This is a genomic window from Nocardia sp. NPDC004123 (genome assembly GCF_053603795.1).
This window is the reverse complement of the sequence record NZ_JBSGGG010000019.1, coordinates 55464-110231: the sequence shown is the minus strand read 5'-3', so window position 1 is coordinate 110231 and position 54768 is coordinate 55464. Positions and strand designations below refer to the sequence as shown.

Below are 54768 nucleotides of genomic sequence, written 5' to 3'. Positions count from 1 at the left end.
ATGCCCGCCCTGGTCGGCTGGTCCGCGGTGACCGGAAACATCGGCTGGCCCGCCATCGTGCTGTTCCTGGTGATCTTCTTCTGGACGCCGCCGCACACCTGGGCGCTCGCCATGCGGTACAAGGAGGACTACAAGGCCGCGGGCGTGCCGATGCTCCCGGTCGTCGCCACCGAGCAGACGGTCACCAAGCAGATCGTCATCTACACGTGGCTGACCGTCCTGGCCACCTTCGCCCTGGTCCCCGCCGCCGGTGTGATCTACGCCGCCGTCGCGCTGGTGGCCGGCGCCTGGTTCCTGCTCATGGCCCACCAGCTGTACTCGGGTGTGCGCAAGGGCGAATCGGTCAAGCCCCTGCGACTGTTCCTGCAGTCCAACAACTATCTGGCCGTCGTGTTCTGCGGCCTGGCCGTCGACTCGGTGCTCGGCTGGCACACCATCGGCCACACCCTCTTCGGCTGATCCCGGCGCGCGTGTCGATTCGGCTTCCGGCCGTTCGATGACAGGGTAGGGGCGGAACCGCCGCCCACTCACCCGAGGGGACCGCGTCATGCCGAAACTTCGCGTCCACAATTTCGCCGTCTCCCTGGACGGTTTCGCCGCCGGACCCGATCAGGGCCCCGACGCCCCGCTGGGGATCGGCGGAGAACGCCTGCACGACTGGGTCTTCCGGACCCGATACGGCCGCGAGATGATCGGCGAGAGCGGCGGCGACCCCGGCGCCGACAACGATCTCCTCGGCGCGGGCGACCACGGTATCGGGGCCACCATCATGGGCCGCAATATGTTCGGCCCGATCCGCGGTGACTGGCCCGACCACTCCTGGACCGGCTGGTGGGGCGACAACCCGCCGTATCACCACGACACCTTCGTCATGACCCATCACCCCCGCCCTGCGCTTGCGATGCGGGGCGGCACCACCTTCCACTTCGTCTCCGACACCCCCGAAGCCGTCCTGAAGCAGGCATGCGAGGCGGCCGGGGGTCAGGATGTCCGCCTGGGCGGTGGCGCGGGCACCATCCGCCAGTTCCTGGCGGCGGGCCTGATCGACGAACTGCACGTCGTGCAGGTCCCGATCCTGCTCGGATCCGGCGAACGGCTGTTCCAGGACCTCGGCACCCTGCCCGGCTACCGCCTGTCGGACCTGATGAGCACCAGGGCCGTCACCCACCTCTGGTTCACCAGGCAATAAGCCCGGGCGCGCAGCACCTGTTCGCGCACCGGCTCATTCACTCGCGGTGCCGGGGCGGGGGAGCGGACCGCGCAGGATCGCCGCCGCGTCGGTACCGACGGCTCGCCGCAGTTGCTCGGTCGGCATGTCGTCGAGTCCGGCCGCATTGCGCAGGAACGGTTCGAACAGCTGCCAGCCGAGCATGAACGCGGCCACATTCGCGACGGCCAGGGCGGCGTCCCGGTCGTCGGCGTGCTGCGTCCGAGCCTGATCGATCAGGGATTCGATGACCGGGAACCGGCTCTGCATCTGCCCGACCGGGTAGCCGTCGAGGATCGCACGGGCCAGCACACTCCAGTGCCGGCGCAGGCGCGGGTCGTCCGGTGAGAGCACGCCCGCCGCGGCGAGTGCCGCGGTTTCGGCGGCCAGGTGATCGAGCACGGCCGTCACCACCTTGTCCTTGGCCCCGAGGTGGCGGAAGACCAATCCGTGGTTGACCCCGGCCCGGTCGGCGATATCGCGGATGGAGGTCGCGGCCGGGCCGCGCTCGGCGAACAGGTCGGCAGCGTGGGTGAGCACCGCCGAGACGACGGCGTCGCGTCCGAGCGGTCCGCCTTCGTCCGGCGAAGTCCTTGCGGCGGGTGTAGTCATACGACTACAGTAGCGCACATCAGGTGTAGTCAATTGACTACAGGTCCATTCGATCAGCGAAGGAAGACCGTCATGACTGTGATCGCCGACAAAGACCCCGCCACCGGTATCGCGCCCCGAACCGTTCAGCTCCCTGGATATCCGGTGTGGTCGGGCCCGTTCACCCACCTCGCCGCCGAACGCGACCGGCTGGCCGAGCTGCGCTGGCAGAGTTTCGACGCCCGCCCGGTGGGTGCCACGCTGGGCGCCGAGATCTCCGGCATCGATCTGACCCGAGAGCAGCCGGACGCGGTGATCGCCGAGGTGCGGCGGGCGCTGCACGAGTACAAGGTGCTGTTCTTCCGCGACCAGCCGCTCACCCCGCAGCAGCACGTGGCCTTCGCGCGCCGCTTCGGCGAGCTCGAGGTCCACCCCTTCATCCCCTCCAACACCGACTGCCCCGAGCTGGTCCGGTTCGAGAAGAGCGCTCAGGTCAGCGGATTCGAGAACGCCTGGCATCACGACGTCACCTGGCGCGAGCAGCCTTCGATGGGCGCTGTCCTGCACGCGATCTCGGTTCCGGCGATCGGCGGCGACACCCTGTTCGCCGACATGTACGCCGCCTACGCCGCACTCGACGCCGAGACCCGCGCACGCATCGAAACCCTCGACGCCGTCCACGATTTCACGCGCGCCTTCGGCCATACGCTCAACGACGAACAGCGGGAGAGGATGCGCGCGGAGCATCCGGCGGTCCGCCACCCCGTGGTCTGCACACACGCGGTCACCGGTCGCAAACACCTCTACGTCAACCGCGTTTTCGCCGACCACATCCACGGCCTCGACCTCGACGAGAGCCGCGCTCTCATCGATCGCCTGTGCCGCGCCGCCGACGCCCCCGAACACCAGGTCCGTCTGCACTGGGAACCCGACACGGTCGCCTTCTGGGACAACCGTGCGGTCCAGCACTACGCCGCCAGCGACTACTGGCCGCAGGTGCGGATCATGGAGCGCGCCTCCATCATCGGCCCGCGGCCCAGCCGCTGACCCCCGGGGTCGCCCGCCGATCGGAGCGACGGGCGACCGTACGGATGGCGACTCTGGGCACGTAACCGCTAGCAGCCCTTCGCCTTTCGAGTCGATCAACCGACCCGGCCCCGGGCTTTGGGAGTCGCCCGAAGACCGGTGGTAGCTCTACCGAGACAGGCACACCCGAGAGGTGGCCGGTGCCGGTGTGGCGTGGGGAGCGGCGGATAATCGATTGATCCGATTGGGAATTCGCTGGAACACTGACATGGCTCGACTCCTGGAACGTCGTCTTCACCGAAAGCACTGCGAGGGAGGGTTCGGCATGTCTCGGCCGGTTCGAATTCTGGTGTGTGGCGGCGGGATCGCGGGGAACGCGGTCGCGTTGCAGCTGTTGCGGGGCGGGGCGGCCGTCACCGTCGTGGAGCGGGCGCCGGTCCCGCGGCCGGGTGGGCAGGCCGTCGACCTGCGCGGGCCCAGCCGCAAGGTGGCCGAGCGGATGGGGCTGATGCCGGGGATCCGCAAGCGGCAGCTCGACGAGCGGGGGATGGTGTTCGTCGACGAGGCGGGCCGGCAGCGGTCCCGGATGCCGGCGGAGATGTTCGGCGGCGAGGGGATCGTCGCCGATATCGAGATCGCCCGCGGCGAGCTCAATCAGGTGCTGCTCGACGAGATCGCCGGTCTGCCTGCGGAATCCGGGGTACTCGACTATCGGTACGGGGAATGGGTCGAGGAGCTGGAGCAGGACGGCGACGGGGTGAAGGTCGGGTTCGCCTCCGGCGCGACGGACGAGTTCGATGTGGTGATCGGCGCGGACGGACTGCATTCGGCTCTGCGGGAACGGGTGTTCGGCCCCGAGGAACGGTACGCCGAGTATCTCGGGGCCTACATCGCCTTCTTCACCATTCCGACGCCGCCGGGCACCGGTCTGGAAACCGGCTGGGTCGGGGTGCTGCCCGTGCCGGGCAGCATGGTCGCACTGCGGCCCGATCCGGATCCGGCGACCTCGATGGCCATCTTCTCCACCCGGGTACCCGCCGATCCCGCCCTGCGCGGAGATATCACGGTGCAGCAGCACCTGATTCGCGAACGGCTGACCGGCTACGGCTGGGTGATTCCGGCGATTCTGGACGCCATGCCCGCGGCGCCCGACTTCTACTTCGACGAGGTGACCCGGGTCCGGATGCCGCGCTGGTCGCAGGGCCGGGTGGTGCTGCTCGGCGACGCCGCCTACTGCGGATCGCCGATGACCGGTATGGGCACCGCGCTCGCGCTGATCGGCGCGTACCTGCTCGCGGGTGAACTCTGCAGCGCGCCTGCGGATTTCGAGCGGGCCTTCGATCGATACGAGCAGATACTGCGGCCGCTGGTGACCGAGGTGCAGAAGGGCACCGAGAAATCGGTGCGGCTCCGCCATCCCGAAACCCGCCGCGGCGTAGCGATCATGCAGATCCTGATGCGGGTGCTGGTGTCGCGACCGTTGCACCCGGCGCGCGCCCTGCTCACCCATCTGATCGGCAAACAGGGCGAATATCCGCTGCCGGACTATGTCTGAGCCCGTCAGCTCTCGTCGAGGACCTCGCGCAGTCGGTCGGCGAAGGCCTCCGGCTGCCCCGGGTAGCCGCCGTCGGGACCGGTGAATCCGCCGTGGTGACTGGGGAACACGACCGGGCTGCTGCCCAGGATGGCCGCGGTGGCCTCGGCGGTGCGGCCGGTGAAGACGCCCTTGGACTCCTCGCCCACGGCGATCAGCACCCGCGTGCTTGCCGCCTGCAGCGCCGCGACATCGGGGGCATAGTCGGTCACCGCCCAGGAGGCTTCCGACAGCAGCGGGTCGCCGCGGGTGCCGTCGTCGATGGTGGGCATGCCGAACATGGCCGGATCGGCCGGCGGCTGGGCGAAGTAGGCGTCGGTGAGCTCGCCCTGCCACGAGGTCCAGGCGATGAACGCCGCCATGCCCGCGAAGGATCCCTTGGCCTGGTAGGCGTCGCGGACCGCGGCGCGGGCGCGCTCGGCAGCCGCCGCGTCGGGCAGCACCGGGATCATGGGCGGCTCGTGCGCCACCAGTGTGGCCACATCGTCCGGATGCGCGGCGACCAGGGCCAGCGCGGTGACCGCGCCGCCACTGCTGGCGAAAAGGTCCACCGGGCCCACGCCGAGCGCGGTGATCAGCGCGTGCACATCCTCGGCCTGGACGGTCGGCGAATTGTCGGTGCGCCCGTCCTTGCGGACGCTGCGGCCGAGCCCGCGCGGGTCGTAGGTGATCACGGTCCGCTCCGGGAAATACGAAGCCAGCGTGGCGAATCCGTCGGCGGTCATGGGCTGGCCGATCATCATGAGCGGCCGGTGCGCGCTCGCGGACGGCGCGGGCCCCAGCAGGTCGTAGGCGAGATCGGCTTCGGGTGTTTCGAGGATGTGTGCTGTCATATCGGTAGGGACGGTACCGCGCGGCGGAATTCATCGGTGACTCCGCGGCGGTGTGTCACGATGGCGGAGTACAGCCCGGAACCGGGCCGATTCCGCACTTCGCCACCCCCGCGGTCGGGAACGGCGTGCTGATCCTCGGCACCACGGCCGGGGTGGAGACCTTCCGGCTTCCCCAGCCCCGCACCGGATTCCGGCGCGGGGGAGCGGTCAGTTGCAGGGCTGCAACGGGAAACAGGCGGGCGCGATGGTCGTCGACGGCAGCGTCGGGTCCACCGAATGCGTCGTGGTGGTCGCCTGGACGACCGTGGAGTGCGGCGGCTGCTGTTTGCTGGGCGTGGGCGTGGTCCGGCCCGTGCAGGCGATGGCGATCACCAGGATGATCACCGCCAGCACCAGGCCGCCGATGATCGACAGATCCTTGCGACGCTTCTGCCCGGTCCCGCTCGTGGCCTGCCGATCGTTCCACAGCGGGAACCTCTCACGCTCCTGCGACGGACCGGAAGGACCGGGCTGCGGCCAGGATTGGGGGCCCGGCCCGAAACCGGGCGGCGCGGGTTGACGCGGCTGCGGCGGTTGCCCGAACTGCGGCGCACCGGGCGGTGCGGGCAGGGGCTGGGTGGGCGGCGTCGGCCGCCCGGCCGGCGCCGCGCCCGGGATCGGTGTCGGAGGCGGTGGCGTGCCCCGGCTCGGCGCCTTCGGCTCGGACCTGCCCGCCAGCGCGCGGTAGGCCCGCTCGGCCGCGGTCGCCGAGGTAGCACCCGCGATCGCGGCCGCGGCGGCACTGCCCACGCTACGGCGCGCCGGATCCTGCTGTACGACAGCACGATCACCGCCGCTCGCGGATTCGGCAGCGGGTCCCGGCTCGGCCGGGCCGCTCCCGCCCGTGCCCTCGCCGGAATGGACGGGCACCGACGGGACCGACGGCACCATCACCTCGGTCGGCCGGTTCGCGAACGGCAGGGGAGCGTCGCGTGCCGAGTCCGGTACCGGGAATCCCTCCGATACCAGATCGGAATAGGTTGCGGCGGCGGCGAAGCCGAGCGCCCCCAGCGCCTGCCCGACCTGTCCCGCATCCCACGACGCCGGGGCGCCCTCGGCCAGCGTGGTGAAATAGGCGCGCAGCGAGGACGGTCCGTCGCCGATCAGCACGTCGATACCGGTGGGCAGCGCGCCCTTCTCCAGTTTCACGCGACTGCCCAGCTGCGGCACCAGCAGCACCAGCCCGCTGACCGGTACATGCTCGCGTCCCGGTGCGGAGCGCAATTGCCCGGCGAGGTCCACGGTCTGGCGGCGCACCCGCTCCAGCGGATCGGCGTCCCCGTCGATGGGTGCGGGCTTGCCGTCCACGGTCCACGGCTGATCCTGTGCGCACGCCAGGGTCCCGGTCACCCGCTCGGTGAACCCGTGCACGCCGACCACCACGCAGGTCTGCGGCGTCCACACCACCACATCGGCGTCCTGGCACTGCACGACCGCGATACCGGGAACGGCGTGCGGCCCGCTCCAGGATTTGAGCCAGTTCACCACGGTGCGTTCGGTGCTCGACAGCCGCGACGGGTCGTCGTTACGGACCTTCACCAACATCCCAGAACCACCTCTGACCGATGCGCCTCTACCTGCCGGCCGCCCGAACCCTCGCCGCGACCACCTTACGGGGTCGCGGCACCCTCGTGTGGCCGAAAATGTACGGTCTCAGCGAATCGTCTTGCGCGGCAGCATGATCATTCTGCACGGTCGGCCCGGGACTCGGGATCCCAGGGGCTTTCGCCCCGTTACGCCCGGAATGTGAACTCCGGCAGCTACCGCTCGGTAGGCGTGCTACGGGATCCGACATATCCGTCGGGACGGACGAGCACCCAGCTGTCGTCGGCTGCGTTGTAGGCCCGCTGCGCGTCCCCCGCGGCGTCGGTGAATTCACCATTGCCGGAGGCGGATTCCGGCCGCACCACGCGCACGGTCCGCAGGTCCGTCGCGGGGGATCCGGCCTGATCGGCCGTCGCGTCCGCGCCGAACAGCAACAGCGTGGCGTGCGGACCGCGGAACAGGTCGAACAGCCGCACGGTCTTTCCGTTGGCATCGACCAGGGGTGCGTCGGGGGCGCGATCGCCGGCCCGGAGCCCCGCCGCGTCGTCGCCGGTGTCCCGGTAGCTGATGTCGAGCTGATGGGTGCCCTCGCGATCCATGGCATCCGGATCGCCCTTCACGGTCTTGTCGAGCAGCTCGCTGCTCAACCCGAGGATCCGTGCGGCCACGGTGCGGCGCTCGGACTCGTAGCTGTCCAGCAGCGCGTCGCTCGCGGGCCCCGGATGGCGCAGCGCGGCTTCGAGTTTCCAGCCGAGGTTGTAGGCGTCCTGCACGCCGGTGTTGAGCCCCTGCCCGCCGGTCGGCGGATGCACGTGCGCGGCGTCCCCGGCCAGGAACACCCGCCCGGCCCGATACCGCTGTGCGAGACGGACATTCGGCCGCCACACCGTCGACCAGGTCAGGTCGCTGAGGATGATGTCGTCACGGCGGGAACGCCGCGTGAGATGGTCCTGCAGGTCCGCCAGCTCGGTACCGGACTCGGTGTTCAGGCCGGTCGCGAACTGGAACTTCCGCCCACCCGGCAGCGGCATCAGTGCGATGCCGTCCATGGGGGAGGAGGAATCGGCGAACCAGTACCCGACCGAGTGATCGAGCGCATCCGCGCACACGTCCCCGAGCAGCATGCGGATCGACTCGTCGGTGGTGCCCTCGAAGGGAATCCCCAGCGTCTTGCGGACGATGCTGCGCCCGCCGTCCGCACCGACCAGATAGCGGGCCCGCACGGTCTCGGTCGCACCCGCGTGCTCGAGGAGCACGATCACCCCGTCGCCGTCGGCGCTGAAATCGGCCACGGCCGTGGCTGTTTCGACACGGACCCCGAACTCGGCCAGCCGCTCGCGCAGCACCCGCTCGGTGTCGGCCTGGGCCAGTACCCACGGATTCGGGTGCGGCACCGCGGATGTGGGCTCCCGCCAGGCGCTCATCCGCCGCTCCATCACGAACTGCCCGTCCAGGTGCACCAGTAGCGGCGCCTGCGGCGCGCCCTGTGCGAGCACCGCGTCGAGCACCCCGAGATCGTCGAACACCTCGAGGGTGCGCGGCTGCAGCCCGTCCCCGCGCGACCCGGCGAAGAACTCCCCGGCCTTGTCGACAATGCGGACCCCGATGCCGCGACGCGCCAGATCGATGGCGAGGGCGAGCCCGGTCGGCCCGGCTCCCGCGACGAGGACCTGCGGATTCATGGCAACTCCAATGCTGAATCGAAATTCACTGAATGCAAATTCAGTATTGTGGGTGGTACCTTCCGCTGTCAAGGAGGTGGATGGTGGCAGCCCGCCGCAGTGAGAAGTCGGCCGAGACCGAACAGGCGCTCAAGCACGCCGCCCGGCGGCTGTTCGCCGACCGCGGCTACCTCAACACCAAGATCACCGACATCACCGCGGCCGCCGGCCGGGCCGCGGGCTCGTTCTACAACCACTTCGCGAGCAAGGAGGAGCTGCTCCAGTCGCTGCTGAAAGACCTTGCCGACGAGAGCGATACCTCCGCCGAGGACCCGGCGCACACCGCCGACTTCACCGACCCGGAGTCGGTGCGCTATCACATCGCGAGCTACTGGTCCTTCGCCCGCACGAACTGGCCGGTGCTGCGCGCCGTCCAGCAGGCGGCCCTGGTCAATGACGACTTCGCCCGCATCGCAGCGCGTTTCGCCACCGAGCAGCGCGACGAGGTGGCCGACCACCTCGACCGTTTCGTCCCCGCCGGCCTGCGCCTACCCGGCTCCGCCGACGCCAGCCTGGCGATGATGTTCGTCTCGGCCACCGGCCTGTTGCAGGCGGTGGAGGAGGGCGGTCTGGCGCTCACCGACGAGCAGGCCGTGGACGCCCTCACCCGATTCGTCTACCGCGGCCTCACCGGCCGCGATCTCGACTGACGAAAACCTCAGGGCACCAACACGATCGAACCGGTGGTCCGGCGTCCCTCCAGATCCCGGTGCGCCTGCTCGGCCTGCGCCAGCGGATAGCTGCCGCCGACCCGGATGTGCAGCGTGCCGTCGGCGATGGCGTTCATGATGTCGCCTGCGCGCCACAGCAATTCGGCCCGATCCCGGGTGTAGTGCGCCAGCGTCGGGCGGGTCACGAACAGCGAGCCCAGCGGATTGAGCCGCTGCAGATCGAACGGCGGCACCGGCCCGCTGGCCGCGCCGAACAGCGCCACCATGCCGCGAATCCGGGTGGCCGCCAGGCTGGACTCGAAGGTGGAGGCGCCCACGCCGTCATAGGTCGCGGCGACGCCCGCCCCGTCGGTCAGCTCCCGTGCCCGCGCCGCGATGTCCTCGTCATAGCGCAGCACCTCGGCCGCTCCGGCGTCCCGCGACAATTTCTCCTTGTCGTCGGTCGACACCGTGGTGATCACCCGGACCCCGCGCGCCGCCAGCAGCTGCGTCAGGATCAGCCCGACACCACCGGCCCCGGCGTGCACCAGCACGCTCTCGCCGGGCTCGGGCCGGTAGATCGACTCGATCAGATAGTGCGCCGTCATGCCCTGCAACAACGCCGACGCCGCCACCGGCGCGTCCACCCCGTCCGGCACCGGAATCGCCACGGCCGCAGGCACGACCACCTGCTCGGCGTAACTGGCCGGCGCGGCCGCCCACGCCACCCGATCCCCGACCCGGAACTCGGTGACGCCGGGCCCGACCGCGGTGACCACACCGCTGCCCTCGGCTCCCGGAATGTAGGGCACCGCCTGCGGGTACCGCCCGGTCCGAATGTAGGTGTCGATGAAGTTGATTCCGCTCGCCTGCGTCCGCACCAGCAACTGCCCGGGCCCGGCCTGCGGGTCCGGCACCTCCACGTACCGCAGGACTTCGGGACCGCCGTGCTCGGAAACCTGGATGGCGCGCATGGAATCAGTCTTACATCGCCGCGGCTACGCGGTGCGCGGCGGCTCGCGGAGTGTGAGATGTGCGGCGGTTCATGGACGCTGAATTACCCGTGGGTAAACTGCAGCGCATGAGCGCTACCACCGCCCCGGCATCCGAGAAGCTGTCGCCGTCCGTCGTGGATTCCGTGAAGGGATTCGTCGCCGAGCACGGCGGTTCCGCGACCGCGGTGCTGCAGCCCATCGGCCGCGTCGGCGTCCGCATCACCCTGGTCGGCGCCGACGGCGTCCTGGGCGACCGTGTCGTCGGGTCCATGGCGGCCGCCAAGTCCCTCGTGGAGACCGTGAACGGCCTGTCCGAGACCGAGGAGTGGGACCGCGAGCTCATCTCCAAGGTCACCCCGGCGAAGGGCCACTGGGCCAAGATGGCAGGCTGGGTCGCACACCAGAAGCGATTCCCCAAGGCGCGCAACGAGAAGTGACCGCGCCCGCAGCCGGCGGGGGCGGAAAGGACCGGATCGACGTGTCAGGGCGCGTGACCAAGCAAGCGCAACTGCGTTCGGCGCTCACCACCCTGTGCGCGAATCTGCGTCCCGGTGAGATGCTGCCCAGCGAACGCCAGTTGTGCGACGACTACCGGGTCAGCCGCATGACCGTGCGCGAAGTCCTGGGCCAGCTCGAATCCGAAGGCGTCATCACCCGCGTCCCCGGCAAGGGCACCTTCGTGGCCGAGCGGGTGGCCCGCTCCCGGCTGCACATGGCCTCGTTCACCGACGACATGCGCCGGCTGGGCCGCACCCCGAGCACAGTGGTGCTGCACACCGATCATGCGGTGCCGCCCCCGGCCTCGGCGGCGGCGCTGGGGCTGACCGCGAATACCAAGGCGTACCACCTGGTTCGGCTGCGGCTGGCCGACGGGCTGCCCATGTCCATCGACGACGGCTGGTACCGCGCCGATCTGCTGCCGGAACTGCTGGATCACGAACTGACGCAGTCGCTCTACGCGCTGTTCTCCCGCGAGTACGACTGCCCGATCGACCGGGCCGAGCAGAGCGTGCGCGCGGTGGCCGCCGACGAGCGGCACGCGGGCTGGCTGGGCACCGAAACCGGTTCGCCGCTACTGGCTTTCGACCGGATCTCCTATTCGCGCGACCGGGCCGTGGAGCACGCGCAGTCCTGGTACCGGGCCGATCGGTACCAGGTCTACATGACCGTCTCGGCCGAGGACAGCTGACCGGCCTGCCGACAATGAACGAGCCGCCGCCCGATCGGGCAGCGGCTCAATTCTTTTCCGGCCTGGTGCGGAGTCTTTCCCGTCTCACATCGAGAACAGCACCGAGCCCGTGGTGACCGCGCCGGTAAGTGCGTCCCGCGCCGATCCCGGGCTGCTGTCCATGACCACCACCGGCACGGCCGCGCTCAGGCCGAGGCGGCGAACGGCGTTGGGGGAGAAGACGATCAGCGGATCACCCGCGGCGATCCGATCGCCCTCGGTGGCCTTCACCTCGAAGAGATCCGGCTTGCCGACGGTGTCGATGCCGACGTGCAGCAGCACGCCGGTGCCGTCGTCGGTGACGATGACCGCGGCGTGCGGGTGCAGCTTCACCAGCGATCCGGTGACGGGGGCGACCACGGTGGTGGCGGCATCGGTGTCGAGGGGTTCGATGGCCACGCCCGCGCCCACCATCTCGGCCGAGAAGACCGGATCGGGAACTTCGGACAGGGGCATGGCACGGCCGTCTAGCGGTGCGAGAATCTCGGTGCTCATGGCGGTCAGATAATGTCGTTGATGTCTTCGGCCAGGGCATCGGCGCTCGGCCCGACCACGACCTGAACCGCGTCACCCATCTTGACAACGCCGTGGGCGCCGGCGGCCTTCAGTGCCTTCTCGTCGACCAGGTTCGCATCCTTCACCTCGCAGCGCAGGCGGGTGATGCAGCCTTCCACCTCGACAATGTTGTCAGCCCCACCCAGTCCGGCGATGATCTGATCCACTTTCGACATTTTTCCTCCGTGCGTGTCGAGTAGACAAAGCTGGTTATAACCAGTATATGTCTGGTTATAACCAGTGACGCTAGCTGATCGTGAACAGTACGCGTGACTCCATTCACAGACTGAGGACCATCCATGGCCGATGCCGTCGAGAGCTCCCGCAAGAAGCTCGATTTATCCGGACTGCAGAAGCTCGGCCGCAGCTTGATGCTGCCGATCGCCACGCTACCCGCTGCCGGACTGTTGCTCCGACTAGGACAGGACGACATGCTCGGCCGGTTCTCGCCGCTGCGGTCCGCCGCCGCCGTGCTCGCCGGGGCGGGCGGCACCCTCATCGACAATCTGCCGCTGCTGTTCGCGGTCGGCATCGCCATCGGCTGGGCGAAGAAGGCCGACGGTTCCACCGCGCTCGCGGCGGTGGTCGGCTACCTCGCCTTCACCGGTGTCCTCAAGGCCATGTCACCGGTGGTGCTGGACGGCAGCTGCGGCCCGGTCCTGGGCTGGCTGTTCCGGGCGGCGCACTGGAACTGCCCGGTCGTCGACGTCGCAAAGGCCCCGGCCGCACAGCTCGTCAACTTCGGCGTCCTCGGCGGCATCGTGATGGGCCTGACCACGGCCGCGCTGTGGCAGCGCTTCCACCGCACCCAGCTACCCGACTACCTGGGCTTCTTCTCCGGGCGCCGGCTGGTGCCGATCCTGACCGCGTGCGCGGCCGTCGTGATCGGGGTGCTGATGTCGTTCATCTACCCCGCCTTCAATTCCGCGCTGACCTGGCTGGGCACCACCGTCGCCGACAACTCGGTCGCGGGCGGCGGCATCTTCGGCTTCGCCAACCGCATGCTGCTGCCGCTGGGCCTGCACCACATCATCAACTCGGTGGTCTGGTTCGTCATCGGCGACTACCACGGCGCACACGGCGACATCCCGCGCTTCCTGGCCGGCGACCCCTCGGCCGGCACCTTCATGACCGGCTTCTTCCCGATCATGATGTTCGGCCTGCCCGCCGCGGCCATCGCCATCTGGCGCCACGCCCGCCCCGAGCACCGCAAGATGATCGGCGGCATCATGCTGTCCACCGGTCTGACCGCGTTCCTGACCGGCATCACCGAGCCGCTGGAGTTCTCGTTCATCTTCGTGGCCTGGCCGCTGCTGGTGATCCACGCGTTCTTCACCGGTACCTCGCTGGCGCTCACCAATGCGCTCGGGATCCACGACGGGTTCACCTTCTCGGCCGGTGCCATCGACTATCTGCTGAACTTCGGCAAGGCCACCCATCCGCTGCTGCTGATCCCGATCGGACTCGGCTACGCGGCCCTGTACTACGTCACCTTCAGCTTCATCATCAAGCGCTGGAACCTGCCGACACCCGGCCGGGAACCGGACGAGACCGAGTTCGAGAAGGAGAACATCGCAGCATGATCACCCGCACCGCCGTAGTCGCGTCCGAGACCGGACTGCACGCCCGTCCTGCTGCCCTGTTCGCCAAGGCCGCCGGGGAAGCCGGTGTCCCCGTCCAGATCTCGGTCGGCGACAAGGACCCCGTCGCCGCCAACAGCCTGCTGCAGGTGATGACCCTGGGCGTCAAGCAGGGCGACACCGTCACCCTGCACGCCGAGGACGGCGCCGACGCGGCCCTCGATACGCTGGTCGCGATGCTGGAGACAGATCTTGACGCGTGAGGTGCGCGGTGTCGCCGCCGCTCCCGGAATCGCCGTCGGATCGGTGAAGTGGCTGGCGCCCGCGCCGGTCACCAGCCGGGACGACGCGCCCGGGAGTGACGTCGAGGCCGAAATCGCCCGCGCGGAGGCCGCTTTCGAGACGGTCGCCGGCCGGTATTCCGCGCAGGCCCTCGACGCGCAGGGCCCGGCGGCGGACATCCTGTTCATGACCTCGGCGCTGGCCGCGGATCCGGCACTGCTGGATCACGTGCGCGCCGAGATCCGGGGCGGGACGCCGACCGCGCACTCGGTGACCGAGGCGGTGGCGCATTTCGGGGCGCAGCTGGCCGCGCTCGGCGGCATGATGGCCGAACGGGCCTCGGATCTGCGCGATGTGGGCCAGCGGGTGGTGGCCGAGCTGCTCGGGGTGGATCCGCCCGGGATCCCGGACAGTGCAACGCCTTTCGTGCTCGCCGCGCAGGATCTGGCGCCCGCCGATACCGCGACGCTGGACCCGGAGCGGGTCATCGGGCTGCTGACCGTGGCGGGCGGGCCGACCTCGCACACCGCCATTCTGGCCAAGGCGCTGGGTATTCCGGCCGTGGTCGCCGCACCGGACGCGGCCGGGATCGCCGACGACACCGAAGTCGTGCTGGACGGCACGGCCGGCGTGGTCGAGGTCGAGCCGCCTGCGGCGCGTCGCGAGGAAGTGCTCGCGCTGCGCGCCCGGCGGGCGGCCGCGCCGACCGGTCCGGGCCGGACCGCGGACGGGCACGCCGTACCGCTGCTGGCCAATGTCGGCTCCGTGGCCGACGCGCGGCTGGCGGTCGAACTCGGCGCCGAGGGGGTCGGCCTGTTCCGGACCGAATTCCTTTTCCTGGACCGCAAATCGGCACCGACGGTGGCCGAGCAGACCGATCAGTACGCCGAGATCTTCCGAGTCATGGGCGACCGGCCCGTCACGGTCCGCACCCTCGATGCCGGATCCGACAAACCGCTGCCGTTCCTCGGCCTGCCCGATGAGGAGAACCCGGCGCTGGGCGTGCGCGGTCTGCGGTTGAGCAGCGTCGATGAGGGGACGCTGCTCGACCAGCTCACGGCCATCGACACCGCGGCCAGGCAGACCGGCACGCCGGTACAGGTGATGGCGCCGATGGTCGCCACCGCGGAGGAGGCGGGGTACTTCGCCGCCCGCGCCCGCGACGCCGGGATCGGCACCTGCGGCATCATGGTCGAAATCCCCGCCGCCGCACTGTGTTCGGAGCAGCTCGGCGCGGAGGTGGACTTCTTCTCCATCGGTACCAACGACCTGTCGCAGTACCTGTTCGGCGCGGACCGCATGGCGTCGTCGCTGGCGGCGCTGCACAATCCGTGGCAGCCCGCGCTGGCCGCGACCGTCGCCACGACGGTGACCGGGGCGCGCAAGCGCGGCGTCAAGGTCGGCGTCTGCGGCGAATCCGCGTCGAATCCCGAATTCGCCTGTGTGCTGGTGGGTCTCGGCGTCGAGACGCTGTCCATGGCGCCCCGCTCGATCGCGGGCGTCCGGGCCCAGCTCGGCGAGGTCACCCTGGAGCAGTGCAGAGCGGCGGCGGCGGCGGTGCTGTCGGCCCGCACCGCCGACGACGCGCACCAGGCCGCGCGCCGGGCATTGGGGCGAGATACGTGACGACCACCCTGCGCGGCCGGGTCGTCACCCTCACCGAGGCGGGCGAGCTCGCCGACGGGGTGGTGTCGTTCGACGGGGCGCGCCTCGACTATGTGGGCCCGGCAACGGGATTCGGCGGTGACCTGCCGGACCTGCCGGACGAGCCGCCGCTCATCCTGCCGGGGCTGATCGACGTGCACTGTCACGGCGGCGGCGGATTCGGCTTCCCGGAAACCGATCCCGAGGGCGTGGCCGCTGCCGCGAACTTCCATCGCCGCCGCGGCACCACCACGCTGGTCGCCTCCCTCGTCTCCGCCACCGAGGCCGAACTGCGCGACCGTATCGACGTGCTCGGCAAGGCCATCGACGACGGCCTGCTGGCGGGCATCCACCTCGAAGGCCCGTTCATCAGCGAGCAGCGGCGCGGCGCCCACGATCCCGATCGGATCATCGCCGGTGATCCGGCATTGCTGGAGCGGCTTCTCGACTACGCGGGCGGCCGCGTCGTGTCGGTGACCGTGGCCCCGGAGACGGCGAACTTCGACGCCCTCGCGGACGTGCTCGCCGACGCGAATGTGATTCTCTCCCTGGGACACACCGTCGCCGACTACGCGCAGTCCGTGCACGCCATGCGCCGCGGCGGCCGGGTGTCCATCACCCACCTGTTCAATGCCATGCCCGAGCTGGCGCACCGCGACGCCAACTTCCTCACCGCCGCCATGGCCGCGGCGGGACGCGGGGATGTGGTGGCCGAGGTCATCGGCGACGGCGTGCACCTGGCCGACGGCACCGTGCGCATGGTCTTCGACACCATCGGTCCCGACAATCTGGCCCTCATCACCGACGCCATGGCCGCCGCCGGGCAACCCGACGGGCGCTACCAGCTCGGCAGCCTGGACGTCGTGGTGCGGGAAGGCATCTCGCGCATCTATGACCCGGATGGGGAGGGCGCCATCGCCGGCGGCACCGCCACCGCCGCGGAAGTGCTGCGCCGCACCGTCTTCCACGCGGGCGTCGAGCTCACCGCGGCGGCCACCGCCGCGTGTGCCACCCCGGCCCGCCTGCTCGGCATGGCCGACGACATCGGCGCGCTGGCTGCGGGTATGCGCGCCGACGTCCTGGTGGCAGACCATCACCTCAACCCCGTGACCGTGTACAAGGATGGAGCGCCATGGAACTCGTGATCACCGACAACGCGGCCGAGGCCGGCGTGCTGGCCGGCCGCATCATGGCCGACCACGTGCGCCGGGGCGCCCGCGCCATCGGGCTGGCCACGGGCTCCTCACCGCTGGGCGCCTACCGGGAGCTCATCCGGCAGTATCGCGAGGAGGGCCTGAGTTTCGCGGGCGTGCAGGCGTTCCTGCTCGACGAGTACATCGGCCTGCCGCCGGGACATCCGCAGTCCTACCGGCGATTCATCCGTGACGAGTTCACCGCGCACGTCGACTTCGCCGACACCGACGTCCACAGCCCCGACGGCAATGCCGCCGACATCCCGGCGGCCGCGGCCGCCTACGAACACGCCATCGCCGAGAACGGGCCCATCGCCGTGCAGATCCTGGGCATCGGCGCGAACGGGCACATCGGCTTCAACGAGCCGGGCTCCTCGCTGCGCTCGCGCACCCGGGTCAAGACCCTGACCCCGACGACCCGCGAGGACAATGCCCGCTTCTTCGACGACGACCTGGCGCAGGTGCCCACCCACGTCCTCACCCAGGGCCTCGGAACCATCGGCGACGCCGGCCATCTGCTCATGATCGCCACCGGCGCGGGCAAGGCCGAGGCGGTCGCCGCCGCGGTGGAGGGCCCGCTCTCCGCGTTCTGCCCGGCGTCGATCCTGCAGATGCACCCGCACGTCACGGTCATCGTGGACCCGGACGCGGCGGCGCGCCTGAAGGCCGCCGACTACTACCGGTTCGCGGTGGCGAACAAGCCCTCCTGGCAGAGCTTCTGAACCCTACGCGCCCTGCTGCAGGGCGGTGAACGGGGCCATGTCGAAGTAGTCGCGCCACGCGGCGATCCGGCCGTCGCGGACCTCGAACACGCCGGTCACCGGCAGCTCGATGTGGTTGTCGCCGAGGGTGAACCGGTCGGTGCGCTCGTTGAGCACGACAGTACCGGTGACGGCCTGGTGGTGGATGGTGAAGTCGATGCCGCCGAACGCGCCGATGAAGCCGCGCAGGAACTCGAGGATCGCGGCCTTGCCGACGAACGGCTGCATCGGAATGTTGTGGTAGCCGGCGTCCTCGGTGAAGAACTCGGCGATGGATTCCGGTGTGCCGGTGCGCCATTCGGCGCACAGTGCGGTGACGACCTCGGCGGGGGACAGGGTCGTGTGGTCGATGCTCACTGCGGTGGGAGACCTTTCGTGCGGGTGACCTGAACTGCAGGGTCAAATTTCCCGGCGGCCCCGACGGTGTCAAGGGTGGTCTCGCAGTGAGACTTTCACCCGTCCGCGTCTCGGTGTTTCAGGACGTCAGCGCGCCACCCAGGATCGCGGTCACCATGGCGTGCACGGCCTCGGTCTCGGGCCGGGCCGCGGTGCGGTCGGCGAAGAGCAGGTGTCCCGATCCGATCAGCGTGCGAGCGAGTAGATCGGTGTCGCAAGTGGCCGCGAGGCGGCCGGTGTCGACCTCGGCGGCGAGGTATCCGGCGATCAGCTCGGTGGCCTCGGTCAGGACGGGGACACCGACCGGCCGGCGCTGTCGCAGCCGGGCGCGCAGCTCGTCCCGATAGGTGACCAGGCTGACGATGGCCACCGCCACCGTCTCGAACACCGCGGTCAGTGCCTCGGTGAGGTTACCCGGCACCGTGGCCTCCCCGGCTCGGTCGCGCAGTGCGGCGCCGAGCCGCTCCACCCGGACGATCCGGTCCTCGACCAGCTCGGCGAGGAACCCGTCGAAGTCGGCGAAATGCCGGTGTAGCACGCCTTTCGCGCACCCGGCCTCGGCGGTGACCGACCGGCTCGTCAGCCCGCTCGGCCCGTCTCGCAACAGAATCCGCTCGGCCGCGTCGAACAACTGCTCCCGTGCATCCCGAATGGCCACCCCGGTGGGCACCCCGCACTCCTTTCATGTCGCCGGACCCAATCCATTTGCGGAGTGGGCAAGCGCCCACTTAGAGTGGGCACATGGTCACTCTACCGCCCTCTGGCCCCGAACCCGCAGACCAGAGCCCCCATCGAGCCCGGCACATCGCGGAGTCGTTCGGCATCGACGCCGCCCGCTATGACCGCACCCGCCCGGCGTATCCGGCCGCCATGATCGAGCGCATCCTCGCGGCAAGCCCCGGCAAGGACGTCCTCGACGTCGGCTGCGGAACCGGCATTGCGACCAGACAGTTCCGCGATGCCGGATGCTCGGTGCTCGGCGTCGAACCCGACGCCCGCATGGCCGATTTCGCTCGCGAAACCGGCGTCGACGTGGAGGTCGGCACCTTCGAGGAGTGGGATCCGGCCGGCCGCACCTTCGACACGGTGATCGCCGGAACCGCGTGGCACTGGGTCGATCCGGTGCGGGGCACGGCCCGGGCGGCGCAGATCCTGCGCCCCGGCGGCCGGCTCGCCGCTTTCTGGCCTCTCGCCCAGCTGCCGCCCGACGCGGCGGCCGCCTTTGCCGCGGTCTATCGCCGCCTGCTGCCGGACACACCCGTCGCGCGGGTCGCGGACCGCCCCGCCCTCGAGATCTACCAGCCGATACTCGACACGGTGGCCAAGGGAATCCGCGAATCCGGAGCCTTCACCGACCCCGAGCAGTGGCAGTTCGATTGGCGCCACACCTACACCCGCGACGAATGGCTCGACCAGATCCCCACCCACGGCACCCTCACCCAGGCCCCACCCGACACCCTCACCGCCGTCCTCGACGGCATCGGCGCGGCCATCGATGCTCTCGGCGGCACCTTCACCGCCTCCTACGCCACGGTCGTCGTGACAGCCGCACTGCGACCCGGCCGATCCGCCCCGACCGCACCGAGCTGATCCGGAAAAGCCTGCGCGGGTTCGTGATCGAGCAGCTCGACGCAGTCCGGTCACGTGCTCGGCTGTGCCCCGCGACCCTCCGGCCTGCGTCCGGGAGTGCCCGCATTGCCGGGTCCATGCTCATCGTGCCCGTCTGCGTGCCCCCGCTGCGGTGGCTGTCCGGCGTGCCCATCAGGTGATCCGGGATAGCTTGTGCGGGTTGGTGATCGAGTAGATCGTCTGGATTCGGGTACCGGTCGGGTCCAGGTCGACGACGACGGCCGCCAAGGGGCTCTCGTCGGAGAACACCAGGACGCAGGGGTCTTCGGCCACCCAGCGGTAGCGAATGGCTAGGTGCCCGGCGGGGAGGTCGGCGGCCACCGCCATGAAGACCGCGGCGACCCGGTCGCGGCCGTGGACGGGTTCCAGGCTCTGGGCCCGCCCCGCGCCGCCGCTGTCGGTCCACAGGGTGACATCGGGGGCGAGGACCTCGAGCATGGTGGCGAGGTCACCGCGCAGGGTTGCCTCGGCCAGGCGCTCGCTCAGCCCGGCCGGGAAGTGCTGATCTCGCCGGCGAGGCCGGCGCTCGTGGATGTGCTTGCGGGCGCGGGTGGCGAGCTGGCGGACCGCGGTGGGGGAACGGTCGAGCATGGCCGCGATCTCGGGGTGGCCGAAGCCGAACACATCGTGCAGGACGAAGACCGCGCGCTCCAGCGGGGACAGGGTTTCCAGGACCACGAGGACCGCCATGGACAGCGATTCCTTGCGTTCCACGACGCCGGACACCTCGTCCTCGGTGGTGACCAGCGGTTCGGGAAGCCAAGGGCCGACATAGGTTTCGCGTCGTTTGCCGATCTCGGTGCGCCGCGCCAGGGCGTGATTGGCGACCACTCGGACCAGGTAGGCGCGGGCATTGTCGACCGGTGCCGCGGCGGGGTCCCGGTGCCGCGCCGCCCACGCCAGCCAGGCTTCCTGGAGCACGTCTTCGGTATCGGCGACGCTGCCGAGCATGTTGTATCCGACCGCGAACAGCAGTTCGCGGTAGTCGAGAAAGCGCGCGGTGACCTCGTCGGAGGCCGCGTGCGGTGGCTGTGCCGTCATGATTCATCTCCCTTCTCTCGCCACCGAAGAGCCGGGCGGCCCGGAAACTGTGACATGGTGGCCCGGATCGTGTTCCGTGTCACCGAAACCCGCGCCCATGTCACAGTTCGCGGTCACCGTGCCTCTGTGTTGTCGTCCGGGGAGGGTCCCCGGGGCCGAGGAGACCGACCATGACCACCACACCCTCCGGCGCGGACCGCGCCCTGTTCATCCGGGCCGGCGAGGCCGAACAGCTGCCGGGCCTGGGCGTGCACCTGTATGCCGACCACGATATGACCGGCGGAAAGCTCAGCGCCAACCGCGCGGTCCTGCCCGCCGGCACCGACGGCCCGCCGCCGCACTTCCACACCACATCCGCGGAACTGTTCTTCCTGCTGGGTGGCACGCTGCGGGTCCTGGCCGGGGAGGAGATCCTCACCATGGGCGAGGGGGATTTCCTGCTGGTTCCGCCCGCCATGGTGCATGCCTGGGCCGCCCCCGCCGATTCGGCGGCCGACGTGTTGATCGTGTTCACGCCCGGCATCGAACGCTTCGAATATTTCCGGATGGGTGAGCGGCTCCGCCGCGGCGACGGCGATCCGCTCGAAATCCTGCGCACCCAGGAGCGTTTCGACAATCACTTCGTCGACAGCCCGCTCTGGCGCGAATCCCGGATCGACCCGGCGGCGGGCGAACCATGGCCGCAGCGCCGATAATGAACCGGTGACCGAGCGTGCAGCGAGTCGGACAGCGGTCCTGGTCTGCCAGGGCCGCGCCGTGGCGGACGGGCGGATGGGCGTCGGGCGGTTCTCCGACCCGGTCGCGGTCGAACTATTGGTCGACGGCGAACGTGAACTGGTCGATCTCGTGCGCGCGGGCGCGGTGCCGAAGGGGTTCGGCGCGCGGATGGAGTACGAATTGCTTTCCGCCACTTCGGAAGTGCTGGCGGCCCGCACGGTCGCCATCGATGATGCGGTGCGCGAGAGTGTGCATCCGCAGCTGGTGATTCTCGGCGCGGGGCTGGACGCGCGTGCCTGGCGCATGCCCGAACTGGCGGGAGTCGCCGTGTTCGAGGTGGATCATCCGGCGTCGCAGGCCGAGAAGCGGGAACGGCTCGGGGAGCGGGAAGCGCTGGCTGACGTCCGTTTCGTCCCGGTCGATTTCGGTAAGGACTCCCTCGGCGCCGCCCTCACCACCGCCGGCCACGACGAGACCCGGCCCACCACCTGGATCTGGGAGGGCGTCGTCCCCTACCTGACGTCCGCCGAGGTCGCCGAGACCGTCATCGAGGTGGCGAAGCGCAGTGCCCCCGGCAGCCGCTTGATCATCACCTACCCGACCCCCAATCGGGTGTACCACTACGGCCGCAAGGCCATGGAGCTGTTGCTGTCCGTCTCCGGCCGCACCAATCCCATGGCCGGTGAACCGCAGCGTTCGAGCTGGACCCCCGCGGCGATGGCCGCATTGCTGGCCGAGCACGGCTTCTCCGTCACCGCCGACCGCGACCTGCAATCGGTCGCGGTCGAGGCGGGAATCGAGGGCAAACGCACCTCGGTCCGCGCCGACGGTCATATCGTCATCGCCGATCGGCGCTGACCCTGGTCAGTTCAGGGTGACGACCCAGGAGCCGTTGCAGCCGCGGTTGGTGTCGCGGTTGGGGTCGTAGTTCCACACCGTCTGCAGGTCCGAGTCCTTCTGGATGTTGAAATCACCCGTCGGCGACTGCACCGGCTCACCGTTGTACAGCAGCAGGCTCAGGTCGTTCGGGTAGATCGTCCAGGACCCGTTGTAGCCCGCCGGGTAGTTCATGGTGACCGTGGTGGTGCGGCCGGCGTGGTTCTGCACCACGATGCACGAATTCGGATGATTGGCCTGAGCCTGGGCCGGTGCCGCGGCCAGCACGATGGCCGCCACCCCGACCGCGGCCGCGGCCACCGGTGCCGCTGCCTTCGCCACCAGACCACGCCCGCCGTTGGGAACGTTCCACATGATGCCTGACCTCCGTGTGAATTCCACCGCCCGAATGGCTGATTGGATGAGACGAAGTTATCCACCGCACCCAGCGGGTCTCTTATGAAATCCTTGTCGCCGCGGCGAGGCGGTTGTCGTCCCCTTCCATCGGATCCGCAGCGATCAGACCCAGCCGTTCCCGCACCGCGCGCACCGAGATATCGACGTGCCCAATCGCGATCGCGCGAATCTGTTCTTCACAATCCGTGAGACATTCGACGGCCCGGCCGCGCGGAATTCGGTCGAGAGGCGGCTCAGCGCCTCGGCACACCGGATCCTGAGATAGGAGTGGACAGTGGAGTCGAAGATCGCCTCGGCGACAGGGACAGCGGGCACATGGTCGAGCCGGGTCAGAGCATCGACCAGACTGCACTGGTCATAGATGTAGTCGTTGCCGCCGCCATGGGCGGCCTCCAGATGATCGAACAACCTTGGCGCATCTGACTTTTCGCCGATGTCTGTGAGCAGTGACAGCGCTGCGCTACCGATCGAGCCGTCCAGGCCGGCATGCGCCCGGGCCCACACCAACGCCCGAGGTGACCGCAGCCGCCGGCGCACCGCGCGGGCGCGGATGTCTACATGAGCAATGCCGGCACCGATGTGTTCTGCGATGTGCTGGCGCTGGCCGGCTCCGCGCCGGCCCGCACACCGTGGCAGCAGAACCTGATCCTGCACTTCTGTGACACCGAACGGCACGGCCACGGCTTCGACCGATCGGCTGTTCTGGTGAACCGGGATGTCGATCGTCAGACGGGGATTGTTCGGCGGGGCCGGAGGGGTGTGCGGTCGCGGAATGCTTCGATTGCCGCGGCGACTTCGAATGGTGTTGTGGCGTGCGCGATGTCGTCGCGGTAGAGCACTCGCTCGGCAACGGTGTCCAGGTCGAATCCCCAGACCATCGACATGAGGGGGTTGATGAAGAGTTCGGCGCTTTGGGCGCGGGTGCGGGCCAGGGAGTGGTGATCACCGAATTCGCCGCGGGCGGCGTCGGTGATCGACGCGCAGACGATGCTCTCCTTGCCAGGGGTGTGCTGCTGAACCCAGTCGACGGCCGCCAGCCAGGCATCGACGGCCGCGATGCCTGGTGTGAGAGCGAAGACGCCGTGATACGCGCCGAGTCCGGCAAGTGCGGCAACGTTTTCCAGGAAATGCGCGTGGCAGACGCCGTGGTGGGCATCGACGCCGAACCCGACACATATGGCCAGCTTGACGGGCAGGTCGAGCGCCTGCGCCGCCAACAGGCTGGTCACATCCTCGACCGGTGTACCCAATCCGGCCTCATCGCCGGTCATCAGGAGATCCGTACCCCCATCGACCAACACCAGCCCGTCCAGTCGAAGCTCGCGAGCCAACCATGCGTAGGCCGTCTGGACATCGGCGGGCCCACCCTTGCGAATCAGGAACACCCGATCCGGAAATCCGTGGTCGCGCAACCACATCGCGAGGTGCTTCTCCGGAAAGTACGCGTCCGCACCCTCGGTTTCCGCATCGATTTCGAACAGCCCGGGCGCGACCTGCCGGGCCGTGGTCCGCGTGACCGGTGTGAACGTGAGATTCGCCAGCACCACCGACTTGCCCTGCTCCTGCAGCGCGAACGCCACCGGCAGGCCACTGAGCACGTCGAACCCGCCCCCAGCTCCAGCGACCAGGACCCGCTCGCAATCCCGCAGTCGATGCAGTGCCGGTGTGTCGAACAGCGAGAGCGCACCCATCCGTCGAAGTATTCAGTACTTCCGCCGTCCGCGCCCGATCTCGCGGGCGGATCAGTCGACCGCCGTACCCGAATTCGACTGTGCGACTCCGCTGCTCACCCGTCGGCTCGTATGCCGACGACGGATTCGAAACGGGGAGATCGATGACACCGGCGATTTGGCTGCGGTTGCAGGCGTTCTTACGGGCCGCCGAGGCGGTCGCAGCAGCCTCCGAACTCGACAGCGCCCTCACTGAACTTGCCGCGGACGCCCAGAATCGCCACTTCACTGTCTCCACTGGGCAACAGCGCGACTCCAGGCGCGCACAGCGCCTTCGAAGGCTTGATCCACTCCGCACGCCGCGAACTCTCCCCGCCCGCCGTATCCGCGACTCTCATCATCGGCGACTGACAGAGCGCACCGGCAAGATCAGGGAGCTCCCACCGTGGCACTCCGGACAAAACTCCGCGCTGAGCGCTCCCTGATCTTGATGGGTGCCGCACTTCATTTCGTCGACGGGCTGGCTCCCGGTGTCGCGTATGCGGATTCGATGAATGGGCGGACGACGTCCAGGAACTGCTCGGGGGCGGAGGAGAAGGGCAGGTGGCCGGTGGGGAGGACCTGGAGCTCGGAGCCGGTGATCAGGGCGTGGGCTTTCCTGCCGTAGCGGAGGGGAAGGACCGGGTCGCGGCGGCCCCATACGATCAGGGTCGGTGCCGCGATTTCGGTTGCGCGGCCGGTGAGGTCGTAGCGGGGATCGTTGAAGCTGTGCCACAGGGCGGAGTAGGTGGCACGGCCGATATCGGTGCTCGCCACGCGGATCGCGCGCTCTACGACGGCGTCGTCGTGCGGGGTCACGGGTTTCATGTAGTTGCGGATGCTGTGCGGGAGCCAGCGGCGGGCCATCAGGTGAGAGCCGTAGAAGTTGCAGTAGGCCCGGGTCAGCGGCGTCTGCCGGACGAAGCCGCCGGTATTGACGAGGACGAGCCCGGCGACGCGCGCGGGTTGTTCCAGCGCCAGGCGAGCGGCCGCGAATCCGCCGACCGAACTGCCGATGAACACCGCGGGTTCCAGCTCGAGTGTTGTGACCACCTCGGCGAGCGTGTCGGCGATCGCGGCGGCGGTGATGGTCGAATTCGGTTCGGACGCACCGTGTCCCGGCCAATCGATGGCGATCACCCGATGCTCCGCGGCCAATGCCGGGAGGATCGGATCGAAGTCGTGGTGGTCGTGCAGGGTGGCGTGCAGCAGGACCACGGTGGGCCCCGTGCCGATGTCTTCGTAGGCCAGTCGTCCGGCCGACGTGCGCATGATGTGCATACGCAACAACCCTTCATTCGATTGTGGTGACCGAACGGTCGTTCACTGACCAGTCGGTCGGTCAAGTATGATGTGACCATACAATCGGTCCCAAACACACGCAAGGGGGACGCCGAATCGCCTGTCGCGCAACACCGGGTGAGCCGGCACAGCCCCCGGTGAGGGTTGAATCTGATGAATCTGCGGGAGGATTCCGCCGCGCGCACTCGCGCCGCGCTCGTCGACAGCGGCCTGCTGCTGGCCGAGCGGCTGGGACTCGGCGGTGTCAGCGTGAACGTCCTGGTGGCCGAGCTCGGCGTCTCGAAAGGCACGTTCTTCCATCATTTCGGCACCCGCGCCAACTACCTGCTGGCCCTGCATCGCGAATTCCACGAGCGCCTGCAGGCCGTGATCGACTCCGCCACCTCCGGGCTCGCCCCGGGCCGGGACCGTCTCCTGGCCGGAGCCACCGCCTACCTCGACGCCTGTCTGCGCGACCGCGGCGTCAAGGCCCTGCTCCTCGAAGCCCGAGCCGAACCCCTGATCGTGGACGAGGTGACGGCTCGCAACACCCACAACGCCGCGCTGATCGAACCCGATTTCAAGATCCTGGGCTGGCCGCACCCGGAGGCAGGCGCCCGATTGTGGGTCGGCTTGGTCGCCGAAGCCGCCCTGCTGGAATTGCAGGCCGGTCATGAGCAGGGGTCGGTGCGAAACGCCCTGTGGCAGTTCCTCCCCGCCTGAGCCCCGCCCGGCCCCGGTCTCGCCCTCGCCGCGGTAGTCCGCCCCGCAATAGCAAACTCTCTGCAATCCTGAGTGCAGCTCTGGCGCTGTGCGGCGCGGGCCGATCGGCTCGGAACTCAGTCGGCTGCGCAGAGCGCGGTGTCGAACGCCGTCTGGAGGGCAGCGGTGACGGTGGGATCCGAGGGCCGGAGATTGGCGATGAGGGTGACCGCGCGGCCGTCCGGGGTGACGGCATTGAAGGTTCGGAAGCCGGGGATGGAACCGCCGTGCCCCCACACCTGGATGCCACACGGTGCGGTGGTGGTGGTCAATCCGAGGCCGTACGAGTAACCCGGGCGGTTGGTCAGCGGTTTCGGATCGCTGCGCATGGCGGCCACCTGGGCCGGGGGCAGCAGGTTCCCGGTGAGGAGCGCACTGAAGAACCGATTCGCGTCGGAGCCGGTGGAGATCAGCGCGCCGGCACTGCCCGCCCAGGACGGATCGAAGCGGGTGACATCGGTCGGCTTCCCGTCGACCGCCTCGTAGCCCTGCGGATGGGGACTGCGGAGGTCGGTGTCGCCGGCGGCCGGGAAGTAGGTGTCGCGCAGCCCCAGCCTGTCGATGACGCGGTGCGTGACTTCCTCGCCCACCGGGTGCCCGGTCACGCGTTCCACGATCATGCCGACGATAAGGTAGTTGGTATTGCTGTATTCGGCTTTCGCGCCCGGCTCGAAGCGCGCGGGCAGGGTCATGGCACGACGGACCAGGTCCGCCGAGTCGAAGTGCATGGTCAGCAGATCGGGCGAATCACCCTGCAGCTCGGGCAGTTCCAGATACTCGGGCAGACCGCTGGTGTGCTGCATGAGATTCCGGACCGTGATCCGGTTGCCGTCGATGCCCGCGCCCTGGACGACGCCGGGCAGATAGCGCTCGACAGGTGCGCCCACATCCACCGCACCCTCCTCGACGAGCTGCATCATGACGGTCGCGACGAACGTCTTGGTATTGCTGCCGACGCGCACATGCGCGCCCTGCGGAAAGGTGGCGCCGGTAGCGACGTCACCGACACCCGAGGTCGCACTCCACTCGCGGTCGTGCTCGGTCACGACCACCTGTAGCCCGGGAACTCCCGCCGCCACGGCAGCGTCCAGGGCGCGCCCGACCTCCGTACGCGCAGCGGCCGACAGCGGCCCTTCCGGCTGTCGCGCCGCATCATCACCGCAGGCCCCCACCGCGCAGACCACTCCGGCGACCGCGACCGCAGCGGCGATCCGGCGAACGAGCCTCATATGGTCTCCTTCTGGCGTAGTGGCCGCGAGCGCTCGGCCGGAATGCGCTGCTGTGCAGCCGGGTTCGCGCCTCGCGGAGGTCAATAACCGGATGGTAGCTCCAAGCTGCGATCCGGGCATCACCCGCAGCGCTCACCCGAGCTCATCCCTGAGGCGTAGCGCTGGTCAGGGAAAACCCGCTGTCCCGTGCTCCGGGGAGCGAGATCACCGTCAGAGCCGGTAATGAGAGGCGACGGCGTCCTGGCCGGTGTAGTTCGGGCCGGCGTGGGCATCGGCGCCAGGTGGGCGTCGTCGAGTAGCTCGGGCACGCAGGACATCCTGCCCGGTGCGGTCGACGGCGGTGCGGAGCCGCCGACCGATTCAGGCAGCGGCCTTGTCCACGGGCGCCGGAGCCGAGGTGGGGAGGGTTTCGCGGGTGCGCATGGCGGCCCAGAGGGCGGCCGTGGCGGCGGTGCAGGCGGCGGCGCCGCCGACGTGGACGGCGACCAGGGCGGCGGGCACGTGGGTGAAGTACTGGACGATGCCGACCAGGGCCTGGGAGCAGACCAGGGCGATCACCAGGACGAGGCGGTTGCGGATGGTCTTGTTCATGCCGACCGCGGCCAGGCCGCAGGCGAGGCCGACGAGCAGGGCCAGGTAGGCGACCAGGAGTTCGGCGTGCAGGTGGACCAGGGTGACGATCTCGACCTGCAGGCGTTCGACCGGCTTCTCGACGCTCTTGTCACCCGCGTGCGGACCCGCGCCGGTGACCAGGGTGCCCGCGATCAGCGTTCCGGTGAGGGCCAGACCGGACAGGGCCGTCAGCAGCCGCAGCGGCTTGGGAACCTGAACCGTGTCGATGCCTTCGTCGGGTTCCCCGACCTTGGCCCACAGCAGCGTCGCCAGCCACACCATCAGCATGGACGCCAGCAGGTGCACCGCGACCGTCCACCACAGCAGCCCGGTGCGCACGGTGATACCGCCGATCACCGCCTGCAGCACGGTGCCGCCGGGCATCAGCCACGCGTACACCTGGACTTCGCGCCGCCGCCGCGCCCGGGTGACCGCGAGCACGATGGCCGCCGCGGCCAGCGACACCACGAAGGTGAGCATGCGGTTGCTGAATTCGACCACCTGGTGCAGCACCGGCACCTCGGCCACCGCGGTCGGCACGAAGCTGCCGGGGAAGCACTGCGGCCAGGTGGGGCAGCCCAGGCCCGAGGCGGTGACGCGGACGACCGCGCCGGTCACCGAGATTCCGGCCTGGGACAGGATGACCAGGAAGGCGAGGAGTCGCTGTACCCGCAGGGAAGGCATCGGGAACAGGTCGGCAAGTCGCTGGAAGGCGCGAGACAGCACGCACCGATGGTAGCGGGGCCGCATTTAGCCCCGTCACCGGCCCTACTACAGCGTGTCGTTAAACACCCGGGCGGGCGCGAACTTTCGAGGTGACCGCCGCCCGGACGGCCTCAATCGAACTTGAAGAACCGGGTGGCCAACCACCCCGCGAGCCCGCCCCAGCCGGCCAGCACCGCGAGCCCGTACCAGTCGATACTGGTGCGCATCGCCTGCTCCAGGCACTCCGACAGCGCCCCGGACGGAATGATCCGCGCGATCAGGCTCACCGCGTGCGGCAGGTCGTCGGACATGAACACCAGGCTCGCCGTCCCCAGCATGACGAACCACAGAATGTTGGCGAGCGCCAGCACCACCTCGGCCTTGAGCGTCCCGCCCAGCAGCAGTCCCAGCGCCGCGAAGGTCGCGGTCCCGAGCGCGATCACCACCGCGCCCAGCAGCAGTCCGGTCAGCGACGGCCGCCAGCCGAGCGCGAACCCGATGGCCCCCAGCAGGATCGACTGCAGCACCACCACGATCAGCACCGCCGAGCACTTGCCCGCGACAATGCCCCACCTCGGCAGCGGCGTCGCCCCGAGCCGCTTCAATGCCCCGTACCGCCGATCGAAGCCGACGGCGATGGCCTGGCCGGTGAACGCGGTCGACATGATCGCCACCATCATCACCGCGGGCACCACCCGGTCCACCCGGTGCTCGCCGAGCCCGCTCATCGGCAGCAGGGTCAGCCCGATCAGCAGCGTGATCGGAATGAACATGGTCAGCAGCAGCTGTTCCCCGTTGCGCAGCAACAGGATCAGCTCCATGCGCGTCTGCGCCGCCAGCATCTTGGCGCGCGTGGTCGGCTGCGGCGCGGGGGAGAAGGTACCCGCCGCGAATCGGTTCACGGTCTCGGTCATCCTCGCAGCTCCCGCCCGGTCAGTTCGAGGAACACGTCTTCCAGCCGGCGCTGGTCGATGCGAATGTCGGTGGGCAGCACGTCGATTCGCGCGCACCACGCGGTCATGGTGGCCAGCACCTGCGGGGTGATGTCGCCCTGCAGCAGGTACGAGCCGGGCGCGGTCTCGCGCGGGGTGAACCCTTCCGGCAGTGCGGCTTCCAGCAGCGACAGGTCGAGTTTGGGTGGTGCGGTGAACGCCAGCCGCCCTTCGGCCCCGTGCGAGGTGACCTCGGCGGGCGTGCCCTGCGCGACGACCTGCCCGTGGTCGATGATCACCAGCTGATCGGCCAGCTGCTCGGCCTCGTCCATCATGTGCGTGGTCAGCAGCACGCTGACCCCGTCGCGGCGCAGCGCGTCGATGAGTTCCCACACCAGGTGCCGTGCCTGCGCGTCCAATCCGGCGGTCGGCTCGTCGAGGAACACGATCTCCGGCCGCCCGACCAGCGCGCACGCCAGCGCGAGCCGCTGCTGCTGCCCGCCCGAGAGCCGCCGATACGGCGTCCGCCGAGCGTCTTTCAGTCCGAGCGTGTCCAGCAGCCACGCCGGGTCCAGCGGATTCGCCGAATAGGAGGCGACGAGATCGAGCATCTCCCCGGCCTTGGACCCCGGATACGCGCCGCCGCCCTGCAGCATCACGCCGATGCGCGGTCGAAGCTGATCGGAGTCGGCGATCGGGTCCAGGCCCAGCACCCGCACGGTCCCGGCGTCGGGAGTCACGAAGCCTTCGCACATCTCGGTGGTGGTGGTCTTGCCGGCGCCATTGGGTCCGAGCAGGGCCAGCACCTGTGCGTGTTCGATATCGAAGCTGATGCCGTCGACCGCGGTGGTCTCGCCGTAGCGTTTCACGACGCCGTCGACGCGTACGGCGGGTCCGGAAGCTGCGGTCACGATGAGACACCGTAAGGCGTGGGCTGCTGTGACCGAGCCGACACCCCCGGCTGATTGCGCCACGGCAGCACATTTCGGGTGAGGAAGATCAGCGACAGACCCACGATCACGGTGGCGATGGCGGATTCGACGATCTGGAAGACGTAGAAGTCCGCGCCGCGCGGCATGACCATCACCGACACCACGACCGACAGCACCACCGCCGGCACCCGGAACGCGGGCCGGTTGGCCCACGCGGCGAGGGGCACGATCGCCCACAGCAGGTACCAGGGTTGCACCACCGGGAAGAGCAGCACGATCGCGCCGAGCGAAACCCCCAGCGCGCCGATCGCATTCAAGCGCCCGGTCCAGGCGGCGATGAGCATGCGCAGGGTCACGAAGCCCGCGACGAGTTCCGCGATGGGCCGGGTGATGTCGAGCAGGGCGGTGGTGTGGTCGCCGAGTCCGAGCAGCACGCCGCCGAACCCGGTGATGATCCCGACGGCGGTCGGCAGTGAGAGGTAGCTGCGCACGGTGGTGGCGGTGCCGACGGTATTGACCCACCCGAATCCGAGGCCGCTGGCATAGCTCACGAAAAGCGTCGTGACCACGGCTATGGCACCGAGCACGCCGCCGGCGACGAGTACCGGTTTGAGTCCGCGCCCCCATCGCCGCGCCAGCGCCATGCCGACGAATCCGAGGCTCACCAGCGAGGTGATCTTCACCGACGAGGACAGTGTGATCAGCACGGCACCGAAAACCAGCAGCGCCCAAGCCCTTTGATTGAACTGCGGGCAATCGTCGATGGCGCGCAGGCAGAATTCCATTCCCGCCAGCATCAGCCCGAGCATGAGCGCGTCATTGTGCACCCCGCCCACCAGGTGGAACAGCACCAGCGGGTTGGCCGCGCCCAGCCACAGCGCGCTCACCCCCGCGATTCCGCAGCGTCGCGACAACCGCGGCAGCGCCCATACCATCAATGCCACGCCCGCCAATGCCAGCAACCGATGCAGCCACACCCCGAGAAGGATGTTGTCGCCGGTGATGTGCGCGATGCCGCGTCCCATCCACAGGAACAGCGGCCCGTAGGGCGCGGAGGTGTCCCGCCAGATGGTGGGGACATTGTTGGTGAGCACATTGTTGAGCCCGAGCCCGGCCACCGGGCCGACCGAATACGGGTCCATGCCCCGGGCCGCGATTTCGCTCTGTGCCAGGTACGAATAGACGTCGTTGCTGAACATGGGTGGCGCGACGCTGAGCGGAATGATCCACAGCAGCAGCGTCCGATCCATCTGCGAGCGGCTGAGCCGGTGGCGTGGATCCCCGCCCCACCCGCCGACGGCGAAGCGGCCCAGCAGCAGCCACGCCATGATCACCAGGATGGTGCCGATCATGCACATGGCCAGCGTCGAGGTGCCGGCCCGTGCGAAGAACCCGAGCACCCGCATGCCGGAGATCGGATTCTGGTGCACCGGTTGGGCTCCGACACCCAGCGCGGATACCGCCATGATCACGGCTCCGGTCGCGCCGAGCAGCCGGATCCGCATCAATTGCAGGGTTTCGCGCCGGTCCAGGCCCGGCCGGTCGGCGTCGATGCCGTGCAGGACGGCGACGGTGTGATCGGCGGCGGGAACGTCCAGGCCCAGGGCCCGGCGTCCGATATCGATGACTCTGCGCCGCGCGCCTTCCACTACCGCCACAGCTGCGAAGCCTAGTCCGGAGCCGCGGGTCGGACGCCGATCGCATGGCCGCAGCGGGGGTTCGCCCGGTGTGCTCGTGAGTTGCCGATCGGCACCCATACTTGCATCTGATACCCCCTGGGGTATAGTCGTGACATACCCCAGGGGGTATGGAAGGAAGTCAGATGCGAAGTACCACAGTCGGCGTCGCCGACGCTTCTCCGATCACGACCGCCCCCGGCGGTCTGCTGGGCCGCCTCGGGGCCCGCATGGCCGATCACGCCCGCTGGGTGTTCGGCTTCTGGTTGATCCTGTCCGTCGCCCTCGGCGCGGCCGCGCCCACGGTGTTCGACTCGCTCGCGGGGGCGGGCTGGCAGGCCAATGGATCCGAGTCCGTGCGTGTCCGCGAACTCGCGCAAGAGCACTTCGGCGGCAACTCGGCCGCGGCGGTGCAGGTGGTGGTCCACTCGGACACCGCGACCATGGACAGTCCGCAGGCGCACCGCCTGGTGGCCGATCTCACCGGAATCCTGCAGGCCGACAGCCGATTCGGCGCGATCGTCGCACCCGTGCCGGGCCAGTCGGTCAGCCGCGACGGCCACACCGGCATTCTGCTGGCGGGCGCGAATGCGAACACCGACGAGATGGTTGCCGCGGTCACCGACGTCGGCCCGAAACTGCAGGCCCTCTCATCCGACGGCTTCGAGATCTATCCGACCGGCGCCTCGGCGCTGTGGAGCGACTTCAACAAGGCCAATCACGAGGCCATGATGAAGGCCGAGATGTTCTCGTGGCCGGTCACATTGGCGATCATGGTGCTGGCCTTCGGCTCGCTGGTGGCGGCCGGACTGCCGCTGCTGCTGACGCTCACCGGCCTCATCGCCTCGGCGGGTGGTCTGGTGTTGCTGAACCATGTGACGCCGATCTCGGTGTGGGCCATGAACTTCGCCATGATGTTCGCGCTGGCGCTGGGTATCGACTACGCGCTGTTCCTGGTCTCCCGCTTCCGCGACGCTGTTCGCGGTGACACGCCACCGCGCACCGCCGTCGCCGTCACCATGGCGACCGCCGGCAAGGCGGTGCTGCTCTCGGGCCTGACCGTGCTGGTGAGCCTGTCGGCCGTGCTCGTGGTGCCCGCGCCCGCGGTGCGGACCATGGCGGTCGGCATCATGTTCGCGGTCTCGTTCGTGCTGCTGGCGACGCTGACCCTGCTGCCCGCCGTGCTCGGCGCGCTGGGCCGGCGCGTGAACGCGGGCTCGCTGCCGTACGTGGCCCGGCAGCAGCATCGTTCGCCGGTCTTCGCGAAGTGGGGACAACTGCTGCACCGCCACCCGTGGCCGTTCGCCATCGGCTCCCTGCTGGTGCTGATCGCGCTCGCGATTCCGGTGACGAGCCTGAAGGTGGCCATGCCGTCCATCCAGGTGGTGCCCGCGGACGCGTCCGTGCGTCAGGGCTACGAGCTGGTCCAGCGCGAATTCGGCCCGGGTGCGCCCGGCATGCTGCAAATCGTGGCCCCCGCCTCCGACGGCGCGGACGTGCAGCGAATCGCGGCCTCGGACAATCGGATTGCGATGGTCACCCCGCCGCAGCCCGCCGCCGACGACAGCGGCCTGGTCATGCTCCAGGCGACCCCGACGGTCGACCCCTCGGATCCGGCCATGGGCGATATCGTCCATTCGCTGCGCGCCGCGCTCCCCGCGGGTGCGCTGGTCGGCGGGGCGGTCGCGGAGAACCTGGACCTTCAGCAGGCCTTGAACGACTACCTGCCCCTGGTGGTCGGCATCATCCTGGTGCTGGGCTTCCTGCTCCTGCTGGTCGCCTTGCGCGCCCCGTTGATCGCCCTGCTCGGAGCGGGCGTCAGCCTGCTGTCGACCGCGGCGGCGTTCGGTGTGGCGAAGCTGGTCTTCCAGGACGGCCACGGTGCGGGCCTGCTCGGTTTCACGCCGCAGGGCTTCCTGGACGGCTGGGGTCCGGTGTTCTTCTTCGCCATGATCTTCGCCATCGCCATGGACTACACGGTCTTCCTGCTGGCCACGGCGAAGGAGCACTACGAGCGCTCGGGTGATCCGGAGGTGGCCCACATCGACGGCATCGCCCACTCGGGCCGGGTGATCGCGGCCGCCGCGGCGGTCATGGTGGCGGTGTTCTTCACCTTCGCCCTGGCCGATCCGCTGCCGCCGAAGGAGATGGGCATCATTCTCGGTGTCGCCGTCCTGCTGGACGCCGTGCTGATCCGCCTGATCCTGCTGCCGGTGCTGCTGCGCCTGACCGGGCACGCCGCCTGGTGGTCGCCGCGCTGGCTGCGCAAGGTGCTGCCGGACATCAGCTTCGCGCACTGACGGGTGGGGTCGTGGGAAAGGGTGAGCCCTCTCCCATGACCCTTCCATACCCCTAGGGGTATACTGAAGTCATCGGACTCAGGGAAGGAAACCCCAATGATCGGCGACGAAGACAGCATCGCACTGGTCCTCAACCGGCTGCGCCGCGCGCACGGACAGCTTGCGGGCGTCATCTCCATGATCGAGCAGGGCCGCGACTGCAAGGACGTGGTCACCCAGCTCGCCGCGGTCTCTCGCGCTCTCGACCGCGCCGGATTCAAGATCGTCGCCACCGGTCTGCGGGACTGCCTGACCGGGGAGCAGTCCGAGAACTCCGAGCCGATGACAGTCGAGGAACTGGAAAAACTCTTCCTGGCGCTGGCCTGAAGCTCCTTCCGGGCGATCCTTTCCGGTAGATCGCCCAGCGCCGGGAGCGAAAGGAAGTCAAGATGACCGCGATCCGCCACTGGTCCATCGACCGCATCGTGCCGGGCCTGGCCGGCACCGTGGTGCTGCTCAGCCTCGCGCTGGTGCTCGCGTTCTCGCCCTGGTGGCTGCTGCTGACCGCCTTGGTGGCGGCCAACCTGGTGCTCTTCGGGGTCGTCGGCTGGTGTCCGATGACCCTGCTCCTGCAACGCCTGGGCGTGCCCCGAACCGGCAGCCCCGCAACGGATAGGAACTCGTGATGACCCTCGCCCTCTCGGCCACCCTGCGCACCGATTTCGCCGATGCGGTGCAACGCACCCGGAAGGCCCTGTCCGAGCAGGGCTTCGGCGTGCTCACCGAGATCGACGTGACCGCGACCATGAAGCAGAAGCTGGACGCGGACATGGAGGACTACCTCATCCTGGGCGCGTGCAATCCGTCGCTGGCGCACACCGCCCTCGGTGTGGACCGTCAGATCGGCCTGCTGCTGCCGTGCAATGTGGTTGTGCGCGCGGATCGTTCGGACGCCGGCACCATGATCGTGGAGGCCATGAATCCGGAGGTGATGGTGCAGGTCGCGGGTGATCCGGCACTGCAAGAAGTCGCCGACTGCGCCACGGAGCTGCTGAGCGCGGCCATCGCGGCGCTCGGTTGATCCACTGCCCGAACACGATTCGCGCTGCCCCTGTCGGACCCCGCTCATACTCTGGATGAATGGTGTCCGATTCGAAACGGCGAATCGAGGTGGCTGCGGCCGGGTTACTCGCCCGGCACGGCTATCACGGATTCGGGCTGAAGAAGTTGAGCGAGGCGGCGGGGCTGCCGTATGGGTCGATCTACCACCACTTCCCGGGCGGCAAGGAGGAGATCGCCGTCTCGGCCATCACCGGCACGGGCGTGCTGGTGGGGCGCATGATCCGGCAGGCCCCGGGCGATGTGTTCGGCACCGCGGCAACGCTGTTCGACTTCATGGCCACGAAACTGGCCGAGACCGACTGGGCCGCGGGCTGCCCGGTCGGGACCCCCGCCCTGGACGGCGGCAGTGATGTCGACTCGGTCCGCACCGCGTGCGTGTCGGCCTTCGACGCCATGACACACGGTTTCGCCGAACTGCTCACCGAGCTGGGCGTGGCGCCGGGGGAGGCGCGTGATCTGGCCACTACGGTGGTCGCGGCCTACGAGGGCGCGACCGTCCTGGCCCGGGTGCGCCGCACCGATGAGCCGCTGCACACGGTTTCGGTGGCCATGGCCCGGTTGATCCGGCTGAGTCTCGCGGAAGTCGCTGCTGCCGAGGTGAATTCATCCTAGGGGGGTTGACTGGAAAGAACGTTCTAGCGACGATCGATGCATGAAGCGACTCGTGCTCGACGGCCCGCACGCACTGCGCTGGGAAGACGCCGCCGAACCCACCCTCGATGCCCCTGACCAGGCGCTGGTCCGCCCCATCGCCGTGGCCACCTGCGATATCGACCCCGCGATCCTGCAGGGCCGGTTCCCGCTGGCGGGCCCCTACCCCTTCGGCCATGAAGGGGTGGCCGAGGTGGTGGCCGTCGGCGACGACGTCACCACCGTCCGCCCTGGCGACAAGGTGGTGGTCCCGTTCCAGATCTCCTGTGGCGTCTGCGATTCCTGCCGCCGCGGCCATACCGGCAACTGCACCACCCACCCGTTCATGTCGAGCTACGGCCTCGGCCCGATGGGCGGGCTGAGCTGGGGCGGGCTGTGGTCGGACCTGGTCGCCGTCCCGCATGCCGACGCCATGCTGGTCCCGCTGCCCGCCGGAGTGGATCCGGCGGCGGTCGCCAGTGCCAGCGACAATATCGCCGACGCCTACCGATCGGTCGCCCCGCAACTCGCCGCCCGCCCCGGCGCCGAAGTCCTGGTCCTGAGCGGTCCGGCCGCACCGTCCATCGGCCTGTATGCGGCCGGTCTCGCGGTGGCGCTCGGCTCCGCCCGGGCCGTCTACCTCGACACCGACCCCGAAAGGCTCGCCATCGCAGCCGAACTCGGCGCGGAGCCCGTCGAGGGCAGGCCGACCGACCGGGTCGGCCGGTTCCCGGTCACCGTCGAAGCCGCGGGCGGCTCCGAAGCCCTGGTGGCCGCCATCCGTGCCACGGCCAATGATGGCTTCTGCACCAGTGTCAGCGTCCAGACCCAGGATGTCGCCCTGCCCATGCTCGAAATGTATTCGCGCTGCTGCACTTTCCACACCGGCCGGGCGCACGCTCGCCCGTCGATCCCGCACATTCTGGATCTGGTGGCGGCCGGGCGTTTCGATCCGAGTGTGGTGACCACCCGCACCGTGGCCTGGGAGGATTCGATCGACGCGCTGCTCGAGGCGCCGGTCAAACTCGTCGCTACGCGCTGAAGCCGGGTATCGAGAGTGGTAGTCGCGCCAGCGTTTCCGGGTCGGCGAGCACGTCGATCCGGACGATGCGATCGCCCTCGACGGTGAAGGCCATGACCGCCGGTGGCCCGTCGCGGCCGGCCACCGGCTCGGTACACCATTGGTGATCCGCCGGGGCCCGGCCGCCGATGAGGTGGCCCGGGTGATCGCCGAAATGTGACCGCCGGCCCGATTCACGGTGTGGCAATGATGCGGCAATCTTGGCTGTCCGATTTCGGTAGAGTGCGTCGGTGGCCTCCGGTCATGCTCGGTCTCGACACTGCGAACGGAGCGATCATGGGTCGGAATTCGGTCGCCAGTCAGTTGGTCGACGCCCTCGTCGCCGCCGGGGTTCAACGGGTGTATGGACTGGTGGGGGATAGTTTGAACCCCTTCGTCGACGCGGTGCGCCGGACCGAGGGCATCGACTGGGTGCACTGCCACCACGAGGAGAGCGCCGCCTTCGCGGCCGGCGCGGAATCGGTGCTCACCGGCCGGCTCGCGGTCTGCGCGGCCAGTTGCGGACCCGGAAACACCCACCTGATCCAGGGGCTCTACGACGCACATCGCAATGGCGCCTCGGTGCTGGCTATTGCCTCGCACATTCCCAGCCGTGAGATCGGCACCGGCTTCTTCCAGGAAACCCACCCCGAGCGACTCTTCGTGGAGTGCAGCCACTTCTGTGAGATGGTCGGCACCCCCGAGCAGATGCCGCGGCTCGCCTACATCGCCATGCAGACCGCACTCGGCCGGCACGGCGTCTCTGTGCTGGTGGTCCCCGGTGATGTGCTCAGCGCGGACGCCGAGAACCGCGGCTGGCAGTCGGATCTGGTGGCCGAAGCGCCGACCGTGGTCCCGCCCGCCGCCCAGGTGGACCGCCTCGCGGAGGCCCTCAACGACGCCGACACGGTGGCCCTGTTCGCGGGCGCGGGCGTGCGCGGCGCACACGCCCAGGTCATGAGCCTGGCCGAACGACTGCACGCCCCGATCGGCCACGCGCTCGGCGGCAAGGAATGGATCCAGTTCGACAACCCGTACGACGTCGGCATGAGCGGCCTGCTCGGCTACGGCGCCGCCTATGAGGCCACCCACGAAGCCGACCTGCTGCTGTTGCTCGGCACCGACTTCCCCTACGACACCTTCCTGCCGCAGAACGGCCGGATCGCCCAGATCGACCACGACCCGTCCCGCATCGGGCGCCGCGCCGCGGTCGATATCGCCGTCAATGGCGACGTGGCCGCCACCATCGACGCCGTTCTGCCGCTGCTGCACCAGAATCCGAGCCGCGCCTTCCTCGACGACATGCTCCGCCGGCACGCCTCCGCGCTGGAGAACGTGGTGGACGCCTACACCCGCGATATCGACCACCACACGCCCATCCACCCCGAGTACGTCGCCTCGCTCATCGACGAAATCGCCGACGACGACGCGGTTTTCACCGTCGACACCGGCATGTGCAATGTCTGGGCGGCGCGGTACGTCACCCCGAACGGCCGCCGACGCATCATCGGCTCGTGGCGGCACGGCACCATGGCCAACGCCGTCCCGCACGCCATCGGCGCCCAGACGGCCTACCCTGGCCGGCAGGTGATCTCGTTGTCGGGAGACGGCGGTCTGGCCATGCTCATGGGCGAGCTGCTCACCGTCTGGCGGCACCGGCTGCCGGTGAAGATCGTGGTCTTCAACAACTCCACGCTCGGCATGGTCAAGCTGGAGATGATGGTCGACGGCATGCCCGACTTCGGCACCGACCAGGAGCCGGTGAACTACGCCGATATCGCGGCGGCCGTGGGCATTCCGTCGCTGCGGGTGACCGACCCGGCCGAGGCGCGGGCCGTGCTGGCCAAGGCGTTCGCCGAGCCCGGGCCGATGCTGGTGGACATGGTCACCGACCCCAATGCTCTGTCCCTCCCGCCCCGGATCGACGCCGCGCAGGTCAAGGGTTTCGCCCTGGCCGCGGGCAAGATCGTGCTGGCCGGCGGCGTCGGCCGCATGCTCGACATGGCCCGCAGCAACCTGCGCAATATTCCGCGCCCGTAGCGGGTCGCGAATTCCCGCTGCTGGACCCCGACGGAAACCGGTCGGCCTGCTTCTGGAAGAAATAGGGGCATGGCTGTTCGACCGATCCTCATCGCCGGTGACCCCAGACTGTCCACCCCGGCCGTGCCCGTCACCGAATTCGACGCGGAGCTGGCCGCTTTCGTCGAGGACCTGTTCGAGACGAACACCGCGGCCCGGGGCGCGGGCCTGGCCGCCAATCAGATCGGCGATCCCCGTGCGGTTTTCGTGTACGACCTGATGACCGCCGACGGCCGCCGGCGCGGGTACGTCATCAATCCGAGCATCGAGACCTCCGAGATCCCGGAGACCATGCCCCACCCTGACGACGACGCCGAGGGCTGCCTCTCGGTGCCCGGCGAGTGGTTCCCGACCGGGCGTGCCGACTGGGCCGAGGTATCGGGCGTCGACATCCACAACCAGCCGGTCATCGTCTCCGGCACCGGCTACCTGGCCCGCTGCCTGCAGCACGAGACCGACCACCTACTCGGACATCTGTACCTGGACCGCCTCATCGGCCGTAATCAGCGCGCCGCCAAGAAGATGATCAAGGCCAACGGCTGGACCGAAGCGGGCTGCTCCTGGCTGCCCGGCCAGGACGCCGACCCGTTCCACGACTAGATCCTGGTCTCCGACCGGGTGTATGCATCGGCCTCGACACCCAGGGGCGATCCCGGTGATCGCCGACAGCGCGAATCCGGCCAGGGCAGTAGGGAATACGCGCGCGGCCGAGCGCACGGGCCGGATGGTCGGCGAAGCGTGAACCAGGCAGCGAAGACGACGACGTAGCGACTCACCCCCAGGCGATCAGGGTGAAATTGGCGAGATCGAACCGCCGGGCGCGACGAACCCGATCATGCGATGGCCACGCGCCGTCTGTGGCGCGGATCCGCCCGGAGGGCCGGCCCGCCCGCGTGCACAGGCTATTCAGCACCGCGACGACCGCGAAGACAGCGTTGTCCGGCGCCACGACCGAGAGGGACCACTCGGACGCGCCGAATCGAACCCTGTTGCGCCGCAGGAGTAAATAGGGGCTCGCGGTCGGGGAATCCTGTCACTACGGTCGGGCGGGCAATCTAAACCCGGGACCATGGGGGTGCGCATGCCGTTGCCGGCCATCGATCAGGCGGCGGCCGCGAATCAGGCTGCGCCGCAGCGGCACTCGATTCCCCTGGTCGTGGTGTGGCCGGTAGCGGTGCTGGGCGCGCTGGCCGGGGCGTATTGGCTCCACCTGGCGATCGTGGCACCGCGGATGGCGCTGCACCTGGTCGACCTCGATGCCTATCGGATTGCGGCGGATCGGGTGGTGCACGGTGTTTCGGTGTACGACACACCGCTGCACGGCCATACGCGCGGGGTCTGGGAGTTCGTCTACACACCGTTCGCGGCACTGATGTTCGTGCCCCTGGCGGCGCTGCACGGAGCGGTGTTCACCTGGGTCGGCGGGCTCGCGAATTTCCTCCTGCTCACCGGATCGGTGTGGGCAGCCCTGTCGGTGCTGGGCTATCGCCGCGACCGTCGCATGCTGATCGTGGGACCGACCGCTGCCGGGCTGCTGCTGTTGTGCGAGCCGATCCGCGAGACCATGGCGTTCGGCCAGATCAACATGTTGCTGCTGCTCCTGGTCCTGGCCGATATGGCCTTGCCCGATTCGTCACCCGTGAAAGGCGTACTGACCGGCATCGCGGCCGGCATCAAGCTGACTCCGGCGTTCTTCATTCTCTACCTGCTGGTGACCCGGCGATTCCGGGCCGCCGCCACCGCGACCGGCGCTCTGGTGACCACGATGGTGATCGGTCTGGCTGTGCTGCCGAAGGATTCACTGACCTTCTGGAGCGGCGGGTTCGCCGACCCCTCCCGCGTCGGCGCCCCCGAGAACCCGGACAACGAATCGCTGCGCGGCATGCTCGCCCGCTCGTTGGGTTCGGGTGGCGGCATCCAATTACTGTGGCTCGCAGCAGCTCTCGTCATCACCGCCGTCTGCCTTGGGCTGGCCCGCCGTCTCTCCGGAACCGGCCGTGAACTTCCCGCCGTGGTCCTGTGCGGCCTGACCAGCACCGTCGTCTCCCCGTACAGCTGGATCCATCACTGGGTTTGGCTCGCGCCCCTGCTGATCTACCTGGCCCACCTGGCGAATCGCCACCGCTCCGCTCCCACCGTCGCGGGCCTGCTCGCCGTCTTCCTCGTCTGTTCAGGCGGTATGTTCATCCTGTTCGGCGTCCACCGCGAGAGTGTCTTCGACTTCCCGAACCGGGGCCCTGTGGCCCTCTTCGACCACAATGCCTTCATCTGGCTCGCCCTGGCCCTGTTCGCTGTCACCGCCGTCGCTCTCCGGCGAAATACTCCGGCGGCGAGCGACGGGCCGGCATAGAGGTCGGCCGATGTTCTTCAGCGCGTGACGGATTCGCGTGCTTCCATCGCAGCACCGGTCAGCTCGATCGAGCGCACCCGGTCGTCGACGTTCTGGGCGTGATGCGCCGTGATGAGTTCGTCGGCCTGGATGCCGGCCGCGAAATCCTCCAGGTACGCCACGACGTCGGCGGGTGTGCCGACGGCCGTGTACGTGGTCATCCTGGCCAGGTGACGGCCATTGGGCGAGGCCAGGAAAGCGTCGATCTCCTCGTCGGAGAAGTCCATGCCCGCCGCGCCGCGCTTGATGAACGCGCGGGTGCGCGCCCGGTAGGAAATGGTCTTCTGCTCCTCGGCCTGCGCGCGATCCTCGGCCGCGAACACATTGACCCCGGCCATGACATACGGCTCGGCCAGTTGCTCGGAGGGCCGGAACAGGTCGCGGTATTCGCGGACGGCCTCGTGCAGGGAGTCGGGCGCGAAGTGCGAGGCGAAGGCGTAGGGCAGGCCCAGGTGCGCGGCCAGCTGCGCGCCGAACAGCGACGACCCCAGAATATAGAGCGGCACAACGCTTTCGGCGCGCGGCACCGCCTGAATGCCCGGAATCCGCGAGTTCCCGGTCAGGTACCCCTGCAACTCCAGCACGTCCTGCGGGAAGGTGTCCGCCGAGGACGGGTTACGCCGCAGCGCCCGCATGGTTTCCTGATCGCTGCCCGGCGCGCGACCCAGCCCGAGGTCGATGCGACCCGGGTACAGCGATTCGAGGGTGCCGAACTGCTCGGCGATCACCAGCGGCGAGTGGTTCGGCAGCATGATTCCGCCCGCGCCGAGCCGGATGGTCTCGGTATGCCCGGCCACGTGGCCGATGAGCACGCTGGTCGCGCTGGACGCGATCGACTTCATATTGTGGTGCTCGGCGTACCAGACCCGCCGGTACCCGCTGCGTTCCGCCGCCTGCGCCAACGCGACGCTGTTCTGGAAGCTGTCACGCGCGGTCTGACCGGGCGCGATCACCGCCAGGTCGAGGAGGGACAGTGCGATGGGCATGCTGGCACCGGCTTTCGAGTTTGTCGTGTTCTGGACGGCGGGCGCTGTTGTACCCGCACCCCAGTGATAATTCGATTGTCATCGAACTTATGCCCGCGCCGCACTGAGCCGCCATCGGGCGACCGGTCGGCTACCGGAATTTCTCCACATGCTCCGCGGCCCAGTCCCGGACGTCCCGCGCCGGCCGCCCGGTGAGGTCGGCCACCGTCGTCGTGACCAGATCCGAGCGTGGCCGGAATTCGGCCATCGACAGCAGTGATTCGATCAGCCGCGCCGGCAGTCCGCCCCCGGTCATCGATTCCCGCGCCGCCTCCAGCGGCAACGCCTCGAACCGCAGCGAACGACCCAGCACCTCGCCGATCGCCGCGACCTGATCCGCCCGCCCGACCACCCGCGGCCCGGTCACCAGGTATTTCCGCCAGGTATGCGAGTGATCGGTGAGCAGTCGTGCCGCCACGGCCGCGATATCGCCCTCGTGCACCACCGCGCTCGGCGCGACCTCGGTCCCGCGCACCACGTCACCGGCGCGAATCTGCCCCGCCCAGCCCAGCGCGTTGGAGGCGAGGGTGTCCGCGCGCAGCACGGTCCACGGCAGCCCCGAGGCCTCGATGAGCGCCTCCATCTCGGCATGCAACTGTGGAATCAGATCCGATTGCGGCCCTTGGTCGTTCACTGTCGTGGACGACAGATACACGACGCGCTGGGCGTGCCCGGCGAGTACCTTCAGTACCTGCGCCGCGCCCTCCGTCCCATGGAACGGCCACACCAGGAACACCGAGTCGACCCCGTCCGCGGCCGCGGCCAGGGATTCCGGCTCGGCCAGATCCCCGCCCACCACCTCGACTCCGGGCGGCAGGCCGGCGGTCTCCGGATCGCGAGCCAGCGCTCGTGTCCGGACCCCTGCCGCGACCAGTTGGGCAACTACCTGCCGGCCGACGTTTCCCGTCGCACCCACCACGAGCACACTGTTCACGTCTTCGGAAACCCACCGTGACCGGGTCGAATTTCCTAAATGCCCGGATATATATGGTGGTCCGAATCACACCCGAACCCATCGCCCCAGGTCGCGAAGATCAGGTCAGGTGACCCTTACTGGAACGTGGGACGGAATTCCGTCACACTGATGTTGTGAAAACCGTGGGTTTGCGGAACGCGGAACAGGCCGGGCACCAACACGAGGGTGCCCGGTCCGTTGTCGTGCCCGTGCCGGCGGGTGAGGGCCATACCCGGGAAGCCGTCATCAAGCTGCTGTTGGAGGAGGGCCCGATCACCGCGACCGCCATCGGCGAACGCCTGGGCCTGAGCCCGGCGGGCGTGCGCCGGCACCTGGACGCGCTCATCGAATCGGGCGAGGCCCGCGCGATGCAGTCGGCGCCCTGGCAGCAGAAGGGCCGTGGTCGTCCCGCCAAGCAGTTCCAGCTGACGGCCACCGGCCGTGGCCGCCTCGGGCACGCCTACGATGACCTCGCCGGAGCCGCCATGCGGCAGCTGCGGGAGATCGGCGGGGATAAGGCCATCGCCGAGTTCGCGCGCAAGCGGGTGGCGACCATCGTGTCCGGGGTCGACGAGCTCGCCGGGCACACCCCGGCCGAGACCGAGGCCAAGGCGGAGGAGATCGCGGACGCGTTCACCGACGCCGGATTCGCGGCCTCGACCCGGAAGGTCGGTGCGGGCGTCCAGATCTGCCAGCACCACTGCCCGGTCTCGCATGTCGCCGAGGAGTTCCCGGAGCTGTGCGCGGCCGAGCTCGAAGCCTTCCGGGAGATTCTCGGTACGCACGTGCAGCGCCTGGCGACCATCGCCAATGGCGACTGCGCCTGCACCACGCATGTACCGCTCGTCGCAGTGCCCCCCATATCGAATACCGCTCAAAAGAATTCCGCATCGACCCCCGTTGCGCAGCCCGCAACGACTTCTACAGATGACTCCGGAAGGAGTGCCGAATGACGACGACCACCGACCAGGTGCAGCCGCTGTCCCAGGAAGAGACCATCGCGTCCCTGGGTACCTACGAGTACGGCTGGGCCGACAAGGATGTCGCCGGTGCCAGTGCCAAGCGCGGCCTGTCCGAGGACGTCGTACGCGACATCTCGGCGAAGAAGAACGAGCCCGAATGGATGCTCGACTTCCGTCTCAAGGCACTGCGCATCTTCGACAAGAAGCCCATGCCGAGCTGGGGCTCCAACCTCGGGGGCATCGACTTCGACAACATCAAATACTTCGTGCGCTCGAGCGAGAAGCAGGCCGCGTCCTGGGAAGAGCTGCCCGAGGACATCAAGAACACCTACGACAAGCTGGGCATCCCGGAGGCGGAGAAGCAGCGGCTGGTCGCGGGTGTCGCCGCGCAGTACGAGTCCGAGGTCGTCTACCACTCCATCCGTGAGGACCTGGAAAAGCAGGGCGTCATCTTCCTCGACACCGACACCGGTCTCAAGGAGCACCCGGAGATCTTCCAGAAGTACTTCGGCTCGGTCATCCCGTCGGGTGACAACAAGTTCTCCGCGCTGAATTCGGCGGTGTGGTCGGGTGGTTCGTTCATCTACGTGCCGCCGGGCGTGCACGTGGACATCCCGCTGCAGGCGTACTTCCGGATCAACACCGAGAACATGGGTCAGTTCGAGCGGACGCTGATCATCGTCGACGAGGACGCCTACGTCCACTACGTCGAGGGCTGCACCGCGCCGATCTACTCCTCGGATTCGCTGCACTCCGCGGTGGTCGAGATCATCGTGAAGAAGGGCGGCCGCTGCCGCTACACCACCATCCAGAACTGGTCGAACAACGTCTACAACCTGGTGACCAAGCGCGCCAAGGCCGAGGCGGGCGCGACCATGGAGTGGGTCGACGGCAATATCGGCTCCAAGGTGACGATGAAGTACCCGGCCGTGTGGATGACCGGTGAGTACGCCAAGGGCGAGGTGCTCTCCATCGCGTTCGCCGGTCCGGACCAGCACCAGGACACCGGCGCGAAGATGCTGCACCTGGCGCCGCACACCTCCTCGACCATCATCTCCAAGTCGGTGGCGCGCGGCGGCGGTCGTGCCTCCTACCGCGGCCTGGTTCAGGTGAACAAGGGTGCGCACGGCTCGAAGTCGACCGTGAAGTGCGATGCGCTGCTGGTGGACAACGTCTCTCGCTCCGACACCTACCCTTACGTCGACATCCGCGAGGACGACGTGACGATGGGCCACGAGGCCACGGTGTCGAAGGTGTCCGAGGACCAGCTGTTCTACCTGATGAGCCGCGGCCTCACCGAGGACGAGGCCATGGCCATGATCGTGCGCGGCTTCGTCGAGCCGATCGCCAAGGAGCTCCCGATGGAGTACGCCCTGGAGCTGAACCGCCTGATCGAACTGCAGATGGAAGGAGCCGTCGGCTGATGACGGTCGAGAATGTTGCCGTTGCCGCCGAGGGCCGTGCGCCCGCCGTCAACAAGGGTGAGGTTTTTGCGTCCTTCGACGTGGACGCCTTCGAGGTGCCGTCCGCGCATGACGAGGCGTGGCGCTTCACCCCGTTGCGTCGCCTGCGTGGCCTGCACGACGGCACCGCCGTTCCGGACGGCCGGGCCGTCGTCGAGGCGAACGCTGTCGAGGGCGTGACGGTGGAGACCGTCGGCCGTGACGACGCTCGCCTGGGTGTCGCCGGTACCCCCACCGATCGCGTTGCCGCGCAGGCGTACTCGGGTTTCGAGCAGGCGACCATCGTGTCGATCGGCGCGGAAACCGAAGTGGCCGAAGCGGTCGTCGTCACCGTCACCGGTCCGGGAGAGGGCAAGACCGCCTACGGGCACACCCAGATCCGACTGGGCAACTTCGCGCACGCGAACGTGGTCCTCGACCAGCGCGGCAGCGGAACCTACGCGGAGAACGTGGAATTCGTGCTCGGCGACAGCGCCAAGCTGAATGTCATCGTCATTCAGGACTGGGCCGACGACGCCGTGCACGCGACCGCGCACCACGGCAAGCTGGGCCGGGACGCCACCCTGCGGCACACCAATGTCACCCTCGGTGGCGATCTGGTGCGCCTGACCGCGACTGTCCGCTACGACGGTCCGGGCGGCGACGCCGAGCTGCTCGGCGTGTACTTCGCCGATGACGGCCAGCACTTCGAACAGCGCCTGCTGATCGATCACGGGGTGCCCCACTGCAAGTCGAACGTGCTGTACAAGGGTGCGCTGCAGGGCGATCCGTCCTCCAGCAAGCCGGACGCGCGCACCGTGTGGGTGGGCGACGTGCTCATTCGCGCGGCGGCCGAGGGCACCGACACCTACGAGGCCAACCGCAACCTGGTCCTCACCGATGGCGCGCGCGCCGACTCGGTGCCGAACCTGGAGATCGAGACCGGCGAGATCGTCGGCGCCGGACATGCTTCGGCCACTGGGCGTTTCGATGACGAGCAGCTGTTCTACCTGCGCTCGCGCGGTATCACCGAGGAGGCGGCGCGGCGTCTGGTCGTGCGCGGCTTCTTCTTCGAGATCATTCAGAAGATCACGGTCCCCGAGGTCCGGGAGCGGCTGGAGGCGGCCATCGAGGCCGAGCTCGCCGCTGTCGGCGCCTGACACCAACTTCCCATCCCCGCAAAGGAATTCGAATTCGATGACCACCCTGGAAATCAACGACCTGCACGTCGAGGTCGCCAACTCGGACGAGAACGCCGAGCCCATCAAGATCCTCAAGGGCGTCAACCTGACCGTGAAGTCCGGTGAGACCCACGCGATCATGGGCCCCAACGGCTCCGGCAAGTCGACCCTGTCCTACGCCATCGCCGGGCACCCCAAGTACACCGTCACCCAGGGCACCATCACCCTCGACGGCGAGAACGTGCTGGAGATGTCGGTCGACGAGCGGGCGCGGGCGGGCCTGTTCCTGGCCATGCAGTACCCCGTCGAGGTCCCGGGCGTCTCGGTCTCGAACTTCCTGCGCACCGCCGCCACCGCCGTCCGCGGCGAGGCCCCCAAGCTGCGCACCTGGGTGAAGGAAGTCAAGGAGGGCATGTCCGAGCTGGACATCGATCCGGCCTTCGGCGATCGCTCGGTCAACGAGGGTTTCTCCGGCGGTGAGAAGAAGCGCCAGGAGATCCTGCAGCTGAGCCTGCTCAAGCCGAAGATCGCCATCCTCGACGAGACCGACTCGGGTCTGGACGTAGACGCGCTGCGGATTGTTTCCGAGGGTGTGAACCGTTACAAGGAGCGGGAGACCGGCGGCATCCTGCTGATCACCCACTACACCCGCATCCTGCGCTACATCCAGCCGGACTTCGTTCACGTGTTCGTGGGCGGTCGCATCGTGGCCGAGGGCGGCTCCGAGCTGGCCGAGGAGCTCGATGCCAACGGCTACGTGCGCTTCACCTCATCCGCGGCGAGCCGCGAATCAGATTCTGTCGTAGGAGCCTAAATGACCAGCACCGTGGGGACTCTCGACATCGCCAGGATCCGGGCCGACTTCCCGATCCTGAGCCGGACCGTGCGCGACGGAAAACCGTTGGCGTACTTGGATTCCGGTGCGACGTCGCAACGTCCGCTGCAGGTGCTCGACGCCGAGCGGGAATTCCTGCTCGAACACAACGCGGCCGTGCATCGCAGCGCGCATCAGCTCGCCGAGGAGGCCAATGAGGCCTACGAGGCGGCGCGCGCGGCGATCGCGGCGTTCGTCGGCGTCGGCGCGGACGAGATCGTGTACACCAAGAACGCGACCGAGTCGCTGAACGTGGTGGCCTACGCCTTCTCCGACGACCGATTCCCGTACCGCGTCGGGCCCGGCGACGAGATCGTCATCACCGAGCTCGAACATCACGCGAATCTCGTGCCGTGGCAGGAGCTCGCACGCCGGACCGGTGCGACGCTGAAGTGGTACGGCATCACCGACGAGGGTCGCATCGACCTGGACTCGCTGGAGCTGTCGCCGGCCACCAAGGTGGTCGCCTTCACCCACCAGTCGAACGTGACCGGCGCGGTCGCGGATGTCACCGAATTGGTGCGCCGCGCAAAGGAAGTCGGCGCGATCGTGGTGCTGGACGCCTGCCAGTCGGTGCCGCACATGCCGGTGGACTTCAAGGCGCTGGGCGTCGACTTCGCCGCCTTCTCCGGCCACAAGATGCTGGGCCCCTCGGGTGTCGGCATCCTGTACGGCCGCCGTGAGCTGCTCGAGGACACCCCGCCGTTCATCACCGGTGGTTCCATGATCGAGACCGTGTACATGGATCACTCGACCTTCGCTCCGCCGCCGCTGCGGTTCGAGGCGGGCTCGCAGATGATCTCGCAGGTCGTCGGATTGGGCGCGGCTGTCCGGTATCTGAGCGAAGTCGGCATGGAAGCCGTTGCGGCGCACGAGCACTCGCTCATCGGAGCGGCACTGGAGGGCCTGGGCGAGATCGACGGCGTCCGCATCATCGGCCCGACCGAGAACGTGAACCGCGGCGGCGCGGTGTCGTTCCTGGTGGACGGTGTTCACGCCCACGACGTCGGCCAGATCCTCGACGACCAGGGTGTCGCAGTCCGGGTGGGTCACCACTGCGCGTGGCCGCTGCACCGGCACTTCGGTATCGCCGCGACCGCGCGGGCCTCGTTCGCGGTGTACAACACCCTCGACGAGGTCGATCAGCTGGTGGCCGCGGTGCGGAAGGCCCAGAGCTTCTTCGGAGTTGCATAGAACATGCGCATGGAGCAGATGTACCAGGAAGTCATCCTGGACCACTACAAGCACCCGCACCACCGAGGGCTGCGCGAGCCCTTCGGCGCCGAGGTGCACCACGTCAACCCCACCTGCGGTGACGAGGTGACGCTGCGTGTGCACATCGACGGCAACGGCGACGTCAAGGACGTGTCCTACGACGGCCAGGGTTGCTCGATCAGCCAGGCGTCCACCTCGGTGCTCACCGACCAGGTCATCGGCCTGCCGGTGCAGCAGGCGCTGAAGGTGGTCGAGGCGTTCGACGAGATGGTCACCAGCCGCGGCACCGTCGAGGGCGACGAAGAGGTGATCGGCGACGGCATCGCGTTCGTCGGCGTCTCCAAGTACCCCGCCCGCGTGAAGTGCGCGCTGCTGGGCTGGATGGCGTTCAAGGATGCCGTGGTGCGGATAGCCTCGGCCGAGGAAGCCAAGAAGACGATGGGTAACGGGGAGTAGAGATGAGCGAAACCGACCAGCAGGCCAAGGAACTCACCCCCGAGGAGATCCAGCACCTCGAGGACATGGAGGAGGCGATGCGCGACGTCGTCGACCCCGAGCTCGGCATCAATGTCGTCGACCTCGGCCTGGTCTACGGCATGACCTTCGAGGACGGCATCGCCAAACTCGACATGACCCTGACCTCCCCGGCCTGCCCGTTGACCGACGTCATCGAGGACCAGTCCCGCAACGCCCTCGTGCGCTCCGGCCTCGCCGAAGACCTCCAGATCAACTGGGTCTGGATGCCCCCGTGGGGCCCCGACAAGATCACCGACGACGGCCGCGAACAGCTGCGCGCCCTCGGCTTCACGGTCTAGCGGGACCAGCAATCCGCCTACGATGCGGGCCGATCCGATACGGATCGGCCCGCATCGTCGTTTTCGGCTCGAGTCCATAGTCATTCGGCTGACCGGAACCACTGTGCGATAGTCGGATCCAGCAGGGAGTGATCCCTGACGAGGCCATCGACCTGCCTCCCGCCGCCGGCTTCGACCCGTCGCGCTACCGGGTCGGCCCCGGCCATCCGCCCGCCACATCACCGCCCGCCTCCGCGCTGCGGCATCATGGACGACTGAGTCGTCCGGCTACCGAGCCATGACGCTGAACCGAAAGAATGGTCGGCCCACCGTGTTACGGTCGGCCGACGTTTTCACTGGGGGAGGAAGCCTTGTCCACGGAATCATGCCCCTATGTCGTTGACCTGGAAGGGATTCGGCGATTCGGTTCGTACGGTCCGGAATTCGTGGACGACGCACTTCCCGATCACTGGTCGAGGCCTCGGTCGAGGGGGTAGCGGTCGGCCAGGGCCGTGCGATCGTCGTAGAAGAAGTTGAGGACGAGATCGTCGGCGACTCGGAACAATTCGTCGCGACCCTCGACGGCGGCCACCCAATCCATGGGCAGGGCCTCGAGGCCGTGGATGGCGCCGATGAGGTTGCCTGCCACCGCGCCGGTGGAGTCGGAGTCGCCGGAGTGGTTGACCGACAGCAGGAGCCCGGCGCGAATGTCGCCGGTGCGGTAGGTGTGCAGTGCGCAGTACACGGCGATGGCCAGGCACTCCTCGGCGCACCACCCCGCGCCGATTCGCTCCAGCCGCTCCGGGGTGGGGTCACCCAGGTGCGCGGTGGTGAGGGCGGCGGCCAGGGCGGTGATCGTCTCCGCGCTCGCGGGCATCGGGGCGAGCCGGGAGATGGTGTCCTGCACCGCGATCGGTAGCTCGGTTCCGGACAGGACGCTGTCGATCAAGATGGCGAGGGCACCCGCCGCGAGGTAGCCGGTCGGGTGGCCGTGGGTGAGCTGGGCGCATCGCATGGCGGTATAGAACGCGCGGTCGGCGCCGAATCCGGCCAGCCCGAACGGTGCCGACCGCATCACGGTCCCGCACCCCTTCGACTTCGGATTCACCGGCCCCGGCTCCCCGAACTCCAACGGCGGCACGAACCCCTCGGCCTGCCGCCGCAGCCCGGTCAGGCAGGCATTGCCCGGAGACCGCATGGCATACAGGAATCGGTGCCCCGCCAGCCACCCGTCCACATCGGCCGCAGGCTTCTCCTGCTGTTGAGTATCCCGCCACCGCAGGTAGGCGCGTCGCAACACCGGCGCGGGGTCCGCACCCGGCGGACAGCGCAGCAGCCCCTCGGCGGTGAACAGCGTCATCTGGGTGTCGTCGGTAATCTGCTGTGGCGCGGCCGGATCCGGGCCGGGCAGGAATCCGGTGACCCCCGCCGCCCCGTACCGCCCCCGGATCTGCTGCAGCGACAGGAACTCGATCGGCCACCCCAGCGCGTCCCCGATCGCCCCACCCAGCAGCGCCCCGCGCACCCGGTCGAACAGCCTCTCGTGATCTTGCACGCCACCCACCCTATGCGCGTCGCCCGCAGAGCTGTCACCATGCGTTGCATCCGTCGCGGGCAGGACCTGGCAACGGCGGCCCGGCAAGCAGGTCCCTGTGGCTCGTATCCCGCTGCCGGACAGCCTTTCCGAGTCGGTAGCCGTCGGTGGTCCTGACCGACGGCAGTGCCGACTACGCCTGCCGCACCGTCCAGATCCTGGGCGCGAAGGCGTGGCCGCGCTTGTTCTGACCGGTGTCGCCGCGGGCGTGGCGCTACCGTGGGAACCGGCGTGGGCGGCTCGCGGCCACGCGTTGGTGCGGAAGCGGAGGGGCCCATGGCATTACGCAGTGCGTTCACCGAGCTGCTCGGGGTGCAGTGTCCGATCGTGTCGGCGCCGATGGGTGGGTCGGCCGGTGGGGCTCTGGCCGCAGCGGTGTCCGAGGGCGGCGGGCTCGGGATGGTCGGGGGTGGCCGTGCCGATGCGGAGTGGGTCGAGCGGGAGCTGCGGATTGTCAGTGAGCGAACCGGAAGGCCTTGGGGGATAGGGTTTCTTGCCTGGGGTGCGTCCCGGTCGGTGGTGGAACTGGCGCTGACGTACCGGCCGCGGGCGGTGATGCTGTCGTTCGGGGATCCGCGGCCCTTCGCCGGGGCGATCCGGGCGGCGGGCGCGGTTTTGATTGTCCAGGTGACCGATATGGCCGAGGCGGAGCGGGCGGTGGCGGTGGGGGCGGATGTGATTGTGGCGCAGGGGACCGAGGGTGGTGGTCATGGTGCGCGGCGGGGGCGTTCGACGTTGAGCTTCGTGCCGGCAGTGGTCGATCAGGTTGCGCCGGTTCCGGTGCTCGCGGCGGGCGGTATTGCGGATGGGCGGGGGCTGGCGGCCGCGTTGACCCTGGGGGCGGCGGGGGCTCTGATCGGTACACGATTCCAGGCCAGCATCGAGACGCTGGCGGATCCCTTCGTCGGCAAGGCCATTGTCGAGGGCCGGGGCGAGAACACCGAGCGCAGTAGCGTGCTGGACATCGTGCGCGATGCGAACTGGCCGCCGGAATACACCGCGCGCACGCTGCCGCACCCGATTCTCGACCAGTGGCGCGGGCGCGAATCCGAGCTCATCGGTGATGAGGATGCCCGGCGGGCGTACCGCACGGCGGTGGCGAGCGGGGAGCTGCCGCCGACCCCGGTGTGGGCGAGCGAGGCGGTCGATCTCATCGACAGTGTGCAACCCGCGGCCGACTTGGTCGGCGCCATCGCCGCCGAGGCCGAGGCGGCACTCGCGCGGGCCGCGGCTGGTCGTTCCAGGGAGTGACACTGCCGGTAGTCGCCGGCAATGACACGGCCGGTAGTTGGCGGGAATGACGCAACCGGTCGCCGCCGGAATGACGCAGCCTGTCGTGACCGGGAGGGACACGGCCGGTCGTGGCCGGGAACAGCCGGTTCGGACCGTAGGATTCTCCGGTGACCTATGACGACTTCGACGGGTTCGAGCATCTCGACACCTCCACATTGCCGGAGCGGCAGCAGCGGATTCTGTGCAGTATTCGCGATTGGGTGCAGCGGCACGGGTATTCGCCGAGCACCCGGGAGATCGGCGATGCGGTCGGACTGAAGTCGGCTTCGTCGGTTTTGCGGCATTTACGCGAATTGGAGGAGCGGGGGTTTCTCAAGCGTAGTGACTCGGTGACCCGGCCCATGGATGTGCGGCTGTTCCTGCGGGCGACCGGGCCGCAGCGGCAGCAGGACGAGAATTCGGTGCCGGTGCCCGTGGTGGGCGATATCGCGGCCGGTACGCCGATTCTGGCCGAGGAGCACACCGACGACGTGTTGTCCCTGCCGCGCGAGCTGGTGGGCCGCGGCACCGTCTTCGGCCTGCGGGTTCGCGGTGACTCCATGGTCGACGCCGCCATCTGTGACGGCGACATCGTGGTGGTGCGCAAGCAGCAGGAGGCGCACACCGGCGAGATCGTGGCCGCCATGATCGACGGCGAGGCCACGGTCAAGGTCTACCGCCGCGCCAATGGGCATGTGTATCTGGAGCCGCGCAATGCGGCCTACCCGGTGATCGATGGCGACCATGCCCAGGTGCTGGGTAAGGTTGTCTCGGTCATGCGCAGGGTCTGAGCGTCTGGCATGATGACGGCCGTTATTACCTTCCATCCCCGGGGAGTATCGAATGTCGTTGCTGCGCAAGGCCGGTGTAGGCCTCGCCGTTACGTCGATGGCCGCGATCGGCACCGTGGCCGCCGGAACCGCCTCCGCGGCGGACAGTGAACCGGTCTTCGTCGCCACCTCCGGTGACCTGTACGGCGCGCTTGCGCTGTCCAAGAGCACCGGAAACGTCGCCTATGCCGTGAACTACGGCAGTTGGGACAGCGCGGACAGCACCGCCGTGGACAAGTGCGGCGGCGGCGATTGCGCGGTCGTCGTGCACTTCGCCAATGCCTGCGGCGCGGTCGCACAGGGCGCCGACACCCGCTTCGGCTGGGCGTGGGCCCCGTCCAAGGTGGAGGCCGAGTCGGCCGCCATCAACGTGCTCGGCAAGAGCGCCCCGGGTTTCCCGGACACGGGGTCGTCCTCGCCGCGCCAGGCCAAGGTCATCCTGTCGGCGTGCACCGACAACGCGAGCTGACCGATCGCGAATCACCCAGGCGCCACACCGGATTCGTCCGGTGTGGCGCTGTTTTGTTTGCCGGACTCCATTTTCCAGCAACACTCCCGGCCGGACGGAGATGATTTCCCGGTGGACGACATCACCTACGAGGACACCCGGTTCGCCATGCACGCGGCGGCCGAACTGCTGATCGCCGGCCCGCAGTACCGCCGATTCGGCAGTATCCGCATGCGTATCGTGCTGGGCGGCTTCACCG

General features: G+C 68.9%; 59 protein-coding genes (2 of these 59 running past the window's edge). 36 read left to right on the top strand and 23 right to left on the bottom strand.

Annotated features, from left to right (window positions below):
* Together ACWEQQ_RS27445 and ACWEQQ_RS27440 are read left to right on the top strand one after the other, a co-directional pair.
* Positions 1 to 459 carry the 3' end of a heme o synthase gene (locus ACWEQQ_RS27445; protein WP_452350306.1) on the top strand. It extends 480 nt beyond the left edge of the window, so only the last 459 of its 939 coding nucleotides appear in the window; the start codon falls outside the window, past its left edge; it ends in the stop codon at positions 457 to 459.
* Between the two features lie 88 nt (positions 460 to 547).
* The gene (locus ACWEQQ_RS27440) at positions 548 to 1189 is read left to right on the top strand and encodes a dihydrofolate reductase family protein (protein ID WP_452343155.1); all 642 of its coding nucleotides are present in this window, start codon (positions 548 to 550) and stop codon (positions 1187 to 1189) included.
* Between the two features lie 33 nt (positions 1190 to 1222).
* Here the strand turns inward: ACWEQQ_RS27440 and ACWEQQ_RS27435 are convergent, their stop codons facing one another.
* Positions 1223 to 1819 carry a TetR/AcrR family transcriptional regulator gene (locus ACWEQQ_RS27435; protein ID WP_452350255.1) on the bottom strand — a complete coding sequence of 199 codons (597 nt, stop codon included), beginning with the start codon at positions 1817 to 1819 and terminating at the stop codon, positions 1223 to 1225.
* 72 nt (positions 1820 to 1891) lie between these two features.
* Here ACWEQQ_RS27435 and ACWEQQ_RS27430 point away from each other — a divergent pair, with 72 nt between their 5' ends.
* Positions 1892 to 2845, top strand: a complete 954-nt coding sequence (locus tag ACWEQQ_RS27430) for a TauD/TfdA dioxygenase family protein (protein WP_452350254.1) — start codon at positions 1892 to 1894, stop codon at positions 2843 to 2845.
* A gap of 304 nt (positions 2846 to 3149) precedes the next feature.
* Positions 3150 to 4379, top strand: coding sequence for an FAD-dependent monooxygenase (locus tag ACWEQQ_RS27425; RefSeq protein WP_452350253.1), 1230 nt, complete (start codon positions 3150 to 3152; stop codon positions 4377 to 4379).
* A 5-nt stretch (positions 4380 to 4384) separates the two neighbouring features.
* On the opposite strand, the gene ACWEQQ_RS27420 is transcribed toward ACWEQQ_RS27425, so the two are convergent.
* The 3 genes from ACWEQQ_RS27420 to ACWEQQ_RS27410 all read right to left on the bottom strand — a co-directional run bounded on the left by ACWEQQ_RS27420 (position 4385) and on the right by ACWEQQ_RS27410 (position 8517).
* Positions 4385 to 5251: an alpha/beta fold hydrolase gene (locus ACWEQQ_RS27420; protein ID WP_452343151.1), complete on the bottom strand. Its 867-nt coding sequence runs from the start codon at positions 5249 to 5251 to the stop codon at positions 4385 to 4387.
* A 207-nt stretch (positions 5252 to 5458) separates the two neighbouring features.
* A complete protein-coding gene (locus ACWEQQ_RS27415; protein WP_452350252.1) occupies positions 5459 to 6835 on the bottom strand; it encodes a hypothetical protein in 1377 nt (458 codons plus the stop codon).
* A gap of 215 nt (positions 6836 to 7050) precedes the next feature.
* Positions 7051 to 8517 carry an FAD-dependent monooxygenase gene (locus ACWEQQ_RS27410; RefSeq protein ID WP_452350251.1) on the bottom strand — a complete coding sequence of 489 codons (1467 nt, stop codon included), beginning with the start codon at positions 8515 to 8517 and terminating at the stop codon, positions 7051 to 7053.
* An 80-nt stretch (positions 8518 to 8597) separates the two neighbouring features.
* Here ACWEQQ_RS27410 and ACWEQQ_RS27405 point away from each other — a divergent pair, with 80 nt between their 5' ends.
* Positions 8598 to 9206, top strand: a complete 609-nt coding sequence (locus ACWEQQ_RS27405) for a TetR/AcrR family transcriptional regulator (protein ID WP_452350250.1) — start codon at positions 8598 to 8600, stop codon at positions 9204 to 9206.
* 8 nt (positions 9207 to 9214) lie between these two features.
* On the opposite strand, the gene ACWEQQ_RS27400 is transcribed toward ACWEQQ_RS27405, so the two are convergent.
* The gene (locus ACWEQQ_RS27400) at positions 9215 to 10180 is read right to left on the bottom strand and encodes a quinone oxidoreductase family protein (RefSeq protein WP_452350249.1); all 966 of its coding nucleotides are present in this window, start codon (positions 10178 to 10180) and stop codon (positions 9215 to 9217) included.
* A gap of 107 nt (positions 10181 to 10287) precedes the next feature.
* Here ACWEQQ_RS27400 and ACWEQQ_RS27395 point away from each other — a divergent pair, with 107 nt between their 5' ends.
* Positions 10288 to 10638 (top strand): hypothetical protein, encoded by a 351-nt coding sequence (locus ACWEQQ_RS27395; protein ID WP_379387206.1) that lies wholly within the window; start codon positions 10288 to 10290, stop codon positions 10636 to 10638.
* 41 nt (positions 10639 to 10679) lie between these two features.
* The gene (locus ACWEQQ_RS27390) at positions 10680 to 11390 is read left to right on the top strand and encodes a GntR family transcriptional regulator (protein WP_452350248.1); all 711 of its coding nucleotides are present in this window, start codon (positions 10680 to 10682) and stop codon (positions 11388 to 11390) included.
* A gap of 84 nt (positions 11391 to 11474) precedes the next feature.
* On the opposite strand, the gene ACWEQQ_RS27385 is transcribed toward ACWEQQ_RS27390, so the two are convergent.
* On the bottom strand, positions 11475 to 11924 hold the full coding sequence (locus tag ACWEQQ_RS27385; protein WP_452343146.1) for a PTS sugar transporter subunit IIA: 450 nt from the start codon (positions 11922 to 11924) through the stop codon (positions 11475 to 11477).
* Positions 11925 to 11929: 5 nt separating this feature from the next.
* Positions 11930 to 12160 (bottom strand): glucose PTS transporter subunit EIIB, encoded by a 231-nt coding sequence (locus tag ACWEQQ_RS27380; protein WP_452343145.1) that lies wholly within the window; start codon positions 12158 to 12160, stop codon positions 11930 to 11932.
* Positions 12161 to 12283: 123 nt separating this feature from the next.
* On the opposite strand from ACWEQQ_RS27380, the gene ACWEQQ_RS27375 reads away from it, so the two are divergent.
* From ACWEQQ_RS27375 to nagB, 5 genes are read left to right on the top strand one after another with little or no spacing between them, the layout of a single operon-like run.
* Positions 12284 to 13567: a PTS transporter subunit EIIC gene (locus tag ACWEQQ_RS27375; protein ID WP_452343144.1), complete on the top strand. Its 1284-nt coding sequence runs from the start codon at positions 12284 to 12286 to the stop codon at positions 13565 to 13567.
* Entirely contained in the window at positions 13564 to 13827 is a 264-nt protein-coding gene (locus ACWEQQ_RS27370; RefSeq protein WP_364612775.1) for an HPr family phosphocarrier protein, read from the top strand. Before ACWEQQ_RS27375 ends, ACWEQQ_RS27370 begins: the two co-directional genes overlap by 4 nt.
* On the top strand, positions 13817 to 15472 hold the full coding sequence (gene ptsP, locus ACWEQQ_RS27365; RefSeq protein ID WP_452350247.1) for a phosphoenolpyruvate--protein phosphotransferase: 1656 nt from the start codon (positions 13817 to 13819) through the stop codon (positions 15470 to 15472). The genes ACWEQQ_RS27370 and ptsP overlap by 11 nt, the downstream gene beginning before the upstream one ends.
* Positions 15469 to 16635, top strand: coding sequence for an N-acetylglucosamine-6-phosphate deacetylase (locus ACWEQQ_RS27360; protein ID WP_452350246.1), 1167 nt, complete (start codon positions 15469 to 15471; stop codon positions 16633 to 16635). Before ptsP ends, ACWEQQ_RS27360 begins: the two co-directional genes overlap by 4 nt.
* Positions 16623 to 17405, top strand: a complete 783-nt coding sequence (gene nagB, locus ACWEQQ_RS27355) for a glucosamine-6-phosphate deaminase (protein ID WP_452343141.1) — start codon at positions 16623 to 16625, stop codon at positions 17403 to 17405. Before ACWEQQ_RS27360 ends, nagB begins: the two co-directional genes overlap by 13 nt.
* Positions 17406 to 17408: 3 nt before the next feature.
* Here nagB and ACWEQQ_RS27350 read toward each other — a convergent pair whose 3' ends face one another.
* Both ACWEQQ_RS27350 and ACWEQQ_RS27345 read right to left on the bottom strand, forming a co-directional pair.
* Positions 17409 to 17780: a limonene-1,2-epoxide hydrolase family protein gene (locus ACWEQQ_RS27350; RefSeq protein WP_452350305.1), complete on the bottom strand. Its 372-nt coding sequence runs from the start codon at positions 17778 to 17780 to the stop codon at positions 17409 to 17411.
* A 139-nt stretch (positions 17781 to 17919) separates the two neighbouring features.
* Positions 17920 to 18510 carry a TetR/AcrR family transcriptional regulator gene (locus tag ACWEQQ_RS27345; protein WP_379387214.1) on the bottom strand — a complete coding sequence of 197 codons (591 nt, stop codon included), beginning with the start codon at positions 18508 to 18510 and terminating at the stop codon, positions 17920 to 17922.
* A 71-nt stretch (positions 18511 to 18581) separates the two neighbouring features.
* Between ACWEQQ_RS27345 and ACWEQQ_RS27340 the strand changes: the two genes are divergently transcribed.
* Entirely contained in the window at positions 18582 to 19430 is an 849-nt protein-coding gene (locus tag ACWEQQ_RS27340; RefSeq protein WP_452350245.1) for a class I SAM-dependent methyltransferase, read from the top strand.
* A 171-nt stretch (positions 19431 to 19601) separates the two neighbouring features.
* Here ACWEQQ_RS27340 and ACWEQQ_RS27335 read toward each other — a convergent pair whose 3' ends face one another.
* Entirely contained in the window at positions 19602 to 20510 is a 909-nt protein-coding gene (locus ACWEQQ_RS27335; RefSeq protein WP_452350244.1) for a sigma-70 family RNA polymerase sigma factor, read from the bottom strand.
* A 170-nt stretch (positions 20511 to 20680) separates the two neighbouring features.
* Here ACWEQQ_RS27335 and ACWEQQ_RS27330 point away from each other — a divergent pair, with 170 nt between their 5' ends.
* Both ACWEQQ_RS27330 and ACWEQQ_RS27325 read left to right on the top strand, forming a co-directional pair.
* Complete coding sequence (locus ACWEQQ_RS27330; protein WP_452343137.1) at positions 20681 to 21205, top strand: cupin domain-containing protein; 525 nt, start codon at positions 20681 to 20683, stop codon at positions 21203 to 21205.
* A gap of 7 nt (positions 21206 to 21212) precedes the next feature.
* Positions 21213 to 22085 carry a class I SAM-dependent methyltransferase gene (locus ACWEQQ_RS27325; RefSeq protein ID WP_452350243.1) on the top strand — a complete coding sequence of 291 codons (873 nt, stop codon included), beginning with the start codon at positions 21213 to 21215 and terminating at the stop codon, positions 22083 to 22085.
* A 6-nt stretch (positions 22086 to 22091) separates the two neighbouring features.
* On the opposite strand, the gene ACWEQQ_RS27320 is transcribed toward ACWEQQ_RS27325, so the two are convergent.
* From ACWEQQ_RS27320 to ACWEQQ_RS27305, 4 genes are all read right to left on the bottom strand, one after another.
* Positions 22092 to 22478, bottom strand: coding sequence for a hypothetical protein (locus ACWEQQ_RS27320; RefSeq protein ID WP_452343135.1), 387 nt, complete (start codon positions 22476 to 22478; stop codon positions 22092 to 22094).
* A gap of 144 nt (positions 22479 to 22622) precedes the next feature.
* A complete protein-coding gene (locus tag ACWEQQ_RS27315; protein WP_452350242.1) occupies positions 22623 to 23201 on the bottom strand; it encodes a hypothetical protein in 579 nt (192 codons plus the stop codon).
* Positions 23202 to 23245: 44 nt separating this feature from the next.
* Positions 23246 to 24211: a DUF1152 domain-containing protein gene (locus tag ACWEQQ_RS27310; RefSeq protein WP_452350241.1), complete on the bottom strand. Its 966-nt coding sequence runs from the start codon at positions 24209 to 24211 to the stop codon at positions 23246 to 23248.
* Between the two features lie 483 nt (positions 24212 to 24694).
* A complete protein-coding gene (locus ACWEQQ_RS27305; RefSeq protein WP_452350240.1) occupies positions 24695 to 25510 on the bottom strand; it encodes an alpha/beta fold hydrolase in 816 nt (271 codons plus the stop codon).
* Between the two features lie 174 nt (positions 25511 to 25684).
* Between ACWEQQ_RS27305 and ACWEQQ_RS27300 the strand changes: the two genes are divergently transcribed.
* On the top strand, positions 25685 to 26233 hold the full coding sequence (locus ACWEQQ_RS27300; protein WP_452350239.1) for a TetR/AcrR family transcriptional regulator: 549 nt from the start codon (positions 25685 to 25687) through the stop codon (positions 26231 to 26233).
* Between the two features lie 116 nt (positions 26234 to 26349).
* Here the strand turns inward: ACWEQQ_RS27300 and ACWEQQ_RS27295 are convergent, their stop codons facing one another.
* From ACWEQQ_RS27295 to mptB, 5 genes are all read right to left on the bottom strand, one after another.
* The gene (locus tag ACWEQQ_RS27295) at positions 26350 to 27501 is read right to left on the bottom strand and encodes a serine hydrolase domain-containing protein (RefSeq protein ID WP_452350238.1); all 1152 of its coding nucleotides are present in this window, start codon (positions 27499 to 27501) and stop codon (positions 26350 to 26352) included.
* Positions 27502 to 27861: 360 nt separating this feature from the next.
* Entirely contained in the window at positions 27862 to 28839 is a 978-nt protein-coding gene (locus ACWEQQ_RS27290; protein WP_452350237.1) for a COX15/CtaA family protein, read from the bottom strand.
* Between the two features lie 110 nt (positions 28840 to 28949).
* A complete protein-coding gene (locus ACWEQQ_RS27285) occupies positions 28950 to 29732 on the bottom strand; it encodes an ABC transporter permease (protein WP_379387230.1) in 783 nt (260 codons plus the stop codon).
* The gene (locus tag ACWEQQ_RS27280; protein ID WP_452343126.1) at positions 29729 to 30661 is read right to left on the bottom strand and encodes an ABC transporter ATP-binding protein; all 933 of its coding nucleotides are present in this window, start codon (positions 30659 to 30661) and stop codon (positions 29729 to 29731) included. Before ACWEQQ_RS27280 ends, ACWEQQ_RS27285 begins: the two co-directional genes overlap by 4 nt.
* The gene (gene mptB / locus ACWEQQ_RS27275) at positions 30658 to 32340 is read right to left on the bottom strand and encodes a polyprenol phosphomannose-dependent alpha 1,6 mannosyltransferase MptB (RefSeq protein ID WP_452343125.1); all 1683 of its coding nucleotides are present in this window, start codon (positions 32338 to 32340) and stop codon (positions 30658 to 30660) included. Before mptB ends, ACWEQQ_RS27280 begins: the two co-directional genes overlap by 4 nt.
* Positions 32341 to 32504: 164 nt before the next feature.
* Here mptB and ACWEQQ_RS27270 point away from each other — a divergent pair, with 164 nt between their 5' ends.
* The 6 genes from ACWEQQ_RS27270 to ACWEQQ_RS27245 all read left to right on the top strand — a co-directional run bounded on the left by ACWEQQ_RS27270 (position 32505) and on the right by ACWEQQ_RS27245 (position 37431).
* On the top strand, positions 32505 to 34658 hold the full coding sequence (locus ACWEQQ_RS27270) for an MMPL family transporter (RefSeq protein WP_452350236.1): 2154 nt from the start codon (positions 32505 to 32507) through the stop codon (positions 34656 to 34658).
* A gap of 96 nt (positions 34659 to 34754) precedes the next feature.
* Positions 34755 to 35024, top strand: a complete 270-nt coding sequence (locus ACWEQQ_RS27265; protein ID WP_452343123.1) for a metal-sensitive transcriptional regulator — start codon at positions 34755 to 34757, stop codon at positions 35022 to 35024.
* A gap of 62 nt (positions 35025 to 35086) precedes the next feature.
* Positions 35087 to 35323: a YgaP family membrane protein gene (locus ACWEQQ_RS27260; RefSeq protein ID WP_452350235.1), complete on the top strand. Its 237-nt coding sequence runs from the start codon at positions 35087 to 35089 to the stop codon at positions 35321 to 35323.
* The gene (locus ACWEQQ_RS27255; RefSeq protein ID WP_452343121.1) at positions 35323 to 35718 is read left to right on the top strand and encodes a DUF302 domain-containing protein; all 396 of its coding nucleotides are present in this window, start codon (positions 35323 to 35325) and stop codon (positions 35716 to 35718) included. The genes ACWEQQ_RS27260 and ACWEQQ_RS27255 overlap by 1 nt, the downstream gene beginning before the upstream one ends.
* A gap of 59 nt (positions 35719 to 35777) precedes the next feature.
* Entirely contained in the window at positions 35778 to 36371 is a 594-nt protein-coding gene (locus ACWEQQ_RS27250) for a TetR/AcrR family transcriptional regulator (protein ID WP_452350234.1), read from the top strand.
* A gap of 40 nt (positions 36372 to 36411) precedes the next feature.
* Entirely contained in the window at positions 36412 to 37431 is a 1020-nt protein-coding gene (locus ACWEQQ_RS27245) for a zinc-dependent alcohol dehydrogenase (protein ID WP_452350233.1), read from the top strand.
* Here ACWEQQ_RS27245 and ACWEQQ_RS27240 read toward each other — a convergent pair.
* Complete coding sequence (locus ACWEQQ_RS27240) at positions 37421 to 37555, bottom strand: hypothetical protein (RefSeq protein WP_452350232.1); 135 nt, start codon at positions 37553 to 37555, stop codon at positions 37421 to 37423. The genes ACWEQQ_RS27245 and ACWEQQ_RS27240 overlap by 11 nt on opposite strands.
* 191 nt (positions 37556 to 37746) lie before the next feature.
* On the opposite strand from ACWEQQ_RS27240, the gene ACWEQQ_RS27235 reads away from it, so the two are divergent.
* The 3 genes from ACWEQQ_RS27235 to ACWEQQ_RS27225 all read left to right on the top strand — a co-directional run bounded on the left by ACWEQQ_RS27235 (position 37747) and on the right by ACWEQQ_RS27225 (position 41878).
* Positions 37747 to 39489 (top strand): pyruvate dehydrogenase, encoded by a 1743-nt coding sequence (locus tag ACWEQQ_RS27235; RefSeq protein WP_452350231.1) that lies wholly within the window; start codon positions 37747 to 37749, stop codon positions 39487 to 39489.
* A gap of 69 nt (positions 39490 to 39558) precedes the next feature.
* Positions 39559 to 40128: a peptide deformylase gene (locus ACWEQQ_RS27230; protein ID WP_452343117.1), complete on the top strand. Its 570-nt coding sequence runs from the start codon at positions 39559 to 39561 to the stop codon at positions 40126 to 40128.
* Positions 40129 to 40597: 469 nt separating this feature from the next.
* On the top strand, positions 40598 to 41878 hold the full coding sequence (locus tag ACWEQQ_RS27225; RefSeq protein ID WP_452350230.1) for a glycosyltransferase 87 family protein: 1281 nt from the start codon (positions 40598 to 40600) through the stop codon (positions 41876 to 41878).
* A gap of 17 nt (positions 41879 to 41895) precedes the next feature.
* On the opposite strand, the gene ACWEQQ_RS27220 is transcribed toward ACWEQQ_RS27225, so the two are convergent.
* Both ACWEQQ_RS27220 and ACWEQQ_RS27215 read right to left on the bottom strand, forming a co-directional pair.
* Entirely contained in the window at positions 41896 to 42903 is a 1008-nt protein-coding gene (locus ACWEQQ_RS27220) for an LLM class flavin-dependent oxidoreductase (protein WP_452350229.1), read from the bottom strand.
* 130 nt (positions 42904 to 43033) lie between these two features.
* Entirely contained in the window at positions 43034 to 43876 is an 843-nt protein-coding gene (locus tag ACWEQQ_RS27215) for an NAD(P)H-binding protein (protein WP_452350228.1), read from the bottom strand.
* A gap of 155 nt (positions 43877 to 44031) precedes the next feature.
* Between ACWEQQ_RS27215 and ACWEQQ_RS27210 the strand changes: the two genes are divergently transcribed.
* From ACWEQQ_RS27210 to ACWEQQ_RS27180, 7 genes are read left to right on the top strand one after another with little or no spacing between them, the layout of a single operon-like run.
* Positions 44032 to 44850 (top strand): helix-turn-helix transcriptional regulator, encoded by an 819-nt coding sequence (locus ACWEQQ_RS27210; RefSeq protein WP_452350227.1) that lies wholly within the window; start codon positions 44032 to 44034, stop codon positions 44848 to 44850.
* On the top strand, positions 44847 to 46283 hold the full coding sequence (sufB, locus tag ACWEQQ_RS27205) for a Fe-S cluster assembly protein SufB (RefSeq protein ID WP_452343112.1): 1437 nt from the start codon (positions 44847 to 44849) through the stop codon (positions 46281 to 46283). Before ACWEQQ_RS27210 ends, sufB begins: the two co-directional genes overlap by 4 nt.
* Positions 46283 to 47461: a Fe-S cluster assembly protein SufD gene (gene sufD / locus ACWEQQ_RS27200; protein ID WP_452350226.1), complete on the top strand. Its 1179-nt coding sequence runs from the start codon at positions 46283 to 46285 to the stop codon at positions 47459 to 47461. Before sufB ends, sufD begins: the two co-directional genes overlap by 1 nt.
* A gap of 37 nt (positions 47462 to 47498) precedes the next feature.
* On the top strand, positions 47499 to 48296 hold the full coding sequence (sufC, locus tag ACWEQQ_RS27195) for a Fe-S cluster assembly ATPase SufC (protein WP_452350225.1): 798 nt from the start codon (positions 47499 to 47501) through the stop codon (positions 48294 to 48296).
* Positions 48297 to 49550, top strand: a complete 1254-nt coding sequence (locus ACWEQQ_RS27190) for a cysteine desulfurase (RefSeq protein WP_452350224.1) — start codon at positions 48297 to 48299, stop codon at positions 49548 to 49550.
* A gap of 3 nt (positions 49551 to 49553) precedes the next feature.
* Positions 49554 to 50027, top strand: coding sequence for a Fe-S cluster assembly sulfur transfer protein SufU (sufU, locus tag ACWEQQ_RS27185; RefSeq protein ID WP_452343108.1), 474 nt, complete (start codon positions 49554 to 49556; stop codon positions 50025 to 50027).
* Positions 50028 to 50029: 2 nt separating this feature from the next.
* Complete coding sequence (locus tag ACWEQQ_RS27180; RefSeq protein ID WP_354846745.1) at positions 50030 to 50386, top strand: metal-sulfur cluster assembly factor; 357 nt, start codon at positions 50030 to 50032, stop codon at positions 50384 to 50386.
* Positions 50387 to 50831: 445 nt separating this feature from the next.
* Here ACWEQQ_RS27180 and ACWEQQ_RS27175 read toward each other — a convergent pair whose 3' ends face one another.
* Entirely contained in the window at positions 50832 to 51920 is a 1089-nt protein-coding gene (locus tag ACWEQQ_RS27175; protein WP_452350223.1) for an ADP-ribosylglycohydrolase family protein, read from the bottom strand.
* 315 nt (positions 51921 to 52235) lie between these two features.
* Here ACWEQQ_RS27175 and ACWEQQ_RS27170 point away from each other — a divergent pair, with 315 nt between their 5' ends.
* The 4 genes from ACWEQQ_RS27170 to ACWEQQ_RS27155 all read left to right on the top strand — a co-directional run.
* Positions 52236 to 53210 carry an NAD(P)H-dependent flavin oxidoreductase gene (locus tag ACWEQQ_RS27170; protein WP_452350222.1) on the top strand — a complete coding sequence of 325 codons (975 nt, stop codon included), beginning with the start codon at positions 52236 to 52238 and terminating at the stop codon, positions 53208 to 53210.
* A gap of 149 nt (positions 53211 to 53359) precedes the next feature.
* Positions 53360 to 54022 (top strand): transcriptional repressor LexA, encoded by a 663-nt coding sequence (lexA, locus tag ACWEQQ_RS27165; protein WP_452350221.1) that lies wholly within the window; start codon positions 53360 to 53362, stop codon positions 54020 to 54022.
* Positions 54023 to 54074: 52 nt separating this feature from the next.
* Positions 54075 to 54530, top strand: a complete 456-nt coding sequence (locus ACWEQQ_RS27160) for a DUF4189 domain-containing protein (RefSeq protein WP_354846753.1) — start codon at positions 54075 to 54077, stop codon at positions 54528 to 54530.
* Positions 54531 to 54641: 111 nt separating this feature from the next.
* A protein-coding gene (locus tag ACWEQQ_RS27155) for a hypothetical protein (protein WP_452350220.1) crosses the window boundary here: on the top strand, positions 54642 to 54768 show its 5' end (the start). It continues 497 nt past the right edge of the window; the window shows 127 of its 624 coding nt (coding positions 1-127); it begins with the start codon at positions 54642 to 54644; the stop codon falls past the right edge of the window.

Bases quoted from the DNA above. Each gene is read 5' to 3' on its own strand.
- ACWEQQ_RS27440 (WP_452343155.1), top strand. From the start codon at position 548: ATGCCGAAACTTCGCGTCCACAATTTCGCCGTCTCCCTGGACGGTTTC.
- ACWEQQ_RS27435 (WP_452350255.1), bottom strand. From the start codon at position 1,819: ATGACTACACCCGCCGCAAGGACTTCGCCGGACGAAGGCGGACCGCTC.
- ACWEQQ_RS27430 (WP_452350254.1), top strand. From the start codon at position 1,892: ATGACTGTGATCGCCGACAAAGACCCCGCCACCGGTATCGCGCCCCGA.
- ACWEQQ_RS27425 (WP_452350253.1), top strand. From the start codon at position 3,150: ATGTCTCGGCCGGTTCGAATTCTGGTGTGTGGCGGCGGGATCGCGGGG.
- ACWEQQ_RS27420 (WP_452343151.1), bottom strand. From the start codon at position 5,251: ATGACAGCACACATCCTCGAAACACCCGAAGCCGATCTCGCCTACGAC.
- ACWEQQ_RS27415 (WP_452350252.1), bottom strand. From the start codon at position 6,835: ATGTTGGTGAAGGTCCGTAACGACGACCCGTCGCGGCTGTCGAGCACC.
- ACWEQQ_RS27410 (WP_452350251.1), bottom strand. From the start codon at position 8,517: ATGAATCCGCAGGTCCTCGTCGCGGGAGCCGGGCCGACCGGGCTCGCC.
- ACWEQQ_RS27405 (WP_452350250.1), top strand. From the start codon at position 8,598: ATGGTGGCAGCCCGCCGCAGTGAGAAGTCGGCCGAGACCGAACAGGCG.
- ACWEQQ_RS27400 (WP_452350249.1), bottom strand. From the start codon at position 10,180: ATGCGCGCCATCCAGGTTTCCGAGCACGGCGGTCCCGAAGTCCTGCGG.
- ACWEQQ_RS27395 (WP_379387206.1), top strand. From the start codon at position 10,288: ATGAGCGCTACCACCGCCCCGGCATCCGAGAAGCTGTCGCCGTCCGTC.
- ACWEQQ_RS27385 (WP_452343146.1), bottom strand. From the start codon at position 11,924: ATGAGCACCGAGATTCTCGCACCGCTAGACGGCCGTGCCATGCCCCTG.
- ACWEQQ_RS27380 (WP_452343145.1), bottom strand. From the start codon at position 12,160: ATGTCGAAAGTGGATCAGATCATCGCCGGACTGGGTGGGGCTGACAAC.
- ACWEQQ_RS27375 (WP_452343144.1), top strand. From the start codon at position 12,284: ATGGCCGATGCCGTCGAGAGCTCCCGCAAGAAGCTCGATTTATCCGGA.
- ACWEQQ_RS27370 (WP_364612775.1), top strand. From the start codon at position 13,564: ATGATCACCCGCACCGCCGTAGTCGCGTCCGAGACCGGACTGCACGCC.
- nagB (WP_452343141.1), top strand. From the start codon at position 16,623: ATGGAACTCGTGATCACCGACAACGCGGCCGAGGCCGGCGTGCTGGCC.
- ACWEQQ_RS27340 (WP_452350245.1), top strand. From the start codon at position 18,582: ATGGTCACTCTACCGCCCTCTGGCCCCGAACCCGCAGACCAGAGCCCC.
- ACWEQQ_RS27335 (WP_452350244.1), bottom strand. From the start codon at position 20,510: ATGACGGCACAGCCACCGCACGCGGCCTCCGACGAGGTCACCGCGCGC.
- ACWEQQ_RS27330 (WP_452343137.1), top strand. From the start codon at position 20,681: ATGACCACCACACCCTCCGGCGCGGACCGCGCCCTGTTCATCCGGGCC.
- ACWEQQ_RS27320 (WP_452343135.1), bottom strand. From the start codon at position 22,478: ATGTGGAACGTTCCCAACGGCGGGCGTGGTCTGGTGGCGAAGGCAGCG.
- ACWEQQ_RS27310 (WP_452350241.1), bottom strand. From the start codon at position 24,211: ATGGGTGCGCTCTCGCTGTTCGACACACCGGCACTGCATCGACTGCGG.
- ACWEQQ_RS27305 (WP_452350240.1), bottom strand. From the start codon at position 25,510: ATGCACATCATGCGCACGTCGGCCGGACGACTGGCCTACGAAGACATC.
- ACWEQQ_RS27300 (WP_452350239.1), top strand. From the start codon at position 25,685: ATGAATCTGCGGGAGGATTCCGCCGCGCGCACTCGCGCCGCGCTCGTC.
- ACWEQQ_RS27295 (WP_452350238.1), bottom strand. From the start codon at position 27,501: ATGAGGCTCGTTCGCCGGATCGCCGCTGCGGTCGCGGTCGCCGGAGTG.
- ACWEQQ_RS27285 (WP_379387230.1), bottom strand. From the start codon at position 29,732: ATGACCGAGACCGTGAACCGATTCGCGGCGGGTACCTTCTCCCCCGCG.
- ACWEQQ_RS27270 (WP_452350236.1), top strand. From the start codon at position 32,505: ATGCGAAGTACCACAGTCGGCGTCGCCGACGCTTCTCCGATCACGACC.
- ACWEQQ_RS27265 (WP_452343123.1), top strand. From the start codon at position 34,755: ATGATCGGCGACGAAGACAGCATCGCACTGGTCCTCAACCGGCTGCGC.
- ACWEQQ_RS27260 (WP_452350235.1), top strand. From the start codon at position 35,087: ATGACCGCGATCCGCCACTGGTCCATCGACCGCATCGTGCCGGGCCTG.
- ACWEQQ_RS27255 (WP_452343121.1), top strand. From the start codon at position 35,323: ATGACCCTCGCCCTCTCGGCCACCCTGCGCACCGATTTCGCCGATGCG.
- ACWEQQ_RS27250 (WP_452350234.1), top strand. From the start codon at position 35,778: ATGGTGTCCGATTCGAAACGGCGAATCGAGGTGGCTGCGGCCGGGTTA.
- ACWEQQ_RS27245 (WP_452350233.1), top strand. From the start codon at position 36,412: ATGAAGCGACTCGTGCTCGACGGCCCGCACGCACTGCGCTGGGAAGAC.
- ACWEQQ_RS27235 (WP_452350231.1), top strand. From the start codon at position 37,747: ATGGGTCGGAATTCGGTCGCCAGTCAGTTGGTCGACGCCCTCGTCGCC.
- ACWEQQ_RS27230 (WP_452343117.1), top strand. From the start codon at position 39,559: ATGGCTGTTCGACCGATCCTCATCGCCGGTGACCCCAGACTGTCCACC.
- ACWEQQ_RS27225 (WP_452350230.1), top strand. From the start codon at position 40,598: ATGGGGGTGCGCATGCCGTTGCCGGCCATCGATCAGGCGGCGGCCGCG.
- ACWEQQ_RS27220 (WP_452350229.1), bottom strand. From the start codon at position 42,903: ATGCCCATCGCACTGTCCCTCCTCGACCTGGCGGTGATCGCGCCCGGT.
- sufB (WP_452343112.1), top strand. From the start codon at position 44,847: ATGACGACGACCACCGACCAGGTGCAGCCGCTGTCCCAGGAAGAGACC.
- sufD (WP_452350226.1), top strand. From the start codon at position 46,283: ATGACGGTCGAGAATGTTGCCGTTGCCGCCGAGGGCCGTGCGCCCGCC.
- sufC (WP_452350225.1), top strand. From the start codon at position 47,499: ATGACCACCCTGGAAATCAACGACCTGCACGTCGAGGTCGCCAACTCG.
- ACWEQQ_RS27190 (WP_452350224.1), top strand. From the start codon at position 48,297: ATGACCAGCACCGTGGGGACTCTCGACATCGCCAGGATCCGGGCCGAC.
- sufU (WP_452343108.1), top strand. From the start codon at position 49,554: ATGCGCATGGAGCAGATGTACCAGGAAGTCATCCTGGACCACTACAAG.
- ACWEQQ_RS27180 (WP_354846745.1), top strand. From the start codon at position 50,030: ATGAGCGAAACCGACCAGCAGGCCAAGGAACTCACCCCCGAGGAGATC.
- ACWEQQ_RS27170 (WP_452350222.1), top strand. From the start codon at position 52,236: ATGGCATTACGCAGTGCGTTCACCGAGCTGCTCGGGGTGCAGTGTCCG.
- ACWEQQ_RS27160 (WP_354846753.1), top strand. From the start codon at position 54,075: ATGTCGTTGCTGCGCAAGGCCGGTGTAGGCCTCGCCGTTACGTCGATG.